Source organism: Sulfurisphaera tokodaii str. 7 (assembly GCF_000011205.1).
Classification (GTDB): Archaea; Thermoproteota; Thermoprotei_A; order Sulfolobales; family Sulfolobaceae; genus Sulfurisphaera; species Sulfurisphaera tokodaii.
Map to the genome: position 1 here is coordinate 2,450,341 of NC_003106.2, position 57,671 is coordinate 2,508,011.

At 33.4% G+C, this 57,671-nt stretch carries 55 protein-coding genes and 1 pseudogene (1 of these 56 running past the window's edge); 27 read left to right on the forward strand and 29 right to left on the reverse strand.

What is annotated here, in order from left to right; all coding sequences use genetic code 11:
• Positions 1-312: 312 nt before the first annotated feature.
• Positions 313-1,113 (forward strand): purine-nucleoside phosphorylase, encoded by an 801-nt coding sequence (locus STK_RS13470; RefSeq protein WP_010980534.1) that lies wholly within the window; start codon positions 313-315, stop codon positions 1,111-1,113.
• 444 nt (positions 1,114-1,557) lie between these two features.
• Here the strand turns inward: STK_RS13470 and STK_RS13475 are convergent, their stop codons facing one another.
• The 4 genes from STK_RS13475 to STK_RS13490 form a co-directional block, all read right to left on the reverse strand.
• Positions 1,558-1,833 carry a hypothetical protein gene (locus tag STK_RS13475; RefSeq protein ID WP_198429704.1) on the reverse strand — a complete coding sequence of 92 codons (276 nt, stop codon included), beginning with the start codon at positions 1,831-1,833 and terminating at the stop codon, positions 1,558-1,560.
• Positions 1,830-2,144, reverse strand: a complete 315-nt coding sequence (locus STK_RS13480) for a hypothetical protein (RefSeq protein ID WP_010980536.1) — start codon at positions 2,142-2,144, stop codon at positions 1,830-1,832. Before STK_RS13480 ends, STK_RS13475 begins: the two co-directional genes overlap by 4 nt.
• Positions 2,145-2,150: 6 nt before the next feature.
• A complete protein-coding gene (locus tag STK_RS13485) occupies positions 2,151-2,546 on the reverse strand; it encodes a hypothetical protein (protein ID WP_010980537.1) in 396 nt (131 codons plus the stop codon).
• Positions 2,547-2,997: 451 nt separating this feature from the next.
• On the reverse strand, positions 2,998-4,008 hold the full coding sequence (locus STK_RS13490; protein WP_010980538.1) for a potassium channel family protein: 1,011 nt from the start codon (positions 4,006-4,008) through the stop codon (positions 2,998-3,000).
• A gap of 114 nt (positions 4,009-4,122) precedes the next feature.
• Between STK_RS13490 and STK_RS13495 the strand changes: the two genes are divergently transcribed.
• Positions 4,123-5,544, forward strand: a complete 1,422-nt coding sequence (locus STK_RS13495) for an MFS transporter (protein ID WP_010980539.1) — start codon at positions 4,123-4,125, stop codon at positions 5,542-5,544.
• Here the strand turns inward: STK_RS13495 and STK_RS13500 are convergent.
• Complete coding sequence (locus tag STK_RS13500; RefSeq protein WP_052846801.1) at positions 5,541-5,789, reverse strand: hypothetical protein; 249 nt, start codon at positions 5,787-5,789, stop codon at positions 5,541-5,543. The two genes, STK_RS13495 and STK_RS13500, sit on opposite strands and share 4 nt — an antisense overlap.
• Entirely contained in the window at positions 5,765-7,081 is a 1,317-nt protein-coding gene (locus STK_RS13505; RefSeq protein ID WP_010980540.1) for an amino acid permease, read from the reverse strand. The genes STK_RS13500 and STK_RS13505 overlap by 25 nt, the downstream gene beginning before the upstream one ends.
• Positions 7,082-7,113: 32 nt before the next feature.
• On the opposite strand from STK_RS13505, the gene STK_RS13510 reads away from it, so the two are divergent.
• From STK_RS13510 to STK_RS13520, 3 genes are all read left to right on the forward strand, one after another.
• A complete protein-coding gene (locus STK_RS13510; protein ID WP_010980541.1) occupies positions 7,114-7,308 on the forward strand; it encodes a hypothetical protein in 195 nt (64 codons plus the stop codon).
• A gap of 66 nt (positions 7,309-7,374) precedes the next feature.
• Positions 7,375-7,569 carry a hypothetical protein gene (locus tag STK_RS13515; protein WP_052846802.1) on the forward strand — a complete coding sequence of 65 codons (195 nt, stop codon included), beginning with the start codon at positions 7,375-7,377 and terminating at the stop codon, positions 7,567-7,569.
• Between the two features lie 21 nt (positions 7,570-7,590).
• Positions 7,591-8,229: a hypothetical protein gene (locus STK_RS13520; RefSeq protein ID WP_010980542.1), complete on the forward strand. Its 639-nt coding sequence runs from the start codon at positions 7,591-7,593 to the stop codon at positions 8,227-8,229.
• Here the strand turns inward: STK_RS13520 and STK_RS13525 are convergent.
• Positions 8,222-8,563, reverse strand: coding sequence for a hypothetical protein (locus STK_RS13525; protein WP_010980543.1), 342 nt, complete (start codon positions 8,561-8,563; stop codon positions 8,222-8,224). The genes STK_RS13520 and STK_RS13525 overlap by 8 nt on opposite strands.
• A 73-nt stretch (positions 8,564-8,636) precedes the next feature.
• Between STK_RS13525 and STK_RS14650 the strand changes: the two genes are divergently transcribed.
• Positions 8,637-9,311, forward strand: a complete 675-nt coding sequence (locus tag STK_RS14650) for a hypothetical protein (RefSeq protein WP_010980544.1) — start codon at positions 8,637-8,639, stop codon at positions 9,309-9,311.
• Positions 9,312-9,548 (forward strand): endonuclease NucS, encoded by a 237-nt coding sequence (locus STK_RS15785; protein WP_232616491.1) that lies wholly within the window; start codon positions 9,312-9,314, stop codon positions 9,546-9,548.
• Here the strand turns inward: STK_RS15785 and STK_RS13535 are convergent.
• Both STK_RS13535 and STK_RS13540 read right to left on the reverse strand, forming a co-directional pair.
• Complete coding sequence (locus tag STK_RS13535) at positions 9,532-10,545, reverse strand: DEAD/DEAH box helicase (protein ID WP_010980545.1); 1,014 nt, start codon at positions 10,543-10,545, stop codon at positions 9,532-9,534. The genes STK_RS15785 and STK_RS13535 overlap by 17 nt on opposite strands.
• An 87-nt stretch (positions 10,546-10,632) precedes the next feature.
• Positions 10,633-11,214 carry a hypothetical protein gene (locus STK_RS13540; protein ID WP_010980546.1) on the reverse strand — a complete coding sequence of 194 codons (582 nt, stop codon included), beginning with the start codon at positions 11,212-11,214 and terminating at the stop codon, positions 10,633-10,635.
• A 77-nt stretch (positions 11,215-11,291) separates the two neighbouring features.
• Between STK_RS13540 and STK_RS13545 the strand changes: the two genes are divergently transcribed.
• Together STK_RS13545 and STK_RS13550 are read left to right on the forward strand one after the other, a co-directional pair.
• Positions 11,292-12,146, forward strand: a complete 855-nt coding sequence (locus STK_RS13545; RefSeq protein WP_052846803.1) for a lysine exporter LysO family protein — start codon at positions 11,292-11,294, stop codon at positions 12,144-12,146.
• Positions 12,146-13,264 carry an MFS transporter gene (locus STK_RS13550; protein WP_010980548.1) on the forward strand — a complete coding sequence of 373 codons (1,119 nt, stop codon included), beginning with the start codon at positions 12,146-12,148 and terminating at the stop codon, positions 13,262-13,264. Before STK_RS13545 ends, STK_RS13550 begins: the two co-directional genes overlap by 1 nt.
• Before the next feature lie 101 nt (positions 13,265-13,365).
• Here the strand turns inward: STK_RS13550 and STK_RS13555 are convergent, their stop codons facing one another.
• On the reverse strand, positions 13,366-13,923 hold the full coding sequence (locus tag STK_RS13555) for a zinc ribbon domain-containing protein (protein WP_010980549.1): 558 nt from the start codon (positions 13,921-13,923) through the stop codon (positions 13,366-13,368).
• Positions 13,924-13,998: 75 nt separating this feature from the next.
• On the opposite strand from STK_RS13555, the gene STK_RS13560 reads away from it, so the two are divergent.
• On the forward strand, positions 13,999-14,910 hold the full coding sequence (locus tag STK_RS13560; protein WP_232616492.1) for a sodium:calcium antiporter: 912 nt from the start codon (positions 13,999-14,001) through the stop codon (positions 14,908-14,910).
• A gap of 16 nt (positions 14,911-14,926) precedes the next feature.
• Positions 14,927-15,271, forward strand: coding sequence for a YidH family protein (locus tag STK_RS13565; RefSeq protein WP_010980551.1), 345 nt, complete (start codon positions 14,927-14,929; stop codon positions 15,269-15,271).
• On the opposite strand, the gene STK_RS13570 is transcribed toward STK_RS13565, so the two are convergent.
• Positions 15,254-16,114, reverse strand: coding sequence for a translation elongation factor (locus STK_RS13570; RefSeq protein ID WP_010980552.1), 861 nt, complete (start codon positions 16,112-16,114; stop codon positions 15,254-15,256). The two genes, STK_RS13565 and STK_RS13570, sit on opposite strands and share 18 nt — an antisense overlap.
• 462 nt (positions 16,115-16,576) lie before the next feature.
• On the opposite strand from STK_RS13570, the gene STK_RS13575 reads away from it, so the two are divergent.
• From STK_RS13575 to STK_RS13590, 4 genes are read left to right on the forward strand one after another with little or no spacing between them, the layout of a single operon-like run.
• Positions 16,577-16,777: a hypothetical protein gene (locus STK_RS13575; RefSeq protein ID WP_052846805.1), complete on the forward strand. Its 201-nt coding sequence runs from the start codon at positions 16,577-16,579 to the stop codon at positions 16,775-16,777.
• 39 nt (positions 16,778-16,816) lie between these two features.
• On the forward strand, positions 16,817-17,458 hold the full coding sequence (locus STK_RS13580) for an IS607-like element ISSto13 family transposase (RefSeq protein ID WP_010980553.1): 642 nt from the start codon (positions 16,817-16,819) through the stop codon (positions 17,456-17,458).
• Positions 17,430-18,668, forward strand: a complete 1,239-nt coding sequence (locus tag STK_RS13585; RefSeq protein ID WP_010980554.1) for an RNA-guided endonuclease InsQ/TnpB family protein — start codon at positions 17,430-17,432, stop codon at positions 18,666-18,668. The genes STK_RS13580 and STK_RS13585 overlap by 29 nt, the downstream gene beginning before the upstream one ends.
• A gap of 51 nt (positions 18,669-18,719) precedes the next feature.
• Positions 18,720-20,177 carry a PQQ-binding-like beta-propeller repeat protein gene (locus STK_RS13590; RefSeq protein WP_010980555.1) on the forward strand — a complete coding sequence of 486 codons (1,458 nt, stop codon included), beginning with the start codon at positions 18,720-18,722 and terminating at the stop codon, positions 20,175-20,177.
• Here STK_RS13590 and STK_RS13595 read toward each other — a convergent pair.
• From STK_RS13595 to STK_RS13605, 3 genes are read right to left on the reverse strand one after another with little or no spacing between them, the layout of a single operon-like run.
• Entirely contained in the window at positions 20,158-20,619 is a 462-nt protein-coding gene (locus STK_RS13595; RefSeq protein WP_010980556.1) for a hypothetical protein, read from the reverse strand. The two genes, STK_RS13590 and STK_RS13595, sit on opposite strands and share 20 nt — an antisense overlap.
• A gap of 3 nt (positions 20,620-20,622) precedes the next feature.
• Positions 20,623-21,357 carry a hypothetical protein gene (locus STK_RS13600; protein WP_052846806.1) on the reverse strand — a complete coding sequence of 245 codons (735 nt, stop codon included), beginning with the start codon at positions 21,355-21,357 and terminating at the stop codon, positions 20,623-20,625.
• Between the two features lies 1 nt (position 21,358).
• Positions 21,359-22,222, reverse strand: a complete 864-nt coding sequence (locus STK_RS13605; RefSeq protein WP_010980558.1) for an ABC transporter ATP-binding protein — start codon at positions 22,220-22,222, stop codon at positions 21,359-21,361.
• A gap of 140 nt (positions 22,223-22,362) precedes the next feature.
• Here STK_RS13605 and STK_RS13610 point away from each other — a divergent pair, with 140 nt between their 5' ends.
• Positions 22,363-23,268, forward strand: coding sequence for a hypothetical protein (locus STK_RS13610; RefSeq protein WP_052847040.1), 906 nt, complete (start codon positions 22,363-22,365; stop codon positions 23,266-23,268).
• Between the two features lie 24 nt (positions 23,269-23,292).
• Here the strand turns inward: STK_RS13610 and STK_RS13615 are convergent, their stop codons facing one another.
• The 5 genes from STK_RS13615 to STK_RS13635 form a co-directional block, all read right to left on the reverse strand.
• Positions 23,293-26,259 carry a thermopsin family protease gene (locus STK_RS13615; RefSeq protein WP_010980560.1) on the reverse strand — a complete coding sequence of 989 codons (2,967 nt, stop codon included), beginning with the start codon at positions 26,257-26,259 and terminating at the stop codon, positions 23,293-23,295.
• A gap of 577 nt (positions 26,260-26,836) precedes the next feature.
• Positions 26,837-28,783: an APC family permease gene (locus tag STK_RS13620; protein ID WP_010980561.1), complete on the reverse strand. Its 1,947-nt coding sequence runs from the start codon at positions 28,781-28,783 to the stop codon at positions 26,837-26,839.
• Between the two features lie 130 nt (positions 28,784-28,913).
• A complete protein-coding gene (gene gapN, locus STK_RS13625) occupies positions 28,914-30,434 on the reverse strand; it encodes an NADP-dependent glyceraldehyde-3-phosphate dehydrogenase (protein WP_010980562.1) in 1,521 nt (506 codons plus the stop codon).
• 28 nt (positions 30,435-30,462) lie between these two features.
• Positions 30,463-31,398, reverse strand: coding sequence for a bifunctional 2-dehydro-3-deoxygluconokinase/2-dehydro-3-deoxygalactonokinase (kdgK, locus tag STK_RS13630; protein WP_010980563.1), 936 nt, complete (start codon positions 31,396-31,398; stop codon positions 30,463-30,465).
• A 42-nt stretch (positions 31,399-31,440) separates the two neighbouring features.
• The gene (locus STK_RS13635) at positions 31,441-32,313 is read right to left on the reverse strand and encodes a bifunctional 2-dehydro-3-deoxy-phosphogluconate/2-dehydro-3-deoxy-6-phosphogalactonate aldolase (protein ID WP_052846807.1); all 873 of its coding nucleotides are present in this window, start codon (positions 32,311-32,313) and stop codon (positions 31,441-31,443) included.
• A 34-nt stretch (positions 32,314-32,347) separates the two neighbouring features.
• On the opposite strand from STK_RS13635, the gene STK_RS13640 reads away from it, so the two are divergent.
• Positions 32,348-33,145, forward strand: coding sequence for a DMT family transporter (locus tag STK_RS13640; RefSeq protein WP_010980565.1), 798 nt, complete (start codon positions 32,348-32,350; stop codon positions 33,143-33,145).
• A gap of 4 nt (positions 33,146-33,149) precedes the next feature.
• On the opposite strand, the gene STK_RS13645 is transcribed toward STK_RS13640, so the two are convergent.
• Positions 33,150-34,655, reverse strand: a complete 1,506-nt coding sequence (locus tag STK_RS13645; RefSeq protein WP_010980566.1) for an APC family permease — start codon at positions 34,653-34,655, stop codon at positions 33,150-33,152.
• A gap of 144 nt (positions 34,656-34,799) precedes the next feature.
• Between STK_RS13645 and cutA the strand changes: the two genes are divergently transcribed.
• From cutA to STK_RS13660, 3 genes are all read left to right on the forward strand, one after another.
• On the forward strand, positions 34,800-36,992 hold the full coding sequence (gene cutA / locus STK_RS13650; protein WP_010980567.1) for a glyceraldehyde dehydrogenase subunit alpha: 2,193 nt from the start codon (positions 34,800-34,802) through the stop codon (positions 36,990-36,992).
• A 91-nt stretch (positions 36,993-37,083) separates the two neighbouring features.
• A complete protein-coding gene (locus STK_RS13655; RefSeq protein ID WP_010980568.1) occupies positions 37,084-38,313 on the forward strand; it encodes an NAD(P)/FAD-dependent oxidoreductase in 1,230 nt (409 codons plus the stop codon).
• Between the two features lie 3 nt (positions 38,314-38,316).
• Entirely contained in the window at positions 38,317-39,171 is an 855-nt protein-coding gene (locus tag STK_RS13660; RefSeq protein ID WP_010980570.1) for a DUF1641 domain-containing protein, read from the forward strand.
• A 291-nt stretch (positions 39,172-39,462) separates the two neighbouring features.
• Here STK_RS13660 and STK_RS13665 read toward each other — a convergent pair whose 3' ends face one another.
• The 5 genes from STK_RS13665 to STK_RS13680 form a co-directional block, all read right to left on the reverse strand.
• The gene (locus STK_RS13665; RefSeq protein ID WP_010980571.1) at positions 39,463-40,107 is read right to left on the reverse strand and encodes a hypothetical protein; all 645 of its coding nucleotides are present in this window, start codon (positions 40,105-40,107) and stop codon (positions 39,463-39,465) included.
• Between the two features lie 286 nt (positions 40,108-40,393).
• On the reverse strand, positions 40,394-41,269 hold the full coding sequence (locus tag STK_RS13670; protein ID WP_052846809.1) for an aldo/keto reductase: 876 nt from the start codon (positions 41,267-41,269) through the stop codon (positions 40,394-40,396).
• 453 nt (positions 41,270-41,722) lie between these two features.
• Positions 41,723-43,780 (reverse strand): xanthine dehydrogenase family protein molybdopterin-binding subunit, encoded by a 2,058-nt coding sequence (locus tag STK_RS13675; RefSeq protein ID WP_010980573.1) that lies wholly within the window; start codon positions 43,778-43,780, stop codon positions 41,723-41,725.
• A 329-nt stretch (positions 43,781-44,109) separates the two neighbouring features.
• Positions 44,110-44,307, reverse strand: coding sequence for a hypothetical protein (locus tag STK_RS15945; RefSeq protein WP_338055461.1), 198 nt, complete (start codon positions 44,305-44,307; stop codon positions 44,110-44,112).
• Between the two features lie 38 nt (positions 44,308-44,345).
• A complete protein-coding gene (locus tag STK_RS13680; RefSeq protein ID WP_232616493.1) occupies positions 44,346-45,164 on the reverse strand; it encodes an AAA family ATPase in 819 nt (272 codons plus the stop codon).
• 727 nt (positions 45,165-45,891) lie between these two features.
• On the opposite strand from STK_RS13680, the gene STK_RS13685 reads away from it, so the two are divergent.
• Positions 45,892-49,758, forward strand: coding sequence for a protease pro-enzyme activation domain-containing protein (locus tag STK_RS13685; protein ID WP_010980576.1), 3,867 nt, complete (start codon positions 45,892-45,894; stop codon positions 49,756-49,758).
• A 340-nt stretch (positions 49,759-50,098) separates the two neighbouring features.
• On the opposite strand, the gene STK_RS13690 is transcribed toward STK_RS13685, so the two are convergent.
• The 3 genes from STK_RS13690 to STK_RS13700 form a co-directional block, all read right to left on the reverse strand.
• Complete coding sequence (locus tag STK_RS13690) at positions 50,099-50,476, reverse strand: nucleotidyltransferase domain-containing protein (RefSeq protein ID WP_052846810.1); 378 nt, start codon at positions 50,474-50,476, stop codon at positions 50,099-50,101.
• On the reverse strand, positions 50,431-50,850 hold the full coding sequence (locus STK_RS13695; protein ID WP_010980577.1) for a HEPN domain-containing protein: 420 nt from the start codon (positions 50,848-50,850) through the stop codon (positions 50,431-50,433). The genes STK_RS13690 and STK_RS13695 overlap by 46 nt, the downstream gene beginning before the upstream one ends.
• Positions 50,851-51,175: 325 nt before the next feature.
• Positions 51,176-51,751: a DedA family protein gene (locus STK_RS13700; protein ID WP_010980578.1), complete on the reverse strand. Its 576-nt coding sequence runs from the start codon at positions 51,749-51,751 to the stop codon at positions 51,176-51,178.
• Positions 51,752-51,976: 225 nt separating this feature from the next.
• Here STK_RS13700 and STK_RS13705 point away from each other — a divergent pair, with 225 nt between their 5' ends.
• The 5 genes and pseudogenes from STK_RS13705 (at position 51,977) to STK_RS13730 (ending at position 56,983) form a co-directional block, all read left to right on the forward strand.
• Positions 51,977-52,585 (forward strand): IS607 family transposase, encoded by a 609-nt coding sequence (locus STK_RS13705; RefSeq protein WP_010980579.1) that lies wholly within the window; start codon positions 51,977-51,979, stop codon positions 52,583-52,585.
• Positions 52,569-53,839 (forward strand): annotated as a pseudogene (locus STK_RS15950) (IS200/IS605 family accessory protein TnpB-related protein). Before STK_RS13705 ends, STK_RS15950 begins: the two are co-directional and overlap by 17 nt.
• Positions 53,840-53,943: 104 nt before the next feature.
• Entirely contained in the window at positions 53,944-55,203 is a 1,260-nt protein-coding gene (locus STK_RS13720; protein ID WP_010980582.1) for a tyrosine-type recombinase/integrase, read from the forward strand.
• A gap of 73 nt (positions 55,204-55,276) precedes the next feature.
• Positions 55,277-56,188, forward strand: a complete 912-nt coding sequence (locus STK_RS13725) for a hypothetical protein (protein WP_010980583.1) — start codon at positions 55,277-55,279, stop codon at positions 56,186-56,188.
• A 429-nt stretch (positions 56,189-56,617) separates the two neighbouring features.
• Positions 56,618-56,983 (forward strand): hypothetical protein, encoded by a 366-nt coding sequence (locus STK_RS13730; protein WP_010980584.1) that lies wholly within the window; start codon positions 56,618-56,620, stop codon positions 56,981-56,983.
• Between the two features lie 24 nt (positions 56,984-57,007).
• Here STK_RS13730 and STK_RS13735 read toward each other — a convergent pair whose 3' ends face one another.
• The gene (locus tag STK_RS13735) at positions 57,008-57,172 is read right to left on the reverse strand and encodes a hypothetical protein (RefSeq protein WP_010980585.1); all 165 of its coding nucleotides are present in this window, start codon (positions 57,170-57,172) and stop codon (positions 57,008-57,010) included.
• Positions 57,173-57,513: 341 nt separating this feature from the next.
• Between STK_RS13735 and STK_RS15035 the strand changes: the two genes are divergently transcribed.
• A protein-coding gene (locus STK_RS15035; protein ID WP_010980586.1) for a ribbon-helix-helix domain-containing protein crosses the window boundary here: on the forward strand, positions 57,514-57,671 show its 5' portion. Its footprint extends 10 nt past the window's final position; the window shows 158 of its 168 coding nt (coding positions 1-158); its start codon is at positions 57,514-57,516; its stop codon lies beyond the right edge, outside the window.

A 57,671-nucleotide genomic window follows, 5' to 3' on the forward strand; every position in this document is an offset into this window, starting at 1 on the left:
ACGATTGATTTTGAATTTAAGAAAATTGATTAGTTTATCAACCAAGAAAATTGAAGGATGGTAAATTTAAGAGTCTTTTGCGATTTTTGATTGTAACAGTAGTGTGAGATTTTAACCGTTAAATATATATTAAGTAATATTTATATGTGGTGAGTAAAAGCGTATAATAAGGAGATTATAATTTAAACTACCTAGAATATTTATGGATATTGTATTAATTCTAGGAAAATTACAATTCTCAATAAAGCCCTTGACTGACTCTGAGGGATTTAACAAACCAGTTTATATATCGATTTTCTTAGAAGTAGTTTAATGATATTTGGTGATTTCATTAGAAATAAAGAGATAAGAAAAAGAGTCATAAAGGAGGAACTTGGGGCAGAGGAAGATGAAATCCCAGAAAGGGTAGTAGTAACGCCCATACCACTTAATACTCAATTTCCAAAAAACTTCGAAGACATACTAATTAATATGGGTATTAAAGTAAATAGGTTAAAAGTAGGAGACCAAATACTTCAGCAATTTCAAGGAAATTTATTTCTTGAAAAAGACGGTAGTAGGGGATTTATTGCATTTATAGGCAGAGGTTTAATAGATTTCACCGAGAGAATACGGATTTTAGCTACGATTTCGCAGATTAAAGATATACTATTTATAGGTACTGCAGGATCCTTATCTAATGAAATATTAATAGGGGACTTAAACATACCAAAGTATGTTGTCCCGTTTGAAAACATAAGTGATTTTTACGTTGACCCTACAGCAGCAATTCCGCAAGCTGACGAAACTCTTTTAGACGAAATTTATGAATATGCTAAGGAAACTGAAGCTAAAGCATACTCAGCATTACATGCAACAATCCTTTTCCCTTATTCTGAAACTACTGAGTTTTTAAACTACTTAGTAAATATAGGTGTTTCTACAATAGATATGGAAGTTAGTGCTTTCTATAAGGTAACTAAATTTTACGGCAAAAGAGCGGTAGCGGTATTACGAATTTCAGATATGCCTCTAATAGAACTACATAAACAAAAGGAACTAATTAAAGTGAAAAGGGAAATAGCAATTAATGCAATTTTTAAAATTGTGTTAAGATTCTTAAAACTGATTTAATCTCGCACGATCTATATCCCTATAGATTTTTAATTCCGCAGAGATGTTAAAGATGAGTCTCATAGAACCTTATATGAGTAGCATTTATAGGAAAATCGTTACATTCACACGTTATGTTAAAAATGCATAAAAAAATATCTTCTTATAGTTGAAAATTTCCTTTTAGTAATTGATATGATTAAGAAATTTAAAATATTTATTAACTCATGAACAAATATTATGATTTTTAGGTAAAGGCGTTCAGTAATAAAATCTTTCAGTTAAACTTCAGTTATAATGCTAGCTAAGATTGCCCCTGTAAGAATTTCTTTAAACTACTAATTTGATTATTTCTTTGTAGAATTATACTAATTCTATGTAAAAATACAACTAGTAAAGAGCGTGTGAACGACCCAAATAAGGTCTCTTACGAAAATAAATAGGCTAATTTATAATTAAGACGTTCTAGATTCTCAGAGACTGTGGTACCTGGACAGCTAATTTAGATATTATAGCCTTCTTTACTTCGTCCTTTTCAAAACCTATGCATTGTATAGCTACTAATTTGTTCTTACTCGTATCTATTTCAAGAAGACAAACTGAATCGTAATTTATACAACGAAGAATTACTTGAGTTAGAGTGCCAGGTTTAATTTCTACCCTATACGTAACTTCTATACCGTGAATTAGTAGTCTAAACTTATCATTATCTATCCATTGTACATCTTTAAACACAATCACCTTTCTATCACCACTGTGATATCTGATTTGACACATATTTTCTGGTTCTTAAATAGAGGTTTAAGCTCTTCTTGTAGAGTTTTTGCTATACATTCACAATATTCTCCTCCTTCAATTATCTCGTACTCAAAGATGTAACCAGAGAGGAAGGGCGGAGGCCTATAATTCGCTAAATGATCATGAGAGCAATCAACATATAATACTTTATTTTGCGTTCTAATGATCACTACTACATCTTTCATGAATGCATATTTACCCCTAACTTCAGAAGGAAAAATTCTAATAGTTTTGTAAGGTACTTTTATTAACATTACCTATCAACCAAATATCTTTTTTTGTATTTTTCTATACAAGTATAATACACCTAATTGTATTACGCATAATCCTATAATAGTTAGGGCCAAATATACTATATATAGTGGTAAGGAAAAGAATGATAGATACAATGAATATATCACAATTGCTATAGCTGATTTTATAATCCCATATATGACTGCGTCCTTTAATTGAGCTATTATTAGTCCAAGAATTACTCCGTTTACGACTGCTGACCATAAGGGAACTGCGAATAAAAGCGAAAATATTAAACTACCCTTAGCTAGACCTAAGCTCTCTAATGCAGTATAAATAGAGGCTGAGAAAAATATATTTACAAAATAAAGGATACCGCCGATAAACCTGATAGTACTTAATTGCTTTTCAAGTCCTTCCATTTAATCACCACAAATAATATATAGACATTATACCTTTATATATTTATATTAATAAAAGTACAAAAACTTAACAATTATTTAATTAAAACTTTCTAAAAAATAGATAAAAAATTATAAATTAAACTAGATTTGATTAAATTTAAATTTTTAGATGTATAGTCATGTTTCGTAAATATATTACAAAATACATATTAACTCTCTACTTAACTTCTATCAAAATGAAAATTAAATCTCTTCACTATTAAATCGATAGAAATATATTCATTATAATGTATAACACTCTAAAAGCATATTTGTTTTATGGATTAGATATTAAATTCTTATCATACATAAAAGGAGGTAAACTAGTTCTTAGGATAACAGGGAAAAGATAATAAACAAGTTACTTTAAAATCTTGTACTTAAACTTTATGATCAGATCTATGTATCTAGTTAGAATAGGAAGGCAATCTCACTCAACTAACTTACTAACATCCTTAAATTTTAGTGGGTTTCCAAGAACAAATAATATTTCTCCTGGTTTTACTTCAGTTTCCTTAGAAAAGTAAGGATCTAATTTTCCATCATGAAGTATCGCTATGGGTATTATACCTTCTGGAAGTTCACTTAACTTAAAGTTTTTCTTTACTTCAAAGACTCCTATTGAGTAATCCCTATCGCTCGATGGATAAACAATTCCTGCAAAGTTCTTTGAGATAGCTGCGGATGCCATAATCCTACCCATAAATTCTTCAAAAGGAATTACAATATCTGCTCCTGCTGTTTTAAATACGTCAATCAGTGACGAGTCCTTTATCATCGTTACAATTATTAATGGTGGATTTAGCTTTTGGACTTTTAGTGTAATTAATAGTGTTTGCGAATCATCCTCCATAGCTATTATTGCCGAGCTAGCATTTTTTATTCCAGCAGTGAGTAAGTTATTTTCATCATTAGGATCACCAAAGATTACCTTATCACTCTTCAATTCGTCATAAAGCTTTTTGGAACTAGTAACTACTACGTAGTCTTTACCTAATATTTCAAGCCTTTTAACCGCAGATAGAATACTTTCTGTATTACCAATTACTACAATATGACCTTTCATAAGCTTCCCTCTCCATCTTGCTCTAGCATCTATCCAAGTATTCCTATTTAATATTGTAGATATTAAAGATTGGGCCATACTAGCAAATAATCCTACAGTGAACAATATCATTACAGTAAGAAACAACTTCTCTTGAGAGGGCATTTGATATATATCTGGTGCATAAAGTCCTACTGTTGTAATAACATTTACTGCTGCATATATTGCTGAAATCCAATCTAGGCCTTGATAGTACACAAAAACAAGAGCAATAGTATAAACAACTATGCTAAGTAAAACGAGTTGAATGTAAATCCTTCTTAAAACGGAATAAGGTGCCGCAATGGTTTCTAAAATTCTAATGATGTATTTATTCCAAATCCGTATCTTATCCACAATTTTAAATTATAGTTTAGAGTAATAAGGCTAATGTTAAAGCTGTTAAAACTGTAATGATAAAAATTCAAAGTTGCTTAAAGCTTATATATTCTTAAAAAGTATAAATTTCTGATGTCAGATAAGCCTACAAAAGAACAAATCTATAAAAAAGTGGCTGAGTTAACTGCAAGAATTGATAGATTACCTACTATGGTTTTACCAATCTCAGTGATTCTTGCATTAGCATTTGGATACTTTATAGCATTGTACGATGTAATTGATATTGGTATTGCTTTTTCCGGCACATCCTTACCATATACAGGGTTAACTTCAACTCAGGCTTCCATTGTAGTATCTATGGGATTAGCTGGTTATATCCCAGGAGCAATAATTCTAGGGTATTTTGCTGATAAGTACGGTAGGAAACCAATGTTAATGTTTACTGCATTACTAACAGCTATAGGAAGCTTAGGAAATGCCCTATCATTTAACTTCCCAATGTTTATAGTCTTTAGATTTATAACTGGTATGGGAATTGGTGGTGATTTAATATTAGTACCTACTTACATAGTAGAAATGGTTCCAGCAGTAAAAAGGGGACAGTATTTTAACCTAGTTTATATTGCTGGATGGGCTGGTTTAGGATTAGGACCATTTCTAGCCTCAGTAATTGATTTATTAAATCCCGCAATTGGTTGGAGGGTAATATTCTTAATTGGTGCTACTTTAGCATTTATAGTATTAGTAATAAGGTCTCATGCTAGTGAAACTGTAAGAATATTAGCGTTAAAAGGGAAACTTGATGAAGCTGAAAAAATCGTAGCTGAAATGGAAGAGAAAGCAATACAGAAAACTGGTATACAATTACCACCATATAATCCCTTAAACTATAAAGTTGAGGAGAAAAACCCCTTCACTATATTTAAGAACAAGAAGTACGCAATCAGAATAATTTCAGTAATGCTGTCTATCTTCTTCTTTTATTTTGGAGAATATCCATACTTAACTCAATTCTTACTATGGGCTGGAGGATTATCAAATCTTACAAAGGCCCAGATTAACGAGTTAACGTTTTTATACGGTTTAGCTGGTGTTGCAACATTTTTAGGTGCTATAGCATTAAGATTTATAGTTGAAAAAGTCAGAAGAGCTATTTTAACTACTTTAGCATATTTTGTGGGAATGCTATTAGGAGTACTAATTGCTACTATAGGTACTATTAACTATAATGTTCCCTTAGCATTTGGAGGAATGCTGTTGACAAACTTTATTGGTGTAGGATGGAGTAATCAGTTAAATTACTTAAATGGAACTGAAAATGTACCTACATATGCTAGAGCAACATCATTTGCTTTCAGTGACGGCGCTGCACATTTAGGAGCTGCAATATCAACAGCAATAATATTGCCAATTATAAGTAGTCTAGGTGCTCTACCAACTTGGGTATTATTCCAGGTACCAATGGTCATTATGGGGATTGTATTAATCTTTGTATTACCTAATACAATTGGCCAAAGTTTAGAGAAGATAAATGAAGCTGAAGCAGGGGTTTAAATCCTAAGGCATTCTTTAATTTTTTCTATTAGTATTTCTGCGTCATCTTTTTCTATGTGAACAAAATATCTCCAACTTTCATCATTGAGGGAAGGAAAGTGTAAAATAATATTAGATATTGCTTTACATTCTTCATTATTTTCTATTTTATCTGGATTATTCTTCAAAAATTGTTTAATAAAATTTATAGCAGTTAAAGGTTTTCCCATTCTAACTAGTTTTAATGCGTATTCAATTTCCTCCATTCTAATCCCCAGCTTATAGTTCCTATTATTACACCTCCAATTAATGAAAGTATTCCAACTAATGTTGTTAAACCAGAGTAAGGTACTATATTTGAGTAAACACCGTATCCCATTAAAATAACTGCTGAAATTGATAACAAGATATGATAAAGTCTAAATCCTATCATTTTCTTTGAAAATACTGGAAATAAAGCAGACACTATTACATGTGAACCGTACAAAGTAACTAAGGAAGCTTCTGTAGTAAGTGAGTATACTAAGGCAAACTCACCAGTAATCCCAGCTATTAAATTGACTACAAGAAAGAACAATGCTACTACTAAGATTGATTTTAACATATCTTTTCTAATTAAACTGTAAGTTAATCTAGATAAGGCTACATATGCTGCAGTTACAGAACCAATTAAACTGTTTATAGTAAAGATAAATATCAATAATGCTATGCTACTTCCCATAACCTTTTGGGCAATATAATATGCTGGGTATTGAGTGACATTTAATAGGTTTTTCACGCCAGAATTTGAATAACCAGCAAACGCGATTTCAAAGTATGAAGCAAAAAGTACTGAAATCGACGCTATCCAATAAGCATAAAGATAAGATTTTGCTACTGTTTTTCCCTTCCCTACAGCTTCATAACCTAGAAAGAACGATGCACCACCACCGGCAAGTGTAAAACCTACTGCTAAGGCTCCAGAAAAGAAATCTGATACTGATACTGAAACCTTTAATGGACTCAAAGAGAACCCTGTAATAGATATTACTTTTATTCCTAAGACAAATATTAGAATAACTTCAATAGTTGAAGTTAAGAGTGCATAAAAAAGTGGTGGTCTTATTCCGCTTAAAAGCAAAAGAGTTAGAATTATAGGAATTAAAATTTCTATGGTAGTGACTACAATAGATGAAAGTGAGAATTCGGAAGTTATTACTATTCCAGTAAGGTAAGTTGTAGCTGAAGGTAAATATATAGCATAACTTATCCAATACAACCAGCCAGCGATTTTACCTAAAAGCTCACCACCACTTCTTCTAGCAAATTCATATATACCTCCAGTAGAGGCAATCACTTTTGAGTATTCATACCCAATTAATACCCACAAAAAGTAAATTAATACACCAAAAACTCCAGCTATAAATGTTGATGACAGTGAATACTGAAGAGCATATGTTAAATACGCTGAGGCAGAACCCAAGGGGGCTATAGAACTTAAAGATTGTGCATAAACAAGATAAGTTGGTATAGTATTTTCTTTCGGCTCTAATTTCTTGGATAAGTTATCCATACGCATAATTTAAATAAGGCTAATTTAATTTTTTTCTCATGGATAAGGAAAAGATAAAAAACATGTTAGAAGAACTTAAAGATGAAATAGATTCAATTTCTTCAGAAATAGACGACTTATTAGATAGCATAGATGATTTAAGTGATGACGAATTAAAAAACAAGATAAATGATATTGTAGACTCAATTGTAGATTTAAAGGATGATGCTAGAGATTTACAGAAATCAATCTAATTTTTTATCATACCGTATTATTTTAAAGATAAATTTAAATTTGTGAAGTTTAATAATTAATTTTTGATGATAGCACCTGAATTAGCAATAAAGATAATATTCACTTTAATAAGTATTATTACTGGTTTTTACGGAGTAATGCATATATTATTTTATAAATTGCAACTTCCAGGCTTTGAAGGAAAATGGGTTATGAACATGTCTGCAACATTATTAACTATTTCCGTAGTATTAATTATATTAGCCTATACTTTTATTTAGTCTCCTTAATAACTTTGTAAGATGATAAGGATTGGAAAAATAGGAAAAGATGAAGAAGAGTATTATTTCGCTTTTGATAATGGAAAATGGAGGCAAATTAAAGTCAAAAATAAGATATGGCGTTCTATGAAGGGTTTAAAATATATGGAGGGAGAAATAGATGAACAGAATGGGACTATCATAAAAAGAATATATAAACATGATGAAAGGATTTTCGTAAATTATTATGTAATTTATAATGGAGATTTAAAAGAACTAGAATTAAATTGTGAAGAAAAAGATAAAATCTTTGAAAAAATTCTTTATGTTTGTGATTATGAAAATAAAATAAAATTTTATCAATATGAAGGAAACCTTTTTGAGGATAAGATACAACTACAAAATTATATTTACAATAAGTTGAAAAAAGACTTTGACAATGAACTCATAAAGGTTGAAGGAAAAGTTAAAGTTGAGACGGACAAGGCGTATCTTTTCTCTATTAAGGGAAAGGAAATTTGGATTCCAAAGAGCATTTGTACTTTAGGAGAAGGTTATATTGAAGTACCACTTTGGTTTGCAAAAAGTAAATCATTAATAAGTAACAAAGAGTACAATCAGATAATTAATGAGAAGATGAAAAAGTACGAAAGCGAACTAAGTAAAATAGTCTTCATTTAATGAAATGATGTTTCTCATCCTCTACTATCTTAGCTATCTCTCCATTTATCTCAAAGTTTTTATAGTAAAAATCCAAGGCTTGAGACTCTACTTTATTCACTACTCTTCGTATTACAGCCATACCCATTACTCCTATTAATATTCCTACAACAACGAGAGTATAATAAACTGGTTTTTCCAGCAAACTCCTCTTAAACTTCCTAAAATATTCCCAATGTGAAAGTTCATTTTCATACGCTATACGAAATCTTTCCTCTTTTCTTATTATATAAATCCCTTTTGCTAAGCCAGTAGCTCCAGCTTCGCCTAATAAAGCAAGAAAGTGCTTGTCCATGGGAAACTTTTAGATAACTGAGTATAAAAAGAAGTGTAAACATTTTTATTTTATGCTACAAGGATGATAAGTAATGAGTATCGATGAGATAATTAATAACCCAGAGATATTCAACAAGTTAGTTTCAAAAGTCTATGAACAAATTAAAAATGATATCATAATAAAAAGATTAGATAGTATAGAGGAATTAGCCAGAACTACATATGATCATGTAGTTCTTATATGGGAAAAATTAGCAGATATTGAAAGTAAAATACAAAAATCTTATGAAATAATGGAAAATTATTCAAAACAGTTCTACGAAATTAATAAGAGGCTTGAAGAGTTAGAAAAGATTCTTCAAGATCATTCTAAGAGGCTTGAGGAAATAGAGAAGGCTCTTCAGGAACACTCTAAATTACTTGAGGAGATGAATAAAGTATTGTTAGAACATACTAAACTTCTTGAAGAGCATTCTAGGAAATTTGATGAGGTAAATAAGAGGCTTGAGGAGCATAATAAAATTCTCATGGAGCATGCGAAGATAATAGAAGAGCTTGTCAAGTCGATCGGAGAATTTAAGGATTATGTGGATAAAAGATTTACAAGACTAGAAATAATGTTTAACTCATTTACGTCTAGGGCAGGTCACTACGTTGAAAGAACCATGTTAGAGTTATACAAAGAGGGATTAATATTTCATGGCATTAATGCTTCAAATATTAAACATGGTTTTATAGAAAGTAAGAAGAAAGGAAAGAAGTACTAAGTGGATTTCTACGAGACTAATGATTATATTTACATTTTTGAGATTAAGAACTTGTGTGATGACACAGCAGCTATTGAGCAATTAGAGAACAGGAAGGAGGCTTTTGAAGAGAATTTTCCTGGGAAAAAGATTAAAATGTTTCTAGTTTGTAATTCAATACAAGATAAGATTAAGGAACTAGCAGAAAGTGAAGGTATAGTCGTAATAACTGGAAATGTGTTTACGCTTTCTGACTAACTTTCTTAACCTCTTTCTCCAACCAATACTCATTTAATATAAAAGTTATTGCCTCACCTTTCCTTCCCATTCTTCCAGTCCTTCCGATTCTGTGTATATAGGTTCTTAAATCCTGTGGTGCGTCAAAATTTATTACTTTTTCTACCAGTGGAATATCTAAACCTCTAGACGCCACATCAGTAGTTATTAACATGTCATATTCTCCTTCTCTAAATGCATCAATATTTCTATTTCTGACACTTTGTGGTAAATCTCCTCTTAACTCTATAGCGTTATCAAATAACCTAACTAGTTTTGCAACTCTGTTTCTTGTTCTTACGAAGACTATAACACCTTTATCTTTATTCTCTCTTAGAGCTTGAACTTTACTTCTCCAATCGTCCTTTACGTGAACAAATTTATGTTCTACGTTTGCCAATCCAATACAAGCCTCTATTTCTTCATAGTTAGTAATGAAATCTTTCACTACTTTTCTTATTTCCTCTGGTATAGTAGCTGAAAATAGTCCGGTAATCTTCCTGTTGCTCGTTTGAGCTAAGATTATCTTTATGTCATCAATAAAACCCATTTCAAACATCAAGTCAGCTTCATCAATTATCACAATTTCAAAAGATGATAGATCAATGACACCCTTACTCCACAAGTCAAGCAACCTTCCGGGAGTAGCTACAACAATATCAGCATTTCTAACTCTATTGATTTGTGCTTTGTATGGCATTCCGCCATAAACTTCCGCAACTTTAGTATCCATATATCTTCCTATATCTCTGATGTGAGAGGCCACTTGTCTTGTTAGTTCTCTTGTAGGTGTTACTACTAAACTTTTCATTCCTAGCTCAAGAATTGGTATAGCATAAGCTGCAGTTTTCCCGCTTCCAGTTTTTGCTCTCACTACAACATTTTTTCCTTGTAACATCAAAGGAATTGTTTTTGATTGAACTTCTGTAAAATTTTTGAAACCCATTTCTCTAATTGCTTGTTCTATTTTTTCATTCATAAGGTATAACTCACAAAAAGTAAAATATAAAATTATGCATTCCCCAGTTAAACATTGGAGTAAAACAATCTATTCTAGTAAAGTAGTTTAGTTTGCAAAAAGTAAATGAAGGTTTTTCCTTCTATACTCAAGAATCCTGGAACTTATGCTTATAAAATCAGTTATTTCATCATTATTTAAATTAAAGATATGCGCTACTTCGTTGGCTGTTTCTTTCAAGAGTATTTTAGTTTGCTCGCAATCCAAAGACCTTACTATCTCAACTCCTTCACTATAACTTTCTCTATCACTCCATAATTTGAACCTAGTCACGGGTCTATTTATTATCTCCACTACGTAATATAAGGGTTTCCAGGCTGATAATGAGTGCCCATGATCTATTATATAAGCTGTATTATTATTGTCCACCATTACATGCTCTTCCTTTAAGTCAATATTTAATAACCATTCCTCAAAAGCTAAAGCTCTTTTAATCTTATCTACATTTTTCGCTTTTCCATCTGATTTCTTTTGTAGAAGTTTCATTTTTAGACCTTCTTCTTTCGGAATTATTTCTAATACTGGCATGTCTAATACTCTCCCTATTCTTGATGAGAAGAGTTCTGCAATTACTTCATATTTTGTATTAATATCATTCTCTTTCTTGTATTTCTTAATGAAAAATTGCACTTGGGTTAAAAGTTTTGCAATCTTAAAAAACTTACTAAAAGATGAATATTTATACTCGTCCCTTACAATCCTACTTTATGTATTTTCTTGTTCTATTCATATTACTTTACCTTGTGTTTATCCTTGTAGGCAGATTTATTAAACTTCCTTCTATAATATCTGATGTTGTAATAGTTTCTTTAATATTTACAATTTCATTCTGGGGTGGTAATGAGGTTAGTGGATCCCAGATTTTATATATCTTATATACTTCATTGCTAACCTCTATTGTAGTAGTTACAATTACTTATTTACTAGGATTATTCCTTACCGTCTCAAGCAAATCGGAATGGAAGAAGATTGATTTTAAATCACAATTAAAATATATATTACCCTTGATATTAGGTCTTCTTTTAGGGTTCTTTATAAAGGTAAAGATAAATTTTAATGAGATAATTGATTACGAATTATATGCCTTAGTAATTGTTATAGGTATCCAAGTCGGTGAAAGTTTAAAGCTTGAGATATTAAAGAGAATTTCCGGATTAGCAATAGTTTCTATTTTAGTAGATGTTTTTGGAGCAATTATTTCAGCAATTCTTCTCTCACCTTTCTATCCTTTTAAAGAGATTTTGCTTACTACTCTTGGATCTGGATGGTATTCTTATACGGGACCATTTTTAGCAAAATATTATGGTCCGACAATCGGGGTTTTTGCTTTTCTAGTAAACTTTTTAAGAGAACAGTTAACTTTCCTTCTAATTCCATTATTTTTCAGAGTAAGAGCTTCTCCGATAGGGGCAATAGCTGTTGGTGGTGCTACAAGTATGGACGTTACCCTACCATTGTACGTTGATTTATTAGGTAACGAATATGCGATCGGAGCGTTGATAAATGGGCTAATATTAACGTTATTAGTACCCATATTATTACCCCTGGTGGAGGTCCTATAATGATGCTAAAGAAGATTTTCATAGTATTTATTTCATCTTTGTCATTCTTCCTATCATATTTCTCAAGAATAGCATGGAGTATAGTATCAGTGTATTCTTCATTAAAACCAACAGTCATTGAAGACGGTATAATATTCTCACTTTTCTTTATTGGTTATATTATAGTCCAAATACCAGCTGGAATTTTATCAGATTATGTTTCACCCAAAATTATAGCTCTTCTTAGCCTAGTAGGATTAGCACTATCATCTTTTATTTCTGGTATAGCATCAAATATACAAGAAGAATATTTCGGAAGTATTTTAATGGGATTATCAGCTGGATGGATATATCCAGTTACTATAAAGATTTTATCCCTAAGTTTTTCTAAGCAAGAACTGCCTGTTGCAATAGGTTATTATAGTTTAGCATGGCCACTATCTATAGTTCTAGCCGGGCTTATCTTACCATGGATAAGTATTAATTTTGGTTGGAGATCTTCTTACTATATTATTTCGTTTGTTTCTCTTATTACAGCCTTTATGTTTATCTTCATAAGAAGTAGAAAAGGAGAACAAAGTAAACGAGAAATAATTGTGAAGGACAAAAATGTGATTATTATAAGTTTAGCAGGTTTTCTATTCTTTTTAGCATATTGGATAATTACTTTGTATGCTTACAAGTACTTTTTGTTTATAGGCCTCAACGATTATTTGGCTGGTATTGCGTATTCTCTGCTTGCATTAGCTGGTATACCATCTACGATAATTGCAGGATATATTATAAGAAGTTTAGGAGTGAAGATTACACTTTCTCTTTTTGAGCTCTTTTACGGGACTTTAACCTTTTCTCTCTCTTTCCTTACTCTTCCAATTTACATAATGACCATATCAAGTATTATGGGGTTTGTTCGTTTTGTTATTACACCAGCTAACTCAACAGCGGTTTCCTTAATAGGTGGGAATAAGGCTGGTAGCGTAACAGGCTTTGCGAATTTCTTTTGGCAAAGTAGTGGAATTATAGCACCAATAGTAGCATCTTTTATAATCCTATCAATGGGTTATTTTTCTCTCTGGATAATAAGTGGTTTAATTATAATGATTTCATCGTTAATTTATTTTTCTCTTCTAAAAATTTAACTATCTTCTTATCGTCAAAACTGATTATACTAGAAGAATCATTTTTCTATGCGTTAATTTTCATAAACTTTCATATAATAAAACTTCTCTATAATAGAAAATTATTTAAAATTTAAAGCTCTTCCACAATGGGGGCAATATTTCCAGGTCCTTTCAACTCGCATTCCACAATGAGGGCATGAGTATTGGAAACCTTGATTTTCATAATACAGTATGATTTGTTGTACTCCACTAAGGATTTTATTCTCTTCCTCATAACTACCTAAAACGCTAGCCACATCAACTCCTGCTAAAGCACCTGAAAATAAAGCGAATAAGGAACTGTGTAAAAATTCATCAGTTATTCCTAGCCCAGTATTTAATCCAGCTCTTTCTAGCTCAACTCTCCCATTTGTTATACCACTTTCTATAAGGATAAAATTAGATGATTGACAAATCTTAATTGTATAATAATGGCTTCTAATACCTACTGCGTGAACTTGTAATACTATTATATTAGGACTATAAGTAGAATAAACTCTATATCCTTGTCCTCTTAAATAAAGGACTAAATCTTTACTTAACTCTTTTGTATTTAACGGTCTATAAAGAGGTAACTGTATTACTTTTGTGCCAATTCCTACGGGTTGGCAAATATAAGAATAAATTGGATTATTCACATAGAATATTTTTCAAAAAGAAGTATATAATCTTAACTAAAAGCTTATAGGGTATAGAATCAAATTTTTTATAGGTTGCTTCAGCTAATCATAATCTTTATCTTTCTGATCCTATCAGCTGAATTAATTTCTAGGGGAACTGAAAAACTAGAACCATTTATGGGACAAGGAATGGCTGGAGGTATTATAATGGGTTTATTGACAGCCTTACCAGAGACAATCTTTGTTATCGTGGCTAGTCTAAGAAATCAACCTTATGTAGCTTTGGGTTCAGCTATTGGGGGAAACGTTTTACTTTTCACATTTGGCATAGGTTTTCTAGGTATTTATTTCTATTTAAGATGGAGAAAAAATCTGAGTATTAATGAGGATTATTCTGTTGAAGAAAGATTCCTTATAATGACTACAATAGCTTTAGCAATCATACTCTTCTATGGTCATCTTAATGTATATACTGCAATTCCTTTACTAGGAATTTACTTATATTATGCAATATATAGGGTTAGGAAATTTGCAAAAGAGGATAGAGATATAAATGAGAAAGAGGTTCTGAAAGCAGCTATTTATTTAGTTATAGGGGCATTTATTCTCATCATATTTTCTGATCCTTTCGTAGAAGAATTAGCATCTTTATCTAAACAACTAGGAGTTCCAACTGTTTGGTTAGCCCTTATTATTTCACCACTAGCTGGTGAAATAGAAGAAACACTCTCAGCAATAAGATTAGCACACTCATATGAAGCTGGAGGATCTTTAGCCATATTTGATTTTGTTGGCAGTAAAATACAAAATGGCACAGTACTTCTAGGAATAATAGGCTTGTTTTCTGATATATCGATAATGCCTGGATTAAATGAACTCATAGCTACGTTAGTTGTTAATGTAATAGCCATAATGATTCTTATGGATAAAAAATTAGGAGTTAAAGAAAGCATAGTCTTGCTATTTCTTTATTTTCTAATAGCCACTATGACCTTATATCTATGAACAAAAATGTACTTTTATGAGTGCGAGTGATCATTTAGCAAACAAGAGGACATTTTTAGCATGGGTCAGAACAGCGATAGCCTTAATGGGTTTTGGTTTCGTAATTGCAAAGTTTCAAATTTTTCTTCACATCTTGGCACATCAACCCTTAACTTCAACAACTCTGTTAGGCGGTGTAATAATGATAATTATGGGAATAGCAACCTTGCTTTACGGTTTTTATGAATATATTCAGCAAGAAAAAGAGCTAGAACGAAAACAGTTCAGTCCTAGATTAACTCCAATGATTATTTACACATCTTTACTTACAGTATTGGCAATAGCTTTAGTAGTTAGCCTATACTTAAGTACTGGGATTTAATTCTGTGTATCCAAATACTCTAGGAGTTTTTGGTTTTGCATTAACGTTGATTATTATTCCCCTTTCTATTGTCTCTGGAATTTCTCCGTTTAAAACAATTTCGTCTCCGGAAATGCTACCCATCACTTTAAATCCTCCAGCTACCACATGAACGTTTTGTGCCTCAGAAGACCATTTAAACTTCATATATTTTACTCTATTAACGAGTTTAATCCCAGGTTTTATTAACGCAGTTACACCTTCAATATCTTCTAATTTAACATTTCTAAGTGCAAATCCTATCCTTGTACCGGGCAAAACACCTTCTTGGTCTTCATCAAGTACTTGTATGCTTTTTACTTCTACTTCTTTTTTCATCGGAAGAGCAATTAACTTATCATGAACATTTACTTGAGTTAAAGCAAAACCTAATACTACTACACCAACTCCCTTAACGTTAAATGTCCTATCAATATAAACATAACCTCTATCCTTTACCTCAACATCTTCCTCCTTAAATTCACTAACCATGGAGGAAATAGAAAGTTCTTTAAATACCTTGTTAAACGTCTCAGTGTCATCTGGCAAAACTATTCCTCTAATTCCAGAGGCTTCCGCCATTAATGCTAACTCACCTTCTACTGCAGTGATCTTTGGCATTCTAAGGTAGAAGAAACTTGATAGGGATAGAGCTTCAGCTTGATCAAGAATTTTTTGCGGAGAAGGAACTAGGATAGACCTAACTAAATCACCAATTTTCTTATAGTATATCTGGTTCTCAGTCTTCTTTCCTAGTTTCTCAGCTAAACTTAAGGCGTCTTTTTCATCTGATGAAAGCACTGTGATTATTGAACCCTTAAGCATATGTGTTAGTTATGTAACACGGTTAAATATTTGACTAAATTATATGCATCTTATAAGCTCTTAGTTATTAATCTAAAGTACCTCTTCATTATATGTCAAAACTCTTTATGCCCAATTTTATTATATATAGTAAAGCTTGTTATACTTTTTCTCCCTAATATAGGCATAACCAGGTTAAAGAGTTTAATATTTACCATCTTTGTGTTAAAATTTTCTAAGTTTTCATAAACTAAAGTAAAAATACCAGAATTTTATAGTTAATAAAATCTTTTTATATGTATAATTTTAATTAGATATGTACTATATTTACCAAATTTATGTTAAATAAGATATAATACACAAAATTTTCTAGTAAAATCTATAACTTTTGCTCTTTTTATATCATATTTATAAATTTTGTGTATAATGCTGTTTAACTAAAAGTTTAAAAATCGTATAATTCTCAAAAGATTTCGACCAAATATGGATGCAAAGATTTTAGGTGTAATATTACTTATTGTAGGGTTAATTATAGGAATAGGAGTAGGATATGTCATCCATCAACCTGTAACAACGACAAAAATAGAATATAAAACTGTAATTCCTTCTAGTATGATTAATGAAACAACTACAACACTCACTATGAAATCGCCTTTAACTGGGCTGAATCCTTCTTCATGTTAATAGAAATCTTTTTATATTCGTTTATTATCAACTAAATTTGTGGAGAGGCTGTTAAGACCTAAGGAGGCTTGCCAACTACTAGGAATTTCATACTCAACGCTCCTAAGGTGGATTAGGGAGGGCAAGATTAGGGCAGTAATGACTGAGGGTGGGAAGTATAGGATACCATACAGTGAGGTTAAGAAGTATTTGGAGAGGAGGGAGGAGATTAGGGCAGTAATTTACGCTAGGGTATCTTCAGCTAATCAAAAGGAGGACTTGGAAAGACAAATAAACTATTTAACAAACTACGCAACAGCGAAAGGTTACAAAGTAGTTGAAGTCTTGAAGGACATTGCTAGTGGGTTAAATACGCAGAGGAAAGGTCTACTAAAACTGCTCAAACTGGTCGAGAGCAGGAATGTCGACGTCGTTTTAATAACGTACAAGGACAGATTAACTAGGTTCGGGTTCGAATACTTAGAGGAGTTCTTTTCAGCCATGGGAGTTAGGATAGAGGTAGTTTTCGGTGAAGAGCCAAAGGATGCAACGCAAGAACTCGTGGAGGATCTGATCTCAATCATAACATCGTTCGCAGGGAAGATCTACGGGATGAGGAGCCACAAGAAGACGCTGTTTATACAAGGTGTAAAAAACCTAATAGGTGAGTTAAGTGGAGAGGACAGTAAAGTTGAGGGTTAAAGTAGATTACGAGACCTATAGAAAGTTGAAGGAAGTCGAAGAGGAGTACAGGGGGATATTAGCTAACGCAATCGAGTACGGGTTGAGGAACAACACTACCTCGTTCACTAAGATCAAGGCGGGCATATATAAAGCGGAGAGGGAGAAACACAAGGACATACCGTCACACTACATCTACACGGCTTGCGAGGACGCTAGCGAGAGGTTAAGCAGTTTCGAGAAAATGAAGAGAAAGGGTAGGGCTTATAGTGACAGACCAGAGGTAAGGAGGGTTACAGTACACCTAGATGACCACTTGTGGAAGTTCAGCCTCGATAGGATTTCAATTTCCACAAAGAGGGGTAGGGTTTCCCTATCTCCCATCTTCCCCAAGATATTCTGGAGGTATTACAATAACGGTTGGAGGGTTGCAAGCGAGGCTAGGTTTAAGCTCTTAAAGGGTAACGTGGTGGAACTCTACATTGTCTTTAAGAAGGATGAGCCTAAGCCTTACGAGCCTAAAGCATTTATCCCAGTTGATCTCAATGAGAATTCGGTCTCTGTATTAGTTGATGGGAAACCAATCCTTTTAGAAACTAACACCAAGAAAATTACGTTAGGTTATGAGTATAAAAGGAAGTGGATAACTGCTGGTAAGTCTACTAAGGATAGGGATACGAGGAGGAAGTTAAGGAAATTGAGGGAGAGGGATAAGAAGGTGGATATTAGGAGGAAATTAGCTAAGCTTGTTGTTATGGAGGCTTTGGAAAGTAGAAGTGCAATAGTTTTAGAAGACCTACCTAAGAGGGCACCAGAGCATATGATTAAGGACGTGAGGGACTCTCAACTTAGGCTAAGGATTTACCGTTCTGCATTTTCTTCCACAAAGAATGCCATTATGGAGAAGGCTAAGGAGTTTGGTGTTCCCATAATTTTGGTTGATCCAGCATACACTTCATCCACATGCCCAGTCCATGGGTCAAAAATCATTTATCGACCCGATGGGGGCTCTGCCCCAAGGGTCGGTGTCTGTGTGGTCGGAAAAGAGAGGTGGCATAGGGACGTTGTCTCACTATATAACCTCATGAGGAGGGCTGGAGATGTGAGCCCTATGCCGTTGGGCTCAAAGGAGTCCCATGACCCACCTACCGTGAAACTTGGTAGGTGGTTGAGGGCTAAGTCCCTACACCAGATCATGATTGAAGATAAAATGATTGAAATGATGGTATAGGGACAAACGGTAAACGAAGAAGTAACTGAAACTACTTATCAAAACTCAACTATGAAATGGTATCAGTACGTTTATTATAATTATGGTAATTGCTATTTACCATGGTGGACAATGGTAACTTATTATCCATCTAACTTACCAAAAGATCCTATAAATGAAGGAAATTGGACAGTTTATGCTTATCAGCAAGATCATGAATCAGTAATAAACATTAACTTCCCAGCAGAAAATTGGTCTTTTGAGCAAATGAATGCATTGCCACTGAATGCACCGTTCCCAGCATATAAGGCACTAGGAAATAGGACCGCTCCAGTTATTTTAACACAATTAGTTGGAGATGCTGTTGGTGTAACGTACTTTGATGGTATAATTTATGTTCCATCAGATGCAAATGAACTTTATGCAATAAATGCATATACTGGAAAACTCATATGGGAGGCAACAACAGCAAATTCTGTTATGAGTAATCCAATTGTAGTAAATACTTCAAGGGGCCCAATAGTTTATGTTTCAGTAGGTGATGCTGGCTTCTCAGCCTCTCATAGCATTTTTGCTGTAATTACTGGAAATTATAAGAATGTAGTAAGAGGTTATAGTTATGGTGCAGTTTATGCTTTTAATGCAACTAATGGTCAGTTATTATGGGTACATTTTGATGATGGCAACGTAATGCCAACACCAGCGTATATTGATGGATTACTAATCTATGGTGACGGCTCTGGTCACATTGTAGCTTTAAACGCAACTACTGGACAAGTAGTATGGAGAGATTATGTAGGGGTTTCTGCATTTGACTCTATGAGTTCAACTAATTATTATGTATTTCCAAACGGGACAACAATAGCAATAATGGGCTTTACTTTAGCTTTACCACCCTATGGCGAATTGATTGCTGTTAATGTTCAAAATGGTCAAATAGTTTGGGAATTCGCTTTACCTAAGGGATTTACACCATTTAACACTGGTATGGGTGATGTATCTCCAGCCGTAGATGAAGAAAAAGGAATTGTTGTACAAAGTACTATTGTTAACTTTAATAAAACAAATGAAACAGTAGGATTTGCAGTATTTGCATTAAACGCGACTAATGGTCACTTATTGTGGATAGAACAGTTAGTAAGGGGTTACGTACCACCCGCATTCAAAGGAGGAGTTCCAACGATTTATAATGGGGTAGTATACGTAGGAACACCAGTTGCAAATGAGTTATTTGCACTAAATGAAACTAACGGTAAGATACTATGGGTTGCTCAAATTCCTAATGTTCAAGGTCCGCCAAATGGTGCTGGTGGTGGTAGAGCTAACCCGGTATATGTCAATGGTTATATTATTGAGCCTGCAGGTGCATATATAGACGTTTATAATGCCTCTAATGGTCAACTAGTAAAAAGTTATTATGTAGGTGGAAGATTTGGAATAGTTAATGCAGTAGTTGTCGGGAGTACAGTGTTTGTAGACAATAGCTATAACTGGGTATTCGCGATTCCGCTTAATGAATTAATTTCCTAATCACGTAAATCACTAGAGAGAAGATTAATCCTATAATTCCTGAAAGATAGAGTATTTTTTGGTGTAAGACAATTCTCATTTTTTGTATCGACAGGACTAAAGTTACGTTGTATACAATATTTGTTGGTTTATTATTACTCTCATTAATCTCCTTTATTAGTTTAAACGTATAACTTCCAGGAGGTAGTGAGATAACGAATGGATCTATATTAGAGATATTCACTATAAAGTGGTTAGAACTAGATATAATCTCTATTTCTGAAACTATATTACTATTATTTTGTGTAAGCGTAATGCTATCTGATGTGACAAGCGGTGATATGTGCAGTTCATAACTATTACCAAAATTTATGGCAATATGGGTTGGATTATTTAAAGTTACTACTGACAAGCTAATTAATGTAAGAGATATTGAAGCTAGTAATAATTCCCATCTAATCATATCCTACACCTCTATTCTATGAAATATTATAAGTGATATGAAAAATAGGATAATAGATAAAAATCCATCAATTATCACACCATCCATTAAGTAGTTTAATAGTGTGTATGAAGGATTAAAAGAGTAGGCTAAAATTATCGGATAGGGATTCATAAATGAAGTTAAAGCTAAGAACGAAGAGTTTGATTCAATTAACGTATAATTCCCAAAGCCACCCACAATAAAAATAGATCCTAAAGTAAACAGTGAAGCTAAAGTTGATGCCCCATTACTCCTTAGTAATAAGGTATAAAACAAGATTACGGACGTCGAGAAGAAATAACCAGCGGTATATAACCACATAAGGGTTATAGTCAAAGTATTTATCATGTTAATATCTAGCAGATAAAAGATGTTAGAAATTAACCAAAAAAGATAAGGCAAGACTACATCTAATATATAACTGTATAAAAAGAATCGAATTCTTTTTATGGGCATCATTAAGAAGGATACAATGCTGCCATTAGTTAAATGATCCCCTAACACAAATATAATATTTCTTAAAGCTAGGGAAAACGTGACAGTTTCTGATAAATTGATAAGGGGTATGTAAGCAACAACCAGTGAATAGGGTTCAAAATCTCCCTTTTCTAGAAAAGCCGGAATAAATACGTAACCTACTAAGATCACCGGTAACATAAGTTGAAGAGTGGGATCTTTGTATCTCTCCTTAAAAAGTATCTTAAAAATCTCAAACATGTTAAACACCACTTAGCTTTCTAAAAACATCATCAAGACTCGCTTTTCTTATACTTAAAATTTCTATTTTTCCATCATCTAATAAATCCACTATTTCCCTCAAGTTTCCTTTTACTTTTATATAAGCTCCATCAAGAGTCGGGTTATACTTTGCCAAAATTTTTAAAGCTTTCTCTTTCTCCCTTACTAGTAACAAGATTTCGTTAGAGGAAATTTTTGCTTCAATATCGTTTATCTCTCCTGTTGCTGTTATTACTCCATTATTGATAAATACAATGTGTGTAATTACTTTCTCTAATTCAGAAAGTATATGAGATGAAATAAAGAAAGTTACATTATACTCCTTAACCATAAACCTTACTAACTCATAGAATTCTAATCTAGCTTGTGGATCTAAATTAGCTGTAGGTTCATCAGCAATAATTAACTCTGGATTTTTTAATAGAGCCGCAATTAATTGAATCTTTTGCGCTTGACCAGAAGAAAGTTGAGAAATCTTTTTCTTTAAATGTTCGCTTAAATTAAACTCCTTTATAAGTTTACTTAAATCTCCCTTAAATATAGAGTTTAGGTCACTCAAGTACTCTTCTACTGTATCATTAGGAGGATAAGGTAATTTTGTAAAAATAACCGATACTTTTCTTTTTAACTTAGGATTATCCCACGGATCTTCTTCAAGAACTCTAATAACTCCTTTATCTTTTCTAATTAATCCAGATAAGATCTTTATCGTAGTAGTTTTTCCAGAGCCGTTGGGACCAATAAATCCAGTTATAGAGCTTTGAGGAACAGTAAATGTGATGTTTCGTAAAACAGGTTTATTGTTGTAACTTTTATAAACGTTATATAGTTCGATAGCATGCACAGAAAATCTGTGGAGAAAAAACAATATAAAATTTTTCCATATTTGAAAGGAAATGAACTTTTAGTTTTTATTAAATTAAGTTAAAGCAATAAAAATGATGAAAGAAAACTTTTTATTCTTTCGGGCTACCCTAAAATATGATGATTAGTATAACCACACTCTTAAATCCACCCGAAGGTTTACCAGTAACAGAAATACTGCTATTATCATTAATATTGGGAATGCTACACGGTGCTACACCAGATGAACATACATGGCCCATAACCTTTAGTTATGCCATAGGTAAATATAGTACTAAAGGAGGAATGAAAGCTGGATTCTTATTTTCATTAGGATTCACAATACAGAGAGCATTTCTTACAACTTTAGGATTCATAGGTTTAGCTGCGATATATAAAGAATATAATTTAGATGGTCCAGTATATTTTATCGTAGGTTTAGTAATGGCTATTGCTGGATCTTATATACTTAAAGGAAAATATTTACATTTACCCATTGATAAACTACTTCATAAAGATATTCATCAAGAAGAAGAAAACATGCTAAGAGATGTACCACTAAAGATGACAATAGTTCATGGACTAATTGCTGGATTTGGATTCGGTGCTTATGCATCCATAATAACCTTTATTTTAGCTCCTCAATTACCTAGTATTTGGTATGCTCCATTGCCTGGATTATTCTTTGGCATAGGGACTATGATAATGCAAATAATTTTCGGAGCGATATTTGCTAACATTATGAAGCTTAAGAGAATGACTGAAGAAGAAATCAGCTACATCGCAAGAAAAACAGCAGGAAGAACATTATATTATGGTGGTTTAGTGTTTGTTATTGCTGGCCTACTTATCATAGCATTGCCTGCAATAGATAACTGGGCTATTTCTACTGGAAACCCAATTCCAAACTTAGATGCTATCGATATAGGCTTCTTACTAGTAGTTATTGTAGTAGGGTTGATAGGAATTACTAGCATAATATCATCTTATAGGGAAGTAGTAAGGACAAAACACGACAAGCAAGAGAAAGTAAAGGAAGCCAAGTAGGCTTTTTATATATCTTAAAAACTACTATTCTTTTTTGAATATTCTTATATTTGTTAAAATACTTATAAGAGCTAGAAGAAGAAACCCTATAGATACAATATTAATAAAGTTTATAGTATATACCGCTCTCTCAGTTATTGGTGAATGAACTATTATAGTGTATTTGTTTGGAACATTGTAAGTACCTATCCATTTAACAGTATAGTAGAATGGAGACCCAACATAAAGAGTTATCCCACTACCATTAAATGCCCAGAAACTTTTTCCGTTAATATTTACTAAGTATTCTGGTTCATAATTAACTGAAACAGTGAGGGGAGAAGTAACTCTAAAACTTAATAGTGTTGCATTGTATATAGAATAACGTACAGTATTATTAACGTAGTAACTTATATTTTCTATTATTATCTCGTCAAATTTATTATACCATCCTGTTATCAGTGTAGTATTAGTACCATTAACTAATGCGTAGACGGGATGATTACTTAAAATGACTAAGTAATATTGTATTCCCCAATCAGCTACATAGGTAAGACTTCCGCTAACAGTTATATTTTCTGGGTTAAGTAACGCAATTCTACTATAGCTGTTTATCATTTTATACTGGAATGGTATGATAATTGTCTCAGAATAGTTATACCATCCACTCCTTAATAAGACTTCACTCCCATTAATTTTACCCTCTAATTGGTACGTAGAATTAAAGTAAAGGAAATACTCAGTAATACTCTTAAAACTCACATTATACGGTGCTGTCACGTTGATTGATGTAATTGATGGAATATAGAGGATTCTCTCGCTAGAGGAAATGTATTTGTAATAAGTAGAATTTAACTTAATTATAGTATACATATTATACCAGTTGGATTTTAAAAGTTCTAAACTACCGTTTACTTCACCTAAAACGCTCATAGAGAAATTTACATAAAACTGAACACTAGCATATATCTTTACTACTAAAGGCGAATTTACTATTATTACTATCGGAGTCTTATTGTATATATAGACTCTCTCATATTTTCCAACGTATTGTGGATTTTGAGATATAACTATCTTCTCGGAAGCATTATACCAGCCAGTAGAAAATATGACACTTTCCCCCTCTATTGTAGCATTTACTGGGAAGCTTACTGTTACAAAGTACTGTGTTTGCCATTTTGCAGTGTAATTTATCGGTGAACTCACAACTATATTAGTAGGATTAAGTAATACCTCTCTTTGGGAATTAGAAACATAGTAAATTTGGGCTGGGATTATAATCTTTTCTGATGCGTTAAACCAATTCGATTTTAGAGTTGTATTTTCGTTATTTATCACTCCATTCAACGGATAGGTAGAATTTACGTTAACGTAATATTGTGTTTGCCATTTTGCAGTGTAATTCTCTGGTGAGTTGACTAGTATAGTGACAGGATTTAATAGTATTTCCCTAGTTTCAGTATTTACGTAGTAAATCTGAGATGGTATTTTTATTAAACAACTCTCATTAAACCAGTTAGAGTAAATTTGAACCTTAACGTTATTGATATAACCATAGAGGGGATACTGCGACGTAATCCCTATATAATATTGAAGTACCTCAGTTACATGTATCGAAATATTTTGGATAACGACTATTTCGGTGTAATTGGGAAAGAATGCGTATCTTTCAAGGGAATTTATATATGTGAAGTTCACTAATGGTAACTGAATAATTGTACCGTAGTAATAATAACCGCTTTTAACTAGCATCGATGTACCATTAACTATACCCCACATCGGTATATTTATGTAGACATAGAACTTTTTATGTAAAAACTTATAGTGCACTATCAGCTGGAAATAGTTATTAGACAATGTGAATGTTGTAGTACTCGTATTATACTCTTCATTAGTGTAAGGTTCTACTACATTTATCTCATAAGGTTCTATTACACCGTTATTCGTCTTTACTGGATAGATAGTTACTGTGATTGGATTAGGAGAAGTAAATGAGATGTAATATGGCAACCCAAAATTATCACCGTATTCCTTAATACTATTGTAGGTAAAATTATATCCGTCAATATTATAAGTAGAGTTAGCTAAAACTGTCACTTCAGTCCAGCTTGGTAATAATGGTGCTGAATAATTAGTCAATAAAGTTGGGTTAGGTGTACCAACACTTACCTCAACTAAACCATCAGAAGCTAAATATGCAGACAAATCTGATGCCGATTCTTGGGTATCAAAACCGTAATTGTAAATAATAGGAAACGGAGAGTATAACTCTGGTTTCACTTGGTAAAATATTGCTAAGTCAGATTCCATATTAGTAAAAGCAACTGATTGGCCATTTCCACTCCCACCCCAAACTAGTTCAACACTATATGGCAATCCAACCCCCGTATATGAGGGGGAAACATAAATACAAGCGTTTTGAAGATTTGGCACATTTATTGTTATCGTATCATATGTATTTGAGGTCGGATCACTCAAATTTCCATATCCAATACTAACGTAAATATAGGGTGAAGAATAAGAAATTGAGATGAAAAGTATGTAGGTCAATGGTAATGAGTAAGACTGGTAAGGCGTTGAGTATGAGTAATAATTTACTATGTGGCCATTAATATCAGTTGAGTAAACCTCACCTTTCCCAGATATTAAGTTAGGATTAATGCTCGCATATGAGTACGTAAAGTTCCAAATTTCGTCGGTGAAGTTAAGCTCTTGCTTGTTAAACTCTATTATATTTTGTACCCAGAAGTCTAGTATTTCACCGTAAATATTTGTAGCTTTAATAACGGCGTTAAACTGTAGCGAGAATGGAGAAGAGGACGATAGACTAAAAACTTCTACATATCCAAGTACCTCATTGGTTGATATAGAAAGTGAGGAGGAACCGATGCTTGAAACACCCATTGCATATTGTGATGAAGCATTATATCTGGGAATAAAACCTATGCCAGTTGTTAAATTTACCGGTAATAAAGAGAATAATATTATTGCTAATAGAATTATCGACTTCATTAACTCTAAATAATTATAAAGGGATTAAAATATTTTAAGAATGATATAATGAAAAGTAGAAGTCTTTTTAAAATTAGTAAGTGTTATCTATATCTATATCTCTCTCAAAAATACATAAAATAAAGTTCCAGAGAAAGATGAATCCCTTAAAATGTAATTAATATCTTAAGGGGAAATTGTTACGTTCACGTTATATCGACAAGAAACCTTGTAACTAAATATATCCTAAATGCCTGCATAGAATTGGAATAAATGAAAAGCATTTACTAGCTCATAAATAAATGCCTTTGATTTTTTATGATAAGGAGTAATATTAAACTACTAATTACGGTTCAGAATGAAAGTATTTATTATCTCAATAGCTGTTAAAACTATGCAAATAATTCTTCAGCTATGATGACAAGCTTAGATAAAAGTCCCTAAAATCAGCGCTACAAGGATAAATATCAACAAAAATATGAAAATCATAAGAATTATATCGCTAACTAAAGGCTTTAAATACAATAGAAAGGTAAACAATCTTACAATAATTGTTGGCAACATTATAAATAAAAAAAGATAATTGGCTTAAAATATTTTACACTGCCTCCTCTTTGGTTGCTTGAATTATATCTTCAATTGCCTGAGTTCTAAAACCACTTCTTACAGCCCAGAAATACCCAATAAGTACTACAATAGCAGCAACTATTGTATCATATGGGAATGGTATTACAGTGTATAATCCAAAACCTCCAAAATATGATACTATATAAATCGCTAAGATAAAGTAAATTAACCACCATCCAGCGTTAATCTCTTTCTTTACATCTGAAGGTACAGTTTTTAATAAGAAGATCATATCACCAATTAACATAGCAGCAATTACCACTATGTATATTGTAAAGAAGAGATTATTAGCAGCAGAAAGTCCGCTTGTTTCATTGAATAATAGGAGTCCCATTCCTAAGTTTATTGCTAAATTAATGACACCTACAATTATTGAGACTACCTTATTTATACCTAACATTTTATCTGCATAGAATATAAAGAATAATGGAAGTCCTAGGAATACTCCAGTAAATACGTAAAATAGTACAGCGAAGCTTGACCAGTAAACTATTAAACCGGCAGCTAATGTTGCTATAGCTCCAATTATTGGTGCAGCTGGTAATTTAAATGGTCTATTTAGTTCTGCAGCATGTTTCCTTAAAACCGTGAGTCCAATACCACCCATAATGTAAGTTAGTACTGTTGCAGAAGATATGAAACCTACTAAGGCATACCATGATGGGAACGGCAATAAGAATATGAAACCTATTATTAATGCTGCAATTAAAGAGTAAGTCGGGATTTTAGTTTTTCCAATTTTTAGAAAGATTTCTGGTAAATAGCCATTACTAGCAAAGGCGTATAGTGTTCTAGTAGAAGTCCCAGTATAAATCCATCCAGTCCCAGATGGTGATACTACAGCGTCAATAGTTAATAAAACTGCTAGTGCAGTAAAGAATGCTGCTGCTAACCCAGAAACTGATGCTAATCTAGAAAGAACTAAGAATGGGCCTGCAGATATTGGGACTCCAGAAGCTGTAACAGCCGTTGATAGTGCTGACCAATTCCCAGGTGTTACTGGAACTAGTTTTCCAGATTCATTAAGATATAATTTATTCCAATCAATACCGCCAACAAATGCAACTTGAAGTAATGTATATAATACGATAGCTATAAGTAATGATCCTATTACTGCGAATGGTATATCCTTCTTTGGATTTTTACCCTCTCCGCCGTACTCTACAGCTTGCCTAAACCCTAAATAAGAGAAAATTACTCCAGTACTAGGAATAGCGTAAAGAACTGCACTAAATCCATAGATTCCAGAAGAACCTCCTTTTACGTACTCAGCTGAGGGTAAGAATCCTCCACCTAGAGAAAAGTTAGCAGAATGTAAATCTAACGCTAGTAATGCTAGAAAAGTTATTGTTGGTATAAGTAATTTCCACCAGCCAGCACCATGAGTTACTTTACCTAAAATGTTTACACCGAAGTAATTTAGGAAGAAGAACAAAATTAGTAATAGTCCAGCTAATCCTATGCCTAATGGTGTTAAAATAGTTACTGTTGTTCCATCAAAAGTTCCAGTAGTAATTAGCTGGGGATAATAAGAACCTATATACTCTATTGCTGCTGCTGCCTCAATAGCCGGTACAGAAGCAGCAGACAAGAAGTATGCCCATGTAATTAAATATCCTACTAATCCTCCATGAGTATAGTGCGGATATCTTGTTATTCCTCCGCTCTTTGGTATTGCAGCTCCAATTTCAGCATAAACTAAACCTATAAACATTACTAGAATACCAGCGATAATCCAGCTTAGTATAGCTGAAGCCCCAGCGTAAGTTGCAGTTGCAAGAGATGCAAATAACCATCCAGATCCTATAATTCCTCCTAATGATAAATACAGTAATTCAAATTTTCCTAAACTTCTTCTAAGTTGCCTATCTGAAGAAATACCTAAATCTCTTGCCCCTTTAGTTTCTCTTTCGCTCATTTCAATCTATATACATCTAGATACTTTATAAATTTTCATGTACTGAACATGATAAATTATGTAGATTTAAATCAAAAAATGGATTTAAAATAAAACCCAATTTAACATTCTAATTGTTTGGTTAAAAACTTTACAAGTACTCCCATACACCTTTACCGCGGTAATTGTATACAATAGTCTTGTACGCTGTTACATTCTCAATTGTATACCCAATACCCTCTCTTCCAATCCCTGAATCCTTTCTTCCACCAAATGGGAAATAACCAATTCCATGTTTCGGGTATTCATTAACATATACAGCACCAACTTCAAGCATTCTAATTAGCTTTCTTATCTTTGTAATATCATTACCAAATATTGCAGCATCTAAACCATATCTTCTTCCATTACTAAGTTCAATAGCCTCATCTATGTTGTTAACTTTAGTTATTACAGCAATTGAAAGGAAAACTTCTTTTTTATAGAGATATAAATCCTTAATCTTCTCTTTATCAATCTCAATTAGAGTCGGTTCTATGTAAGTTGGTCCAAGTCTCTTTCCCCCGTAAAGTATATTCCCTCCTTTTTCTACAGCGTCTTTCACAGCATACTCAAATTCATCAACAGTTCTTGTATCAATAATAGGTCCCATTACAGTATCTGCTTCTCTTGGATCACCAACTTTCACTTTCTTTAACTCTTCTACAATATAATTCTTTAATTCTTCATATACTTTTGGCTCAGCAAATATGAATTTTATTGAATCACATCTTTGTCCAGAGTAACTTGTAATACCAGTAACAATTTTCTGTGCTGTAGTCTTTGGATCCGAATCATCTAAAACTATTGCTGGATCACCTCCACCTAACTCCATGACATATTGTTTAAGTCCAGCAACTTTCATTACATGTTCTCCAGTCTCACTGCTTCCCGTTAATGAGATTACTGATATGCGTTTATCAGCAACTATCTTGTCCATTTCACTTCCCGGAACAGCAATTATTGCTAAGGCCTCTTTTGGAAAACCAGCAATTTCTAATAGTTTAGCCAACATAATTGCTGGTAAGGGAGTTGAGGAAGCTGGCTTTAACATAAACGCATTTCCAGCTACCGTAGAGTAAACAAGTTTGTTTACAATATCAAAAAGAGGATAATTAAATGGAGTTATTGCTAAAACCACACCTAATGGTTCTCTTCTAATTATTGCTTCAGCTTCCAAACTTTCGCTACTCCAATCTCCTGGAACATATTCACCATAAAGTTTTCTAACGTCTAAATCGGCTCTTATGAGCCTCTCTATAGCAGCATTAACTTCTCCTTGAGCTGCACTCTTAGTTTTACCATTTCCTATCATTAGAACCTCAACAAAATCTTCCCTATATTTCTCTATTAGATCAGCAAGAGTGTGATATATTTTAAGTCTCTTTTCGCCAGGAAGATCTCTTATTGCCCATCTGCCTTTACTATAGAGAATTGACAGTGTGTTATCTACCATTTCATAATTCAACTTCGGTACTCTAGCATAGACAGTTAGATCAATTGGTGACTTTATGTTCTCAATCTCTTTTGAACCAACCCATTCTCCAACTAGATACGTCTTAAAAACTGGTATACCGTCAGAATCAATAGTGTATATATCTTTAAATCCAGTTAATTCTTTTAGAGTAACCATAATATACTATTCTCTTCTTTGATTTTTATTATTTTTTCATTTCTCTTAGAAACGTTTCTATGTCCTTAGTTGTTGGAAGATTCTCTTGATCACCTCTTATCATAACGTTTAAGGTAGAAGCTACAATAGCGTAATCTAAAGCCTTCTCCATCTCAAAGCCTTTATAATACAATGAGAGGAATGTTCCCCCTAACGCGTCACCGGCACCAGTAACATCTTCTACTGGGACTTGATAACCAGAGGAATAATACTTCTTACCATCATAGTACACTATTGCTCCTTTAGGACCAAGTTTCATCACTATAATTTCGGCATAATCCGAAAACGCCTTTGCAGCCTTATCTGGATCACTCTCACCTAGAATAATCTTAGAATCATCAGTGTCAGTAATGAGAAATTTTAGATGAAATTTGGACAATAGCTTAAGAATTTCTCTTTTTGCCTCTTCAGCAGACCATAATTTTAGCCTTATATTTGTGTCAAATGATCTATTTGAGGCAATTTCAAATGCTTTATATACAGCTTCCTTAGCTGTAGAAGAAATTGCTAGAGTGATACCAGAAGAGTGAACTAAATCAGCTGACTTAACATACTCCTCATCAACATCTTCTGGTGATAGTTTACTTCCAGCACTTCCCTTTCTGTAATATATTGACTCGCTCTTTAAAGGGACTGGGTAGTGTCGTTGAATAAAAAATATTCCAGTTGGTGCAGAAGGATCGATTTTCATGTGAGAGACATCAACACCTTGACCTCTTAACCATTCAATAGCATTATAACCAAACTCATCATCACCAACCTTTGCAATAATTCCACACTCATTACCTTGCTTAATAAATGCTACACAATAATTAGCCTCACTGCCAGCAACATGTTTTTCAAAATAACTTACATGCCTTAGGGGACCTGGTGATAATGCATTAAATTCAATTAGAATCTCTCCTAAAGTAATCAGTTTAGCCATCAGATAAAGATATAAAAAACAAGACTTTATTGTTTTTCTCTTTTACGAAACAGCTCTTTCTATTTCTTTCTTTACGGGTTGAATCTCACTTAACAAGGCTTTAACTTCATCCTCTTCTAAAGGAAATATAGGTCCTCTAGGATAGCCAACATCATAGCCTAAAAACTCCTTCACTAGATAGTAAATGGCTGATAGCTGTCCATACTTTCTACTTATATCAAGGGCCTTGTTTATTAATTTCTGTAATTCTATTGCTTTACTTACTTGTCCAGAAGTGATATGCTCTTTCATCTTTTTCATTACATGAGGTAAGTAGTTTGAGGCTGCAGTTACACTTCCATCTAATGAAGTCAGTGAATAAAAGACTAAAGAATCAGAACCATTATATACTTTTAAGTTAGGCATTAGAATCTTATACTCCAATGAGTGGGAAAGATCTTGATTAGTATCCTTTAAACCTGTAATTAAGTCCTTCATTTGATATACTATCTTTGCAGAAATATCATAACCAGTCGCTAAAGGATAATTGTAAATGTATAGCGAGTGAGGGGAATAGTTAGCTATTGTAGTAAAGTATTTTAGTAAGAACTTTTCTGGTAATCTTGGAAAGTAGAAAGGTGGATAAGAGGCTATTCCAACGATATCAAAATCTTTTGAAGCCTTAACTAGATCAATTACATCATTTATATTTAGGCTACCAACTTGAAATATTACCTTATTTGTAACATCATAGATTGTCTTTAAGGTTGTAAGCTTCTCTTCTTTCGAAAGTGCCGGTCCTAATCCAGTAGTTCCGTTAACGAAAAGTAAGTCAATTCCATTATCTATTAAGAATTTTGCGTGTGCTTTTAGTTTCTCTACGTCTATTTTCCCTTCCTTAGTGAATGGAGTAAGAATAGGTGTTACAATATCCATACTTAAAATTTTGAACACTCCTTAAAATACCTAAATGAACAAATATTATGTTCTTTTGATCGCAGGAGGAATTACTTTTGGCACTGCATCAATCTTTATTAAACTTTCTAACATGACTCCTGGGGCATTAGCATTTTTTAGATTCTTTATTGTTGGTCTCATATTCTCTCTTGTATCTAGAGTAAATTTCAGAAAGATCTTAAAATATTCTCCATTTGGGTTTCTCTTGGCATTACATATGATAACATTTATTATCAGCGTCTATACTACAACAATAATTGATGCTACAGTACTAGTCTCTACGTCACCTTTCTTTGTAATTTTATTATCTAGATTCACAAAATTCAAAAATACAATTAAGGACATTGTGGGAAGTGTAATAGGTTTTATGGGTGTAGCATTGATAAACTATCCTCTAGTATTAGGATATCTGGTAGGTAATATAATAGCTATCTTCTCTGCATTTTTAATTGCACTGTACACGGCTCTTCTTAGCAGAGTTGAGGAAGATTCAATCTCGCTTACATCAGCAATATACTTATCTTCATCAATTTTCACATTTCCACTATTTATAGTTCAGGGTTTTGGAAAAATTGATTTGACATCAGTTCTCTCGTTACTGGGTTTAATCTTTCTACCAACATTAATAGGACATACATCAGTTATAGTCGCATCTGGAAAAGTTAAACCTCAACACATAGAGATAATAGGATTATTAGAGCCAGTAACTGCTTCAATACTAGCCGTATTTATTTTTCATCAAATTCCCACAGCCTTTCAAGTAATGGGTTCAGCCCTAATACTTTTCTCTGTAGTATATATAATGACTTAAAAAATTACTCTGGAGGAATTTCTTTATAAATCATGTTAAGATCTACTCCTCTCTTCTTATTATAAACGTAGGACGCTATAAACACTGCAGTAGAAAAGACTAATGTTCCTATCACGAAAGCCAAAGTTATTGGGTTTGGTGCACCGTTACTATTTACGAAACCAAAATCTGGGTTAGTGGCTGAGACATAAGTCAGATACGAGAAATAACCTGCAGTGATAACCCCAATAGGTATTAACTTAATCACATTATTTTTAATCCCGTGAACAATACCGGCAATGCTAACTACTAAGAAATATAAAGCTCCTAGGACGGTAGCACCATATAAAGCTAATGCATTTTGTGACCCTATAAATACAATAACCCCTAAGAAAAATCCAGTAGCAAATAGATCAAGCAAGTGGGTGAAAATGGGGCTGCCGTTTTTAGTTACGTTCGTTAGTATTGACGGAAGAACTCTATCAAAAGCCATTGCAAATATGTATCTTGAGAAAACTATTGCACCATATGCCAATATGAATACTTCCCAAGCAATTAGACCAATCCCAATTATCCATTGTAAGACCTCATTACTTGCAAGACCTATTGCGGCAGTCCAAAAAGTGAAGATAAAACCATTATTAATATACTGAGCAGTTACAAAATTATAACCACCAGCATAATACATTACACCATAACCAGCAATTACTATTATGAACGTTAAAATAAGACTTATAAATACGTTATACTTTAGCGAATTTTTACCCTTAATTTCTGCTGCAATAGCTGGACCAGCTTGCATCCACGGAAATGTATACAAAGCTAAGAATGGTAACATAAATAGTGTTGCAGCCCAACTAAAAGAGGGTCCAGAATACGACGCAACACTTCCACCTAACGCTGAAATAATCTCACTGCTTCTTGTCACAAAATCACTTGTATTAGCTAAAATTATACCCATTGCGATAATAGTTGTTGAGAGTGAAACAATTCCTAAGATAGATATTAGCGAATATCCCCACTTTGCTCTTACTATATTAATAGCTATAATTATAGCGAATATTACAAAACCTAAAATAAATGAGTAGATTGGTTGAGTTAATATGTTACCCATATTTACAAGTCCGTGATTTGAATTTAATGTTCCAATCTCACTAAATACTGTCTGAATTGCTGATGAAGCGAAAAATGCTGTTAAAGCGAAATAGGCTAATGACTCAATCATTAGTGATAATGCCATTACTGTACCTATACCACCATTAAGTATTCTAGAAATCCAAACATAATCTCCGCCAGTTCTTGGAATTTTAGTTACAAAATAGGTGTAAATATAAGCTTGTGGTAAGGCGAATAAAAATCCTATTAAAGTAGCTATAAGTAAATTAGAACCGGGTTGAACATAAGGAGTGATTGAAGTGAATAACGCCAAACCTGCTGACATATTTCCTATGTTTAACATGATAACGTCGAGGAAGTTTACTTGTTTAATTAGCCCCGAGCTCTCTCTTATGAATAGATGTGATTTTTCCATAAATCTCCGTTTTTGCTAATCTCTCCCATAAGTTTAAAAATTTTACTTATCTGTTTAAACGTGTTACGGAATCTTATCCTTTTTCATTTACTTGACTAAGTAAAAAGGCAAAATTTTTATGTAATGTATGATTTTTCATAAAATGTGTACGTGGGTCAACGCGTTAAAAGGAAGGAAGACCTTAAATTAATAACTGGATCTGGTAGATATATTGATGATATAGAAATTCCTGGAAATCTTTATATAGCAATTTTAAGAAGTAGTGTTGCCCATGCAAAATTAAAGAAAATAGAGTATAGTGACGTATTAAAATTGAACGGTGTTTATGGAGTAATAACCGGTTTAACAATTCCAGTTGAGAATAGACCAAGAAACTTTCCAATGGCAAAAGACGAAATCTTGTATATGGGACAACCTATAGCTGCCGTTCTGGCTAAAGATAGGTACGTTGCGGTTGATGCTCTCGATTATATTTCATATGATTATGAAGAATTGCCAGCCGTTATAGACCCAGAAGAAGCTATAAATAGTAAGGTAAAAGCTATAGAGGATTACGATAATATAATTTATAAGAAGACTTATTCTGGTGGAAATGCCGAAGAAGCTTATGAAAAATCTGACGTAAAAATTGAGGAGAAATTAGTAATTTCAAGGGTTTACGCCGCACCGATGGAACCTAGAGGGTTAGTAGTAGATTATCAACAAGATAGATTAACAGTATATGCCTCTACACAATCTCCACACTATATGAGATCTTTCTTGCTTTCAGCATTCGGAGATAAGGTAAATGATATTAGAGTGATTCAAGCAGATGTTGGAGGTGCTTTTGGTTCAAAACTATTCCCATATCCAGAAGATTATATAGCTGTATTCGCCGCGTTAACTTATAAAAGACCAGTTAAGCTAGTAAATACTAGAAGAGATGACTTATTTTCAACTTATCATTCGAGAGGTCAAATTCACAAGGTTAAGGTTGGTGCTTCTAAGGATGGTAAAATAAATTCCATATTAGATGATTTAATCATTGACCTTGGTGCTGCTTGGCATGGTACATACTTAGCTGATATTCCAGCAACTCTAATTACCGGTCCTTATGACATTAAGAATGCTAAAGTTAATGTATTTGGTGTTTTAACAAACAAAACCCCTCTTGACCAATACAGAGGTGCTGGAAGACCTGAAGCAGCATTTGTTTATGAGAGGATAATGGATATTGTTGCTGATGAACTAAAGATTGATCCAATTGAATTGAGGAGAAAGAATATAATTCAATCGACACCTTACAAGAACGTCATGGGTTTAACATACGATAGCGGCGATTATAATGCTTTACTTACTAAGGCTGAAAGTTACTATAGGGAAATGGAGCAAAGAGCGGAAGAATTAAGAAGACAAGGAAAGAGAGTTGGTGTTGGTCTTTCATTTTATATTGAGCAAAATAACTTCGGCCCTTGGGAAAGTGCATCAGTTAGACTTCTTTCCAATGGGAAAGTTGAGGTTGTGATAGGTGCTGCACCTCATGGTCAAGGCACAGCGACTGGAATAGCTCAAATAGTTGCTGATGAATTAGAAATTAGTATTGACGATGTTGAAGTCACATGGGGTGACACCGATAAGATATCCAATGCGTTTGGAACTTATGGTAGTAGAAGCCTAACATTAGCTGGAAATGCTGCACTTCTTGCAAGTAGAAAATTAAAAGAAAATATAATGAAGTTAGCTGCACAATTCATGAAGAGTGATGTTGAAGAACTGCAATATAAAGATGGTAAAGTATTTAATCCTAAGACTGGTAAATCAATGACACTGAAAGAAATAGCTATAAAAGTTACAAGCAATCTAGGTGGAGTTTGGAGGTATAAAGCAGAACCTACATTAGAGGCTACGGCATCTTTTGGGTTTGATAATTATACCTTCCCCTATGGTTCACATATAGCTATGGTTGAAGTTACTGATGAAGGAGTAGTTAAAGTTCTAGATTATGTTGCTATAGATGATATTGGTGTCGTTGTTAATCCAATGTTAGCTGAAGGTCAAGTACACGGTGGAGTAATTCAAGGATTTGGAGAAACCTTGCTAGAGCAAATTGTTTATGATAATAACGGTAATTTATTAACATCGACGTTTGCAGATTATCTAATTCCCTCAGCCGTTGAATCGTTTAACATGAAATGGTTCTACACAGAAATTGGTAAATCTAACGCGCCATTACCAGCAAAAGGAATAGGTGAAGGTGCTACAATTGGTGCACCACCAGCGTTAATTAGAGCTATAGAAAGGGCAATAGGTAAAAGATTAACTGCCTTACCGGTAAAAATGGAAGAATTAAGTAAATAATGTCTTTTTACTGGTTAAATAATCTTCTTTGAGAATAACTTAAAAAATTTTATTACATAAATTTAAAAGTAATGAAATCGCACTATTATTTATGCCAAAAGTTTTAGTTTTAGGTGCAAGGTTTGGAGGTTTAACAGCAGCATATACATTAAAAAGATTAGTTGGAAAGGCTGCAGACATTAAAGTAATAAATAATAGTAGATTTACTTATTTTAGACCAGCATTACCTCACGTATCAGTTAACTACATGGACGTTGAACAACTAAAAATTGATTTAGCACAAGCATTACCAGAAAAGGGTATTCAATTTCAAGAAGGCACTGTACTTAAGATAGACGCTAAAAATAATAAAGTAGTCTATAGAAAACCTGATGGTTCAGAGACAGAAGAAGAATACGACTATGTTATTGTTGCCATAGGTGCACATTTAGCTACTGAATTGGTTAAAGGTTGGGATCAATATGGTTATAGTGTATGTGAGCCAGAATATGCTGTAAAAACGAGGGAGAGATTAATGAACTGGCAAGGTGGTAATATAGCAATAGGATCTGGATTCTTTTATCAGGGACACAATCCAGCTCCAAATGTTCCAAAGAACTTTGTCCCTAACGCAGATGCAGCGTGTGAAGGACCAGTATTTGAAATGAGTCTAATGTTGTCTGGGTATTTTAAGAAGAAAGGAGTATGGAATAAGACTAAAATTACTGTATTCTCTCCAGGTGAATACTTATCAGACCTATCACCAGCATCAAGAAAGACCGTAGCTGAAATTTACAAGAGTATGGGTATTGAACTAGTTCACAATTTCAAGATTAAGGAGATTAGAGAGCATGAAATTGTAAGTGAGGACGGAAAGACAATTCCTTCTGACTTAACGATATTAATTCCGCCATATACTGGAAATCCAGCACTAAAGAATTCAACTCCAGATCTAGTCGATGATGGCGGTTTCATACCTACAGATTTAAACATGGTCTCTATTAAATACGATAATGTATATGCAGTTGGTGATGCCAACTCCTTAACAGTTCCAAAGCTAGGTTACTTAGCAGTTCAAACTGGAAGAATCGCTGCACAACATCTAGCTAGGAGATTAGGGTTCAACGTAAAGATTGACAAATATTATCCAACAATTGTATGTGTAGCAGATAACCCATATGAAAACTTTGCTATTGCAGTTAAAGATGATACATGGTATGGTGGAAGTGTAAGTGAAGCAATACCTTCAACTGCAAACCACTTAAAGAAGGAATTATTCACAAAATACTTCCTATGGACTAAAGGAGATATGGCATTGGAGAAGTTCTTAGCGAGCTGGTGAAGAATGGAGGAGTTACAGCTTGATAAACTTTTATCAGAAGAAAACTTATCAACACTAAATAAATTACTTTCAATTTTTTCTGAGGCAGAAAACAAATACGGTTTACTTTCATTAGTTGAAGGTGCTGTTAGTGATGAAGAATTAATTGGAAAAGTACTAAATAGTGTAGTTACTGATACTACCCTAAATCTATTGCAAAAGTGGAATAACATAACTAAAATGCTAGAAACTTTGAGTGATGAAGAGACTTTAGGGACTCTTTTACAAACACTTGATTTAATGAAACTCCTTAACAAGAGTGGAATATTAGATCCTATAAAAGGCATTTTACAAGATGAAGATACACTAGGTAAAGTAATGTCAGCATTAGTTAATGATGACACTCTTAATTTACTTAGTAATTGGAATAATATATTAAAACTTCTCGAGGTAGTTTCTAGGGAAGATGTAGTTAATAATATAAGTGAACTAATGGGCTTATATAACAAGTTAAAGTCTCTTGGATTAATAGACGTTTTAAAGGGAATTACAGAAGATGAAGATACTATTGGTAAAGTAATGAATGGAATAATTAACGATTTCACAATGAACCTATTAGCCCATTGGAATGAGATTGTTAATGATTTGAGTAAATTCGACTTAACCAACTTTAAGTATTATACTCTACTAATTAATGAAACTGGTGAAGCATTAAAAGAAGAGAAAATAGAAAAGATTACGCATTGGTGGCAACTTTTAGGACTATTAAAGGACCCAGAAATTCAAGTAGGTTTAGGAGTTGTAATTGCAGTATTAAGGCATATAGGAAAATACCATATGAAATATATTGTTCAAAACGGCACTACCACTACTTCATAACATTTTTTATAATAAGTTTAAAGTAATATAAACCTAGTTAAAAAGTTATAGTGTCGTTATTGGAATATAAATTATTAAATAGTGTTTTTCTTCTAAGAGAATAAATATTAGATCTGCATATAACTATATAACTAAAATTTATAGAAATATAAATAGCTCAATGACCATAATAGGTAAAAAGTAATGATTTCGTAGTTTTGTGGTTTTAATTATATTTAATCGTTATATTACCTTCTAACTGTTTTATACCGCAATCATATTAAAAAGAGCTTCAGAAATTTCATCTAAAAATTAGGGCTGAGGTCTACCTTCTATATCTATTACATAATTTCCTTTCCTAGCTCTTACGAAGAATATCTGACCATTAACACTATTTACCTCTATCTGGTAACCATTCTGAATTAGAATATTCACTAATTGCATTTGTTCTGAAAGTCCTCCTTGCGTTGTAGGAAATTGAGGTGAAGAATGATACATTGAAGGCTGAAGTGGTTGTTGAGGTGTGAATTGTTGAGGCATATTATATTGCATAGGACGCGGAAGCTGTTGTTGTAATGAAGGCGGATTCTGTATTTGTGGTGATGGAGTTGGTTGAATAGTCATCGCAGAAGAGGTTTGTATGGCAGATGTTGTTGATCCGGGAGATACTTGCACTTGATTTATTAACGACTCTGCTATGCTCATCAATTCCCATTCCAGTCTGCCGTGAGTTATTAACTTTACTACATTCCAATCGCTAAATACTTCTACCTCTCCATGCTCCTCGCCCCTCCTAACAAAGATCTTAAAACCGTTATCTGTAGGTTCATCTCTATGTATTTCAAAACCGCTATTTTGTAACTCGTTTAATAACTTGTCATGTATGGTATTTATATCTACGTTATTTATCTGAAAAATCTTTTCCATTTTTGATCTTAAATCTTTACTCTCAATCATTATTAAATCTTTCTATAATTATAAAAAAGTTGAATTAATTATGAAATTAATTAAAATAAAAATAATGGTGAATCTATTTCCTTAAACCGTTTGTCCCTACACCTTCATTTCACTCATGATTGAGTATAGTGAATTAACCCTTAACCACCTTGTGAGTGGGTCACGGTACTCCTTAGAGCCCAACAGCACAAGGCTCACATTTCCGCTATTTTCACCCTTCTAAGCAGTATGTTTAACATAAGAAATCAGCTTCTAATAAGTAGAATCACGTCTTATAGCAGTTTAACTATTTCCATGGTCGCATTGACTTTAATGTACTAATAAACTTATCTAGAAGATAATTTCTTTCTCTGAAGTGAGTATCTATTGCTTTCCAATCTTCTTCAGATAGCCTCCAGCCCATTACACCTGCGTTTTCTTCCACATGATTTATTTTAGATGCTTTTACTATAGGTACTAGATTATTATGCGAGATGTACCAGTTTAATGCTACTTGAGTTGCTGTTTTATTATATTTCCTACCTATATTAGCTAGGAATTCGTTTTTGGATAATATTCCGTTTTCTAGTGGAGTATAAGCCATGTACATTAAACCGTTTCTCTCTGCATAACCTAAAACACTTTCTTCATCTTTTCTGTATAATAGACTGTAATGATTTTGAATTGCAACCAACTCATATTTACTTAAACACTGTCTAGCGTTTTCTATTCCTTTTACATCAAAATTACTTAAACCAAAAAATCTTATTATACCATCATCAACTAACTTTTCGAAAGCCTTCATGGTTTGGCATATAGGGACTCTTGATGGAGCGTGTAATAAGTAAAGATCTATATATGTTCCTAACCTTTTAGAGCTGTTATTAGCGGATTTTAAGACATTATCATAATCAGCACGGCTAGGCCATACTTTAGAGACTATAAATAGTTGCTCTCTATCAAAGCTTTTTATTGCTTGGCCAACAAGTTCCTCAGCGTGACCGTTACCGTACATTTCTGCTGTATCAATTAAAGTTATACCTAACTCTATTGCCCTTTTTATAGCACTTACCCATTCATTATCTCTATCATGAGAAGCATACCAGTAACCCCCACCAATTCTCCATGTTCCAAAAGCTATTGATGAAACTGTAAAATATTTAAATTTCTTCACATCATACATTAATAAATATATTATAGAATGGATATAAAAATCATAGTTTATAAAATTTGATCCCATATAATTGCTCCTAAGAAATTATGTAACTATTTTAAGATATTGAATCCCTCAAGTTAGTGCTTTGGCATTAAATGTCACTCTTGCCCTCATTGAATGGAGTAAAATGTAATTATGTTGCTTACCTTAAACTATGGATTAGAAATGCCGCTTAGCACGAAGTTTTCTCTCAACTTATCAATGTGTAATTTTTCCATAACTTACGTTTTTACCAAAATTAGTGAAGTGTATTACTTTGCATAAGTTAAGGAATTTCTGGAGAATGTAAAATAAAATTTAGCTTAAAAGAGAACTTGAAATCCAATAATTGATTATACTTTATATTATAAATAAGGTAATATAATCTATAAATTAATTTTAATGTGTAATAATATATTCTGAAGTATGAAAATAGAAATTTTATACAATAATCCATGGGTCGATTGGTGTTATGTTAAACTTTTTCTTAGCTGCTTTTTCAAAGGCTATGAATACTGCTGGTAAGGCTCCAGTAGTTCCAGCTTCACCTACTCCTCTACTTCCAGATAATAGTTGAGAAGGATATTCTACGTATTCTTGACTTATATTTAGTGGTGCTTCAAGAGAAGTAGGTACTCCACAATCTGCTATCGAAGCACATAATGGAATTCCTCGTTCATCATATCTCATTGCTTCAATTACAACTTGGGAAGCTCCTTGTAAAATTCCTCCAATAATCTGCCCTTCAATTTCTTCTTTATTAAGAACTTTACCCACATCATCTACTGCGTAATAATCTATAATTTTAGCGAAGCCTGTCTCCTTATCTAAGTCTACAACTGCTACATGAGCACCTGGTGCGAAAATATCATCAGCTTTGTAAAATACCTCAGCACTTACTCCTTCATACTTTATTAAATCTTCTCCATTCAGCGAATCTTTACCTAGTTTTTTCAATAATTCTTTAGAAGCAGCAATTACTGCTGACCCTCCTATTGTTCCCGCTCTAGAGCCAAAACTCCCTATACCTTCTTTTACGGTTTCAGTACTTCCCGTAACTACTTCTATCATACTCTCATCAATCCCTAAAGCCTGCGAAGCTAATTTTTTAAACGTACTACTATAAGCTTGACCATGAGGACCTAAGCCTAAACTGAAGTACACTTTCCCGTTCTTAATTTCAACTTTAGCTCCCTCACCCGGTGATGTTCTTACTATTTCGGTAAATACTACTAATGATATTCCTTTATCCTTGTATACTTCTTTTGCTTTCCTATAATATTTTTCTGCTTTGTCTAAAACTTCATGATATCCTGCAGGATCTAATCTACTACCTAAAGGTGTTAGATAACCGTTATCATCTATAAGGTTCTTCCTCCTTATTTCTACGGGATCCATTCCTAATTCTTCAGCCAAATCCTCAACCAGTGTTTCGTGAATTAACGCTGCTTCTGGTCTTCCAGCTCCTCTATAGAATCCCATAGGTGGTGTGTTAGTAAATACCGACATAGCTCTGATCGAGGCAAACTTTAATTTATAAGGACCATTAGATAACCTTGCTACAAACAATGATGTAAAGAAATTTAAACCGTAATCGTAGGCACCTATGTTAGCTATTATTGTTCCTTCCATACCTAATATTTCTCCATCTTTAGTAGCATATAACTTCATGTCAGAAACTTCTCCTCTACCTAGTGATTGAGTATTTACTAACATTTCACTTCTGGTCTCAATCCATTTAATAGGTCTACCTAATTTTAACGAAGCTATTGCAGCTAATACATATTCTGGGTAACCTCCACTTTTATTACCAAATCCGCCTCCTACATTAGGTGGAGAGTAAACTCTAATTTTCTCTGGAGGTATACCTAAGACTTCCCTTAAATCATTTCTTACTCCAAAAGGAGCTTGTGTAGAAACATATACGTTTAATACATCATTATCCCACCAACAGATTATTCCTTTAGGTTCCATTGGATTTGAAACAATTCTATGTTGTTTTATTTTTCTTCTGACTACTACATCTGCCCTATTCTTAAGGGATAAATCTCCTCCTTCTAGTAGCTGATCTATTGAAATATTACTCTTTAATCCTGGATGTATAGGTTCTTCTTTTAATGATTCCTCTACGTCCACTACTGGTTTAAGTTCTTCGTAATCTATCGAAACTTCTTCTGCTACATCCTCTGTTTCATATCTGTCCTCAACAACAAATGCTAAAACTGGTTGTCCGACAAAGTTGACTCTTCCATCAGCTAATACTGGCATTCTAGCTACTTGTGAAGTTCTAGCTAGATCTGGAAATAGCCTCGCGGGCATATAGGTTTTAACGTCATCCCATGTTAAGGTTAATAACGCATGTTGTGGCTTAGATATACTTTTTATTATACCCCTAGCTATTGGCGATCTAACAACGTGAAGATATGCAACGTTTTTTGGATTAATATCATCTATATAAGTGGATTTACCAGTTATTATTGGTAAATGCTCTTGAAGCATAAAAGTTAGTATGCAAACGAATTAAAAAGTCTTCTTCACAAAAAGTTAATCTTGAGTTAATAGAGTCTGAAGATTAAGTATTTTTAATAGGTTATAAATTCCTCCTACGGTTGAAACTTAAGATTGTTATAGTCATAGCATATGGTGTCTCTTATATGAAGCTAATTTTTCCAAAGTAGAGGTTTAGTACTCTATTAAATGATATTCGCTATAAGAAAATAATTTATACAGAACTATCTACACAATCATACAATATTAAAGAAATTAAAACTAACTTTAAATATGAGTATGTATTAGCAGTTATACTCTAACATCTAAAGTTAGTTCCATTAACATCTTAAATCAGAGATTTCTCCCAATAATTTGTCTGCAATTATATACTCTTTATCCTCCTTAATCAAGAAGGAGTATTCTAATAAATTATTCACGATGTCCCTCACTGTTCCGTCATTTATTTCCCTACCTTCTAAAGCTTCCAGAGAGTTTTTAATATCCTTCCACCTACATCCTTCCTTACATGTTTCTATGACCTTTAAATACCTTCTTTTATCTCTTCCTCCCTCTTTTAGGAAATTACAAAACTCTCTAGAAAGGAGTTTTTAGCGTACTTTTTGGTATTGACTATTGCCTTCTCCTCATCTTTAATTTTTATATAAACGTAACCAAAATAAGTTAGCCATCCAGGATTTCCTCCTAGAATGTCGTACACCCTCTCTTTACCGTCGAAATTTATTCCTTGTTCTCTAAATCCTTCCTCCAAAAATCTTATAGCAGTTTCCTTATCAAAAGGTTTTATATTAATTTCTATGCTAACTCTTCCGAAAAGTGGTGATTCTTCATCTTGCAGTTTTAAAAATTTATCTTTTACTCTTACTTCAGACCCGGTTATTATGAAGTTGAGTTTCTTTAAATTATCAAAAGCATAGGCTATTGAATAGAGGACGTTATAGCCTTTAAGCTTTATCAATTCTTGTGCTTCATCAATTACTATATGTACTGTTTTACCTTTTTCTTCACCCCAATCATTTAGAGAGGAAAAGATATCTGAAAGCTCCACTTTATCTCTTCCCCAACTAAAATTTACCGAAATCCCCATAATTTGTACTCCTCGTATCTGGAGATGTGATATGAGATCTCTATTTTTCTTTATAATTCTATTTATCTCCTTTTCCAATACTTGAATAAAATCCTTATACACGATATATTCCTTATTTTCAAATCTCCTCATATCAAGGAAAATATAAGTAGCTTTCTCCTCATTTAAAACAGATCTAACTAAAGATGTTTTCCCGGTTCTCCTTAATCCCATTATAACAATTAAAGGAGAGTCTAGTGAATTTTTAAGTAATGAGATTTCATTTTCTCTGTCAAAGATATCTTTCAAATTATCTTTAGGTCTAGGATCAAATAACGTTTTACTTACCCCCTAGCAAGTAACTTACCACCTCCCAAGTTTATAAATATTTCTCTAATGCAGGAGGACAGTGTATCAGAAATCTTAACGCTTATAACGTTAAGAACTTACTTTTTTATACAATTAGTTAAATTTTCCCGTAATGCTAAAAATATAATAAAAAGACTTCTAGTTATAGTCTATGGGATTAGTATAGTCTTTTTCATATTAGTTGCGAAGGTAAAAACACTTTAGCCTTGACATAAGGTTTCGGAAGGAAGTCAAATATTTGGTCACTAAATTATACTCTTAATCTACAAATGTCATTTTTCCCGTCGAATTTACTATAAAAAACACTATAATTTTCCTTATATAATTTTTGCTATTAATCTACAGATCTTCTTTATAATTCTAAATTCAAATTGGAATAAAGAGTGATAACTATTTTATAATCTAGTATAATCTGGCTAATCATGTAGGTTAAGGAAGATACTAAGTCTGCGTTTTCTCTTTTCTGCATCATTTTCTAGATGTTAAATCCTATCTAATGAAATTTTAACATATTAGTATAGTAATTTTAGGGCTACAATTCTACTTTACTAAATTAGAAGAAGTAGTTAAACTTAAAGAAAGTTACTTAATATTTTGTTTTTGCTAACATTGGGTATAAAATCGCTATTATGGAAAAATTTATAAAGGTGAAAGTATATTACTAAGCATGCAAAATAAGGCGTTATTTCTATCCTTCTTTTTCATACTATCAATTCTAACTCCACTATTAACAGTAGCACAAACACAGTATATTCCTCCAACTCAATTAAATGGCTTTCATAAAATAGGTAGTTTACCTAGTAATGAAAAAGTAATATTTACAGTATATATTCCCCTTAAGAACTTAGGGCTTTTATATTACTACGCTTATGCTGTTTCAAACCCCTCATCGACACTATATCATCACTTCTTAAATAAGACACAGATCGAAAAATTATTTTATCCTACAACAGAATATGAACATGTTTTACAATATCTAAAGGAGAATGGTTTTAATATACTATTTACCGCTTCAGATTCAATAATTGTAGCTGAAGGAAGTGTAGCTCAAATTGAAAACACACTTGGTGTAAATTATGCAGTATATTCTAACGGTTCACTTACATATTATACCGTTTATGGAGTTCCTAAACTACCAGTATATGTAGTATCTAATAATTTAACCACTATATTCTTTAATCATCCTACAACTTTAATAACTCAGAAAAGCCTAGAAAAATTTTATCAAACTGTTAATCAAACATTTTCAATTGAAGCATACTGGCCAACAGCATTACAAAAAGTATATAACTTAACTTTCTTGTTTAATAATGGATATAAGGGACAAAACTACACTATTGGAATTTTGGACTTTTATGGTGATCCTTACATAGCACAGCAATTAGCATATTTCGACGAAATAACCGGATTACCAAATCCACCAAATTTCACAATAGTTCCCATTGGTCCTTATAATCCAAACCTCGGAATATTAACTGGTTGGGCTGGAGAAATTAGTTTAGATGTTGAAATTGCACACACAATGGCTCCTGAAGCAAATATAACCTTGTATATTGCCAATCCCAATTTACCTTTATCTGCAGTAATTTCCTATATAGTTTCACAAGATAAAGTTGATGTACTTTCTCAAAGCTTTAGTATACCAGAATCGTCATTCTCCTCATTCAATGGTGAACTATTTTACTCATGTGTAGTCTTAACTGATGAGTATTATGCTATGGGTGTTACAGAAGGGATAACATTCTTAGCAAGTAGTGGTGATGCTGGAGGAAGTGGTTATAGTAATGGACCTATTGGAACAGTGGGGTATCCTTCAGTATCTCCTTATGTAATAGCAGTAGGAGGTACAACAACATATATACAGTTCCCTAATGGTTCATATTATCAAACAGCATGGTCAAATTACGGATTCGTTCCAAACTTTATAAATTACGGTGGTTCTACGGGTGGAATAAGTATTGTTGAGCCTAAACCCTGGTATCAATCTAGCTTATCTACACCAGTAACATATCCAAACGGAAGAGAAACTCCAGATGTTTCCGCAAATGCTGATGTATTTCCGGGAATTTACATTGTATGCCCCGGAAATGTAACTGCAATAACTGGTGGAACCAGTGAAGCTTCACCATTAACTGCTGGGGCTTTAGTCACTGTAATGAGCTATCTCAACAAAAAATTAGGTTTAATTACTCCAACACTTTATATGATTGCTGAAAATTCTTCCTTATACAATAAAGTGTTCTATCCAATAACTTTTGGTTACAACATACCATGGACTACAAACTACGGTTACAACTTAGTCACAGGTTGGGGAACAATAAACTTCGGTGAATTGGCAACTACTTTACAAACACTTAAACCATCGCCAAGCTTATCGATAGTCGTTAACGTTTATAATACTACTGGTGAAACTCCAGAAGAGTTCTTCCCTGGAGAAGAGATGTTGATTACTGCAAATATTACTTATAGTGGTGTTTCAGTGAGTTCCGGTACATTCTTTGCTACTATAGAATCTGTATATGGTAATACAACAACTGTTGAATTAGCATATAATCCTACATCAAAAGAGTGGACAGCAACAGTAACTCTACCATCTACTGCTGTTGGAGTTATTTTTGTTTATGTTTACGGCTCATCAGATGGAATTAAAGGATTAGGATATTATGAAACATTCTCTGGATATTATGTACAGTTCCTAAATCCAGTTACTGGTGTGCCTTTTGATAGTAATGTGACTCCAGTGATAGAGACTGAAATATGTAACGTCTATGGAGTTCCGGCACCAACTACTCAGTCTTTTACCCTTACCTTATACAGTTACAATATTACAACAAATTTGTTTGCAGATATAGGCGGAGTAACGTTAACTTATAATCCTCATATAGGAGCCTGGGTGGGAATACTATCATCTTTACCTTCTGGAGTAATCTTGGCTGAAGCTAATGGTGCTTATGGTTTTGATGCCTTTATGAATGGAATATATCTACAAACAATGTTTATATTACCAGATGTAATAGTTGAACCAGGTGCGGTTGGAGGAGGACAAGCTGTAGTTATTGAAGGTCTGCCAGAGCCACCATTATCACTAGCATTAACTAATCCTTTAACTTATAATGATATACTATACGGTTCTAATATAACTGCAAAGTTGATAAGTCCAAGCGGCGAAGTGGTCAGTGAAGCTAGAGTATTATTTAACCCAACAATTGATGCCTACGAAGGTTACTTACCAGTACCTAAAAATGTTCAAGCGGGAGTTTATACGATAATTCTTAATGCGGTTTATAACTCATATACATTAGGAGAATATATAACTGGGCAGTTTTATGGTCAAATATATGTCTCGCCGGCGTATAATGTTCCACAAATAGAAACTGTAAGATATGCTTACGGAGGAGAGACGATTAATATTTACGCTAATATAACATATCCAAACGGAACTGAAGTTAAATTTGGAATGTACTCTGCTGATGTTTATCCAACTATATTATCTGGTGAGTATTCTACTATAAGTAACTTAATTCAAATACCATTATGGTATAATCCCTCACTAGGCTTATGGGTAGGTAATGTAACTTTACCATCATCATACTCTTTAGGTAATCTGACTTACTTTGCTACAACTTACTCTGGAGTACCATTCGATATTCTAGTCACTGGAGTATCCGCCGATGGAATTCCGACAACAACAAATATATCTGCTGAACATACATTCTATGTTTTACCATATACTCAAATTAAAGGAAAAACAATTGACCTTGGACAAACTTATAACGCTTACCTTGTTGATGATACAATAGAAGGAAATGTTACCTTAATGAATGATATACTCTTTAATGATACAATAGAAGGTCATGTAACCATTATAAACTCTAATGTCTCATTAGTTTATGTTAAGGATAGTAGTATAACTATCGTATCCTCCACGGTTAATAGTATATACGCTTATAGCTCTAATGTCTCATTAGTTGAGACTACTGCAGAATTTTTGAACTTAAGTTCAACCAAACTTACTCTAATTAACTCGAAAGTGATCAGTATAACACCCTCATTACCACTTGTAACAATTACATCACCTAAACCAAATTCAAACGTAACCGGTACAATTACAATATCTTACACAATTACTGGATCGGATATATCTGAAGTTGAAATACTGTTAAACGGTCAATTAGTAAAAACATTTGTGCCATCTACATCGCCTATAATAGGCAATTACTCAATAAATACCGCTATGTATCCAGATGGGACCTATAACATTACTGTCGTAGCTGTACAAAATGACGGTCTATCAAACAGTTCATCAGTAATGGTTAATTTCGCAAACCAGTTATCATCACTAAGTACAGCGCTAAGTAATAATGTAAACTCGATTAATTCTCACATATCTTCACTAGGAAATACTTTAAGCAGTGATGTCAGTACACTAAATAATAATATAAGTAGTGCAAAGACTTATGCACTAATCGGTATCGTATTAGCTATAATAGGTATAATAGTTGGTATTGTAGCGTTAGTAATGAGAAGAAGGTAAAATAATTTTCTTTTTTCTTTCTCTTTAAATAAATATTCATGATAGATATATCATAGTAGTCTAAATATTAAACTCTTAATCAAGAAAATTTCGCTTAAAAATAGACATTTAATATTAAGTTTGTTTTTAAATGTTTATTTAAATGTAAAAATAGTAATTAAAAGAATATTTTATATCTATAAAATTCAAGTCTTCTAAAGGAGAATAAAATCATCTGAATTTAAATTCTTTTGAAAATATGTATGTAGTTGTTCTGAAATAGAAATTTGTATTTTAAGTTTGTATAAGCTAGCTATTCATAAAGTCACTAAAGATAAATTTTCAAATCTCCATATATAGTCTATGAAGGGTTAACACATTGTATTGTATTGGCATATTTTTTGCATATATTAAGATCATCTCTTAGCACAATTCCTTTATTTTTAACATCCCAAATTATTGGCTTATTTTTCTTAATCGCCTTATCAAACTCGTTCTCAGTCAGAGGGATAACCTCAAAGCCGGGAGGAAAATCTAATCTTAGTAATCTCTCTAATAGATTTCCTTGAAAATCTCCTATTAGTAACACGTCTATATCACTCCATACATTAAAATCACCCCTGGCATAAGAGCCTATTAAAAATACGGTATATTTACCTTTCAATGAGTTAGCATAACTCCTAACTATTTCTATTACCTTTCTTCTCTCTCTTTCTCTTTTTGAGATAACATCCTCCAAAGTTCCTCTACGTATTTTATTATTTCTTCAGCATATTTTATAGCTTCTTCAGCCTCCTTCTTGGTATAATAGTATGCTGGTGTTTCCTCTTCCCATACATCTGGATATCTGGTTGGAACATACAATTTATCTAAATACTTAGCCTTATCAATGAGATCTTGAGGAGCATTGAGTAAATTTAATAAACTTGATATTGTATGTCCAGTTTTAGGTTGTCCAATACCATAAAAATAAGCTTTAACAGCAAACTCAGCAGCTTGTTGCGATTTAAAACAAGCCCAATTATAGAACCCACCGCTAACATCATGCTTAGCACTTTCTAAGGTAAGCTTAGCTGATTTAAACCATCTATCAAATTCGTTGTAGTCTAACATGATATTGAAATGGGATTATACATTAAATTATTTTTTATCTCTGTATAACTAGTGATAATCATATTAAGAGAGCGAAAAAGCTAATATATGATCTAAGACACAGAAGGAATCAACAAACGGTTAAAGGAAAAGCTTGATCCTTAATAAAAGCAAAAAATACATCGCTATCTGAGATTCATTTTTATGTAGGGAAAGATTAAATACTTATGATAATTTAAGGGTATGATATAAAATCAATTATTTATTTATACAATTATTCTAATTCCATGAGAATTATTACAATTCGTAAAAGAAACCTGACTCACCATAGTTTCTTCTTTTCCCTTTATTTTTTAGCAAATTTTATTATAACATAAATCACTATGAGAATAATTGTTATCCCTATAGCATAAACTCCGAATTTTTCAGCTAAACTTATCACATAATTAATTTCATCCGCGTAATGATAACCTAATATTGATAAAGAGATATCCCATATTAAATGACCTAAGAGTGTAAATATAAAAAATCTTAGCATACTCATTTTTGCTATTCCAGCGGGATAAGAGATTAAGGCCCTAAGCTCTGGGACAAATCTGAACCCAAAAACTGCAAAGTCGCCGTATTTTATAAACCAACTATGTAAAGCATCAATTCTTTTCTCGTTAATTAGTAAGTACTTACCATATTTCTTAAGGAAAGGAAATCCTAAGAAAAACCCAATATAGTACGCTATAATTGATCCTATTAGACTACCTACAGTACCAGAAATTACTCCCATGTATAATGATATGTTCCCTTCATAGGAATAATATCCAACTAAAGGCATTATTACTTCGCTGGGAATTGGTAAACCAATTCCTTCTCCAATCATCAAACCCAGGAGAAGAAGATAACCGCTTAAACCTTGAAATACGTACATCGTAAAACAGTTTATTTACACTCTTAAATATTTTTTCCCAGTATATGGATTATTGAATCTTTCAATTTTCTTAGATGCTATACTTTCTGATAAGTTAAAAGACAAGCTATTTTCTGACACAAGGAAGATGTTTTATTTAATTTAAGAAGCATTATGTGCACTACTTTTAAGAGACTGTAGCATTTTTAAGTAACTTTTAAATACTTTTAATCGCTTCTAATTATTGTGGAGAGATACCTAACTCCCAGTGAGGTTGCCGAAATATTCGGGATGAGCAGGAGTGGCGTGATAAAGTGGATTAGGGAAGGGAAAATAAAGGCCATCGAAATTAACGGTAGGTGGAGGATACCTTACAGCGAAGTAGAGAGGTTATTAAGCGGTGGCGGTAGGCTTAAACAGATCGCAATTTACGCTAGGGTTTCGTCTAATACACAAAAGGACAACCTGGAAAGGCAATTAAACGCGTTGAGGGAATGGGTTAAGAAGAATTACGGCGATGTGAGCGTTGTGGAGATCAAGGACGTAGGGTCTGGACTGAAGGAGGACAGGAGGGGTTTAAAGAAGCTGATCGAGTTGGCTAGGAGGAAGCAAATAGACGCCGTCGTCATAGCTTACAAGGACAGGCTGACGCGTTTCGGTTTCGACTACTTAGTAGAGCTCTTCAAGGCTTATGGGGTTGACGTAGTCGTTACTTTTCAAGAGGAACCAAAGGACTACATGCAGGAGCTGATGGAAGACTTCGTGGAAATAGTCAAGTCATTCGCCTCCAGGATCTACGGTCATAAGTACGAGGAGGTGGTTAAATGTGTTGAAGACGTTGAAAAGGACTGTTAAGCTAGAGAGCGACCCTCTTAACTACTGGAAGCATCATGTGTTAAAGGAGGTTGAGGAATATCAGAAAGTGATCGTTAATGAAATGATTAACATCATACTCTCCGAGGGCTTGCCCACTACAAGGAAGAAGTTACACGAGAGGTTTTACAATTATTATAAGAAGAAATATCCCTTCTTGCCATCTAGGATTATCGAAGGTGCCTATATCATTGCTGGTAGGATAATCAAGAGTTTCAGAAAGAGGAGAAAGAGGGGACTAACGAGGAAGGATAAGCCAGAGTACAGAAGGGTTATGATCTCTATTCCAAACACGATTAATTGGAGGTTTAACAAGATATCCGTCAGCATCTTAACTCATAAGGGTTGGATTGATATTCCCCTCAAGGTAACTAAACAATTTATTAATTACGTGAGTAAAGGCTGGAGGGTTTCACAAGAGCTTAAGCTAAGGCTAGTAGGTAGGAAAGTACTAGTTTTGAGAAGGAGGTTGAGGTGGAGACGAAAGAAGGTAATTACGTTTCTATTGACGTTAATGAGAATAACGCCACCTTAGCAGTTTTTGAGGATTTCAAGCTCAAGGAGATAAGGCGTTATGAGACTGGATTAGGGAGGATTGTCGTTAATTACTCCATAAGAAGGAAAGAAATTACTAAAGGATATTCAACTAAGGACGAGCTAATTAAGAAAAAGCTGAGGAGATTAAGGGAAAGGGAGAGGAAACTTGACGTGCTGAGGAAGACTGTTAAGAGAATTGTAGAGTTAGCTAGGGACTTGAATGCAAGAGTTATTGTTGGCAAGTTTTCTTCAAGGGCTAAGAAGAGGATGGAGGGTGATAAAAGTAGTAAGCTTAGGCATAGGATTCACCAGTGGAGCGTAGTCAAATTTACTGAGATGTTAAAAACTCAGCCGATAGAAGTTACGGAGGTTTCTGAATCTTACACTTCCTCTCTCAATCCGTTCACTGGAGAGAAGTTAAAGAAAAGTAAGCAGCTCATTGAGAGGGTTGTCAAGGTTTTTAACCCCTACCTGATGACGGGCACTGCTCACGAGGGTAGGGTGATTAAAGTTTTCAAGGTGAATGCTAGGTACTTGGAAAGCGGTGAAGTGTTGTTAGAAAGGGATTCTATTGCACCTCTTAATCTCATGAAAAAGGTGGATGGGAGGGTAGTGGTGTTTCCCTCGACCAGCCCCAATGATTTAAGGGTGACTGTGTATGATCCCTTAAGAGGATATGTAACTATTTCACACCGTTAAATTACGTCATTACTACGTTTTTCTCTATATAAGAAATAGCTAAAATGCAACGACATAAGGTTTTAATGCAACAATGCTATACATGAAAATAGTGAGCATAATTTATGGCAAAAGTTAACGTGGAAAAGTTAGATGAGCAAAAGAAGATAGCTATTCTCAAAAAGGCAATAGATAAGCTAGGCTTAAGTTACGTCTCACGCCAAATAGGTGTAGATAGGTCAACATTAAACCGTTACGTAAACGGTAAAATTAAGAAGATACCTAACGAGGTTATTGAGAAAGCCTCAGACCTTCTAACAGTTGAGGAGTTAAACGACATACTCTACGGGCTTAAGAGCACTGACGTAGACCCTACGACGGCTATAAGCGTCATAGTTAAAGCTAAGACAGATGAGTCCTTTAGGAACTTTTTCTTAACGTTATTATGGCAAGAGTTAGGAGAGTACATTAAAGAGCCGTCAAATACGTACGTAGTGAGCGATGATGATATAAAGCTATTTGAGAAGATAATGAAGACTCAAAGGGCTAAGAAGACTGCATATATGAGAACTAATTCGCTAAAGCGTGCATTAGCTGAACTGAATTACGAATTAACACCTACCAGGTTAAAGGAGTACATGCTAGACGTGTTACAAGAGAGTAAGGGGAGAGCCGAAAACGTAGGAAAGGCGTTAAAATTGTTTATCAAGGAAGTTATAAAGCCAAAGAATCCCCGAATTGCAAGGGAATTATACGACGCCGTAAAGATACCTAAGTATGAACGTGAATACACACCAATAAATTTGGAGTTAGAGACGGTTAAGCAAATCTTTAACGCCATAGAAGGCTTAGGGGCTAAGGCTTACTTCCTCATTTTAGCTGAGACTGGTCTAAGGACTGGTGAGGTTTTCAGCCTAAGACTAGACCAAGTGGACCTGGAAAACCGCGTTATTAGGATAGGAAAAGTGACTAAGACAAAGAGGGCTTACGTAACATTTATCCATCAGCCCACTGTAGAGTGGTTAAAGGAAACGTATCTCCCATACCGTGAACGATTTGTAAGAAGGTATGCTAATTCCCTTAAAGCTTTAAACGTTAACATAGAGCAATGGGAGGCTAAGCTGTTCCCTTTTGACGAGGACGATATAAGGACAGAGATTAAGATAGCAATGAGAAAAGTGATAGGAAGGGAATTTCGATTATACGATTTACGCTCATTCTTTGCTAGCTATATGTTGAAACAAGGGGTCAGCCCCTTAGTCGTAAACGTGTTACAAGGTAGAACACCGCCTCAACAATTTCAAATCCTTCAAGAACGTTACCTTAACCTATCGGAAAAGGAATTACAAGAGATATACGATAAACACGCCCCGAGGTTACTCTAGTCTATGAGAAAGGTCTTAGTTCTACATGTAATACTCATTAAGACTTTTTGTTTATCTATCATAATATAATAATATGAGTAGTATCTTTAACGATATATTTAACGATATAAAAAACGCCTTAGCTACTTCCTATCATCTTACAAGAACTCTACTAACTGATCTCTTTACAGACTCGTCAGCATTAGGAAGAGAAGTAGGAGAATTCATTAAAACTGGACATTTTGAACCGTTTTCAGAGGCAATTCAGCAAGTTGAAAACCAGAGCGTGGCAAATACTCCTATATTTTCTCCATTGGCAAAATTCGGGATTAAGACCGGGAAACAATTCTTTAATATAGAAAGTCAATTGGCAGCCAATATTATCCCCATCACGGGAACGTTCGGGCATTTAGCAGCGCATCCAGGAGAACCTTTACCGGCAAAAATTAGCGATATAGCATTTGGGTTAATTGATATACCCGGCTTAGTAGAGTTAGCAGATACCGGAAGATTGCTCTTAACCGGTGCAGATGAGTTAAGCCCAATAGGAAAATTAGCAGTAGAATTGGGAGAGTCAAAGGCTTATAATTACCCGCTTTTAGCGTTAGGTATTGGTTCTATGTTCTTGCCTTCTTCACATGGAGAGGATATAATCACAAAGGAGAAGATATATAAGACCATACCTAACGTTAAAGATACGATACGGACAATAAAAAACATAGTTAATCCTAAGCCCTATGACCCTTTAGCCCTAACATTACCAGAAGAACCTACAGTTCCAGAGGAATCTGAGATTCCTCTTATCTTATATAATAATGATATACTAAGGTCTTATGCTAAACACTTAGAGGAACAAGTAGATAGTAGCCTTAGAATCAATGATAATGAAAATCGTAATGAAGATGAACATATAAACAAGGTGAGTAGTCCACTCTCTAATCTCTATTTAGGAATTACCTTAATCATCATAGTCTTCATTATAACGCTTATATTAATCAAGGCTTAATTACTGAAATTTCAACAAATAGAAGAAAATCCAGTAAAGCTCTAAGTTACGGTGAAACCATGTTAAGGGCTTAAAATGTTGCTGAAAGTTCTTTCACGGAAACTCTGAGGAGAACGTAATTTTTACGTGTTTTCTTATGTTACCCGCAATTTCAGAAAAGCTTTTCTAACGTAATAAGTCTAAGTTTCATCTATAAAAATAATATTTCTCTCTTTCTACTTTAGTCAAATCGAGATAATCACATAATTACTTCATAAAAATGAATTTTACTCAAGAACCTTAAGCTCTTGATTCAATATTGATTCAAACTTGCATTCAATCTAAATTAACGTCACTTTATCGGTATTTCTCCTCATTCGATATTGATAAGCAATATTGCTTTCAATATGGGAAACGCATATAAACGTAAAATGAGAGTTAAATTACGTTATGCCAAGGAGAAGAACTACTTATTATCAGAGATGGTTGAAGAATCACGTTACTATTACATTACGTCTTTCACGTGAGGAAGAAGAGACTATTAAAAAATACAAGAGTGAAACAAACTTATCCTACCACGACATGGTTTTAGACTATTTTCCATTACTCTCAGCAGTAAAGGAATTCCTCAAAGTCCTAGAAATAAGAGGATACCTTTACGATAAGATAGATTCAAATAACGTTAGGTTTATGAGTGAGCAGTACTATCAGCAATTGCCAGAACGTATAAAGCAGTTCTTTGAGGAAAAGCAGTTCACGGTAAAAGAAGGATTAACAATAAAGACAGTAAAAGGTTATGTGTTAAAAAAGGAGTAACTTGTTCCATTTTGAGATAAGCGCTTATTCCAAAATGGGTAAGTTTATCGCTATCTCCTCTGCAATCTCTATTTCGCCATTTTCTATTAGCCTTAGTACTTCTCTAAGCGTCTCCTTATAACTCTCTGGTAAATCTTCTCTTCTTAAATCGTTCTCTATTGCGTCTTTCCACTCTTTTGCGTCTATCATATTTTCCCATTTATAATATTATTACAGATTTTTTTAAGCCTTAGCTCTATATTCGACTCTAAGATAGAGTAATACTAAAAATTTCCCTTACTTCTTCTTATTAAGATTCTAACATAGAAATGAGGCTTTGCAGTGGAATAACCTCTATTTCAACTGGAAAATAAGGATTTTTGCAAAATACCTTTGATATCTTATGTAAACTCTAGCATATACCTTAAGCTATTTTTTGCGTAATAAATTCCCTAGAATTAATTTTGAGGCAAAAATATATAAAGAGGTATAATCGTTCATGTAATTTTAATAGTATTTAAGATAAAATACTAATAGAATATTGGGAAACCATGCCTAAAGTAAAGAATCTAAAAAAGGTAATCCTAACGGTATACATAGATAAGGAAGATGCAGAAACGATAGACAAATTAACTAAAATGGAAGGAACCTCAAGAAGTGGGATAATAAGAAAGTTGATAAGGGATTATGCAAGGAGACACTTAAAGGA

Coding starts and splice junctions, on each gene's coding strand:
- STK_RS13670 (WP_052846809.1), bottom strand. CDS start 41,269: ATGTATGATGTGAAGAAATTTAAATATTTTACAGTTTCATCAATAGCT.
- STK_RS13665 (WP_010980571.1), bottom strand. CDS start 40,107: ATGATTGAGAGTAAAGATTTAAGATCAAAAATGGAAAAGATTTTTCAG.
- STK_RS14650 (WP_010980544.1), top strand. CDS start 8,637: ATGAGTATCGATGAGATAATTAATAACCCAGAGATATTCAACAAGTTA.
- kdgK (WP_010980563.1), bottom strand. CDS start 31,398: ATGGCTAAACTGATTACTTTAGGAGAGATTCTAATTGAATTTAATGCA.
- STK_RS13660 (WP_010980570.1), top strand. CDS start 38,317: ATGGAGGAGTTACAGCTTGATAAACTTTTATCAGAAGAAAACTTATCA.
- STK_RS13500 (WP_052846801.1), bottom strand. CDS start 5,789: ATGGAGGAAATTGAATACGCATTAAAACTAGTTAGAATGGGAAAACCT.
- STK_RS13525 (WP_010980543.1), bottom strand. CDS start 8,563: ATGGACAAGCACTTTCTTGCTTTATTAGGCGAAGCTGGAGCTACTGGC.
- STK_RS13635 (WP_052846807.1), bottom strand. CDS start 32,313: ATGGATATTGTAACACCTATTCTTACTCCATTCACTAAGGAAGGGAAA.
- STK_RS13515 (WP_052846802.1), top strand. CDS start 7,375: ATGATAGCACCTGAATTAGCAATAAAGATAATATTCACTTTAATAAGT.
- STK_RS13545 (WP_052846803.1), top strand. CDS start 11,292: ATGTATTTTCTTGTTCTATTCATATTACTTTACCTTGTGTTTATCCTT.
- STK_RS13520 (WP_010980542.1), top strand. CDS start 7,591: ATGATAAGGATTGGAAAAATAGGAAAAGATGAAGAAGAGTATTATTTC.
- STK_RS13590 (WP_010980555.1), top strand. CDS start 18,720: ATGAAATGGTATCAGTACGTTTATTATAATTATGGTAATTGCTATTTA.
- STK_RS13735 (WP_010980585.1), bottom strand. CDS start 57,172: ATGATAGACGCAAAAGAGTGGAAAGACGCAATAGAGAACGATTTAAGA.
- STK_RS13620 (WP_010980561.1), bottom strand. CDS start 28,783: ATGAGCGAAAGAGAAACTAAAGGGGCAAGAGATTTAGGTATTTCTTCA.
- gapN (WP_010980562.1), bottom strand. CDS start 30,434: ATGGTTACTCTAAAAGAATTAACTGGATTTAAAGATATATACACTATT.
- STK_RS13720 (WP_010980582.1), top strand. CDS start 53,944: ATGGCAAAAGTTAACGTGGAAAAGTTAGATGAGCAAAAGAAGATAGCT.
- STK_RS13645 (WP_010980566.1), bottom strand. CDS start 34,655: ATGGAAAAATCACATCTATTCATAAGAGAGAGCTCGGGGCTAATTAAA.
- STK_RS13675 (WP_010980573.1), bottom strand. CDS start 43,780: ATGCTTCAAGAGCATTTACCAATAATAACTGGTAAATCCACTTATATA.
- STK_RS13615 (WP_010980560.1), bottom strand. CDS start 26,259: ATGAAGTCGATAATTCTATTAGCAATAATATTATTCTCTTTATTACCG.
- STK_RS13570 (WP_010980552.1), bottom strand. CDS start 16,114: ATGCTTAAGGGTTCAATAATCACAGTGCTTTCATCAGATGAAAAAGAC.
- STK_RS13695 (WP_010980577.1), bottom strand. CDS start 50,850: ATGTTAGACTACAACGAATTTGATAGATGGTTTAAATCAGCTAAGCTT.
- STK_RS13730 (WP_010980584.1), top strand. CDS start 56,618: ATGCCAAGGAGAAGAACTACTTATTATCAGAGATGGTTGAAGAATCAC.
- STK_RS13595 (WP_010980556.1), bottom strand. CDS start 20,619: ATGATTAGATGGGAATTATTACTAGCTTCAATATCTCTTACATTAATT.
- STK_RS13575 (WP_052846805.1), top strand. CDS start 16,577: ATGGATGCAAAGATTTTAGGTGTAATATTACTTATTGTAGGGTTAATT.
- STK_RS13535 (WP_010980545.1), bottom strand. CDS start 10,545: ATGAATGAAAAAATAGAACAAGCAATTAGAGAAATGGGTTTCAAAAAT.
- STK_RS13700 (WP_010980578.1), bottom strand. CDS start 51,751: ATGTACGTATTTCAAGGTTTAAGCGGTTATCTTCTTCTCCTGGGTTTG.
- STK_RS13565 (WP_010980551.1), top strand. CDS start 14,927: ATGAGTGCGAGTGATCATTTAGCAAACAAGAGGACATTTTTAGCATGG.
- STK_RS13725 (WP_010980583.1), top strand. CDS start 55,277: ATGAGTAGTATCTTTAACGATATATTTAACGATATAAAAAACGCCTTA.
- STK_RS13655 (WP_010980568.1), top strand. CDS start 37,084: ATGCCAAAAGTTTTAGTTTTAGGTGCAAGGTTTGGAGGTTTAACAGCA.
- STK_RS13470 (WP_010980534.1), top strand. CDS start 313: ATGATATTTGGTGATTTCATTAGAAATAAAGAGATAAGAAAAAGAGTC.
- STK_RS13640 (WP_010980565.1), top strand. CDS start 32,348: ATGAACAAATATTATGTTCTTTTGATCGCAGGAGGAATTACTTTTGGC.
- STK_RS13495 (WP_010980539.1), top strand. CDS start 4,123: ATGTCAGATAAGCCTACAAAAGAACAAATCTATAAAAAAGTGGCTGAG.
- STK_RS13685 (WP_010980576.1), top strand. CDS start 45,892: ATGCAAAATAAGGCGTTATTTCTATCCTTCTTTTTCATACTATCAATT.
- STK_RS13485 (WP_010980537.1), bottom strand. CDS start 2,546: ATGGAAGGACTTGAAAAGCAATTAAGTACTATCAGGTTTATCGGCGGT.
- STK_RS13480 (WP_010980536.1), bottom strand. CDS start 2,144: ATGTTAATAAAAGTACCTTACAAAACTATTAGAATTTTTCCTTCTGAA.
- STK_RS13510 (WP_010980541.1), top strand. CDS start 7,114: ATGGATAAGGAAAAGATAAAAAACATGTTAGAAGAACTTAAAGATGAA.
- STK_RS13600 (WP_052846806.1), bottom strand. CDS start 21,357: ATGTTTGAGATTTTTAAGATACTTTTTAAGGAGAGATACAAAGATCCC.
- STK_RS13610 (WP_052847040.1), top strand. CDS start 22,363: ATGATTAGTATAACCACACTCTTAAATCCACCCGAAGGTTTACCAGTA.
- STK_RS13505 (WP_010980540.1), bottom strand. CDS start 7,081: ATGCGTATGGATAACTTATCCAAGAAATTAGAGCCGAAAGAAAATACT.
- STK_RS13550 (WP_010980548.1), top strand. CDS start 12,146: ATGATGCTAAAGAAGATTTTCATAGTATTTATTTCATCTTTGTCATTC.